This window comes from Pseudomonas gessardii, assembly GCF_001983165.1.
Classification (GTDB): Bacteria; Pseudomonadota; Gammaproteobacteria; order Pseudomonadales; family Pseudomonadaceae; genus Aquipseudomonas; species Aquipseudomonas gessardii.
This window is the reverse complement of record NZ_MNPU01000007.1, coordinates 57,672-115,342: the sequence shown is the minus strand read 5'-3', so window position 1 is coordinate 115,342 and position 57,671 is coordinate 57,672. Positions and strand designations below refer to the sequence as shown.

General features: G+C 60.7%; 44 protein-coding genes and 1 tRNA gene (2 of these 45 cut by a window edge). 11 read left to right on the top strand and 34 right to left on the bottom strand.

Annotated elements, in window-relative coordinates:
• Positions 1-1,157: the 3' portion of a CynX/NimT family MFS transporter gene (locus tag BLL38_RS07780; RefSeq protein ID WP_076962035.1), read on the top strand. It extends 16 nt beyond the left edge of the window; the window shows 1,157 of its 1,173 coding nt (coding positions 17-1,173); its start codon lies off the left edge, out of view; it ends in the stop codon at positions 1,155-1,157.
• Here BLL38_RS07780 and BLL38_RS07775 read toward each other — a convergent pair.
• Entirely contained in the window at positions 1,154-3,502 is a 2,349-nt protein-coding gene (locus BLL38_RS07775; protein ID WP_076962034.1) for a TonB-dependent receptor, read from the bottom strand. The two genes, BLL38_RS07780 and BLL38_RS07775, sit on opposite strands and share 4 nt — an antisense overlap.
• A gap of 155 nt (positions 3,503-3,657) precedes the next feature.
• On the opposite strand from BLL38_RS07775, the gene BLL38_RS07770 reads away from it, so the two are divergent.
• Complete coding sequence (locus tag BLL38_RS07770; RefSeq protein WP_076962033.1) at positions 3,658-4,602, top strand: LysR family transcriptional regulator; 945 nt, start codon at positions 3,658-3,660, stop codon at positions 4,600-4,602.
• Between the two features lie 159 nt (positions 4,603-4,761).
• Complete coding sequence (locus tag BLL38_RS07765) at positions 4,762-6,366, top strand: alkaline phosphatase family protein (RefSeq protein WP_076962032.1); 1,605 nt, start codon at positions 4,762-4,764, stop codon at positions 6,364-6,366.
• 116 nt (positions 6,367-6,482) lie between these two features.
• Here the strand turns inward: BLL38_RS07765 and BLL38_RS07760 are convergent, their stop codons facing one another.
• Positions 6,483-7,388, bottom strand: a complete 906-nt coding sequence (locus tag BLL38_RS07760) for a TauD/TfdA dioxygenase family protein (RefSeq protein WP_076962031.1) — start codon at positions 7,386-7,388, stop codon at positions 6,483-6,485.
• Between the two features lie 172 nt (positions 7,389-7,560).
• On the opposite strand from BLL38_RS07760, the gene BLL38_RS07755 reads away from it, so the two are divergent.
• Positions 7,561-8,481 (top strand): LysR family transcriptional regulator, encoded by a 921-nt coding sequence (locus tag BLL38_RS07755; RefSeq protein WP_076962030.1) that lies wholly within the window; start codon positions 7,561-7,563, stop codon positions 8,479-8,481.
• 105 nt (positions 8,482-8,586) lie between these two features.
• Here the strand turns inward: BLL38_RS07755 and BLL38_RS07750 are convergent, their stop codons facing one another.
• Positions 8,587-9,588 (bottom strand): ABC transporter substrate-binding protein, encoded by a 1,002-nt coding sequence (locus BLL38_RS07750; RefSeq protein WP_076962029.1) that lies wholly within the window; start codon positions 9,586-9,588, stop codon positions 8,587-8,589.
• Positions 9,589-9,875: 287 nt separating this feature from the next.
• Here BLL38_RS07750 and BLL38_RS07745 point away from each other — a divergent pair, with 287 nt between their 5' ends.
• Genes BLL38_RS07745 through BLL38_RS07735 form a run of 3 tightly spaced genes read left to right on the top strand, consistent with a single transcriptional unit; the run spans position 9,876 to position 13,912 of the window.
• Positions 9,876-11,474 carry an ABC transporter permease gene (locus BLL38_RS07745; RefSeq protein ID WP_076962028.1) on the top strand — a complete coding sequence of 533 codons (1,599 nt, stop codon included), beginning with the start codon at positions 9,876-9,878 and terminating at the stop codon, positions 11,472-11,474.
• A complete protein-coding gene (locus BLL38_RS07740; RefSeq protein WP_076962027.1) occupies positions 11,471-12,286 on the top strand; it encodes an ABC transporter ATP-binding protein in 816 nt (271 codons plus the stop codon). The genes BLL38_RS07745 and BLL38_RS07740 overlap by 4 nt, the downstream gene beginning before the upstream one ends.
• Positions 12,287-12,301: 15 nt before the next feature.
• The gene (locus tag BLL38_RS07735) at positions 12,302-13,912 is read left to right on the top strand and encodes an arylsulfatase (RefSeq protein WP_076962026.1); all 1,611 of its coding nucleotides are present in this window, start codon (positions 12,302-12,304) and stop codon (positions 13,910-13,912) included.
• Between the two features lie 121 nt (positions 13,913-14,033).
• Here BLL38_RS07735 and BLL38_RS07730 read toward each other — a convergent pair whose 3' ends face one another.
• The gene (locus BLL38_RS07730) at positions 14,034-14,720 is read right to left on the bottom strand and encodes a Crp/Fnr family transcriptional regulator (protein ID WP_076962025.1); all 687 of its coding nucleotides are present in this window, start codon (positions 14,718-14,720) and stop codon (positions 14,034-14,036) included.
• Between the two features lie 83 nt (positions 14,721-14,803).
• Between BLL38_RS07730 and BLL38_RS07725 the strand changes: the two genes are divergently transcribed.
• On the top strand, positions 14,804-15,328 hold the full coding sequence (locus tag BLL38_RS07725; protein WP_076962024.1) for an Mpo1 family 2-hydroxy fatty acid dioxygenase: 525 nt from the start codon (positions 14,804-14,806) through the stop codon (positions 15,326-15,328).
• Positions 15,329-15,433: 105 nt separating this feature from the next.
• Here BLL38_RS07725 and BLL38_RS07720 read toward each other — a convergent pair whose 3' ends face one another.
• From BLL38_RS07720 to dibA, 6 genes are all read right to left on the bottom strand, one after another.
• A complete protein-coding gene (locus BLL38_RS07720) occupies positions 15,434-16,414 on the bottom strand; it encodes a sulfate/molybdate ABC transporter ATP-binding protein (protein ID WP_076962023.1) in 981 nt (326 codons plus the stop codon).
• Positions 16,415-16,417: 3 nt separating this feature from the next.
• A complete protein-coding gene (gene cysW / locus BLL38_RS07715) occupies positions 16,418-17,290 on the bottom strand; it encodes a sulfate ABC transporter permease subunit CysW (RefSeq protein ID WP_076962022.1) in 873 nt (290 codons plus the stop codon).
• A gap of 13 nt (positions 17,291-17,303) precedes the next feature.
• Positions 17,304-18,122 (bottom strand): sulfate ABC transporter permease subunit CysT, encoded by an 819-nt coding sequence (gene cysT, locus BLL38_RS07710; RefSeq protein ID WP_029299485.1) that lies wholly within the window; start codon positions 18,120-18,122, stop codon positions 17,304-17,306.
• Between the two features lie 163 nt (positions 18,123-18,285).
• Positions 18,286-19,305, bottom strand: coding sequence for a sulfate ABC transporter substrate-binding protein (locus BLL38_RS07705; protein ID WP_076962021.1), 1,020 nt, complete (start codon positions 19,303-19,305; stop codon positions 18,286-18,288).
• 75 nt (positions 19,306-19,380) lie between these two features.
• Positions 19,381-19,563 carry a sulfur starvation response protein OscA gene (gene oscA, locus BLL38_RS07700; protein ID WP_029299482.1) on the bottom strand — a complete coding sequence of 61 codons (183 nt, stop codon included), beginning with the start codon at positions 19,561-19,563 and terminating at the stop codon, positions 19,381-19,383.
• Positions 19,564-19,844: 281 nt separating this feature from the next.
• Positions 19,845-21,755, bottom strand: a complete 1,911-nt coding sequence (gene dibA / locus BLL38_RS07695; RefSeq protein WP_076962020.1) for a phosphodiesterase DibA — start codon at positions 21,753-21,755, stop codon at positions 19,845-19,847.
• A 165-nt stretch (positions 21,756-21,920) separates the two neighbouring features.
• Here dibA and desA point away from each other — a divergent pair, with 165 nt between their 5' ends.
• Together desA and BLL38_RS07685 are read left to right on the top strand one after the other, a co-directional pair.
• On the top strand, positions 21,921-23,105 hold the full coding sequence (gene desA / locus BLL38_RS07690) for a delta-9 fatty acid desaturase DesA (RefSeq protein ID WP_076962019.1): 1,185 nt from the start codon (positions 21,921-21,923) through the stop codon (positions 23,103-23,105).
• A 208-nt stretch (positions 23,106-23,313) separates the two neighbouring features.
• A complete protein-coding gene (locus BLL38_RS07685; protein WP_076962018.1) occupies positions 23,314-24,321 on the top strand; it encodes a sensor domain-containing diguanylate cyclase in 1,008 nt (335 codons plus the stop codon).
• 251 nt (positions 24,322-24,572) lie between these two features.
• Here the strand turns inward: BLL38_RS07685 and BLL38_RS07680 are convergent, their stop codons facing one another.
• From BLL38_RS07680 to gabD, 3 genes are all read right to left on the bottom strand, one after another.
• Positions 24,573-25,784, bottom strand: coding sequence for an HDOD domain-containing protein (locus BLL38_RS07680; protein WP_076962017.1), 1,212 nt, complete (start codon positions 25,782-25,784; stop codon positions 24,573-24,575).
• Between the two features lie 151 nt (positions 25,785-25,935).
• Entirely contained in the window at positions 25,936-27,216 is a 1,281-nt protein-coding gene (gene gabT / locus BLL38_RS07675; RefSeq protein ID WP_076962016.1) for a 4-aminobutyrate--2-oxoglutarate transaminase, read from the bottom strand.
• Positions 27,217-27,399: 183 nt separating this feature from the next.
• Positions 27,400-28,842: an NADP-dependent succinate-semialdehyde dehydrogenase gene (gene gabD, locus BLL38_RS07670; RefSeq protein WP_076962015.1), complete on the bottom strand. Its 1,443-nt coding sequence runs from the start codon at positions 28,840-28,842 to the stop codon at positions 27,400-27,402.
• 369 nt (positions 28,843-29,211) lie between these two features.
• On the opposite strand from gabD, the gene BLL38_RS07665 reads away from it, so the two are divergent.
• Positions 29,212-29,288, top strand: a tRNA-Arg gene (locus BLL38_RS07665).
• Positions 29,289-29,338: 50 nt separating this feature from the next.
• Here BLL38_RS07665 and BLL38_RS07660 read toward each other — a convergent pair.
• From BLL38_RS07660 to pgaB, 21 genes are all read right to left on the bottom strand, one after another.
• A complete protein-coding gene (locus tag BLL38_RS07660) occupies positions 29,339-29,941 on the bottom strand; it encodes a hypothetical protein (RefSeq protein ID WP_076962014.1) in 603 nt (200 codons plus the stop codon).
• On the bottom strand, positions 29,938-30,510 hold the full coding sequence (locus BLL38_RS07655; RefSeq protein ID WP_076962013.1) for an RNA polymerase sigma factor: 573 nt from the start codon (positions 30,508-30,510) through the stop codon (positions 29,938-29,940). The genes BLL38_RS07660 and BLL38_RS07655 overlap by 4 nt, the downstream gene beginning before the upstream one ends.
• A 155-nt stretch (positions 30,511-30,665) precedes the next feature.
• Complete coding sequence (locus BLL38_RS07650; RefSeq protein WP_076962012.1) at positions 30,666-32,297, bottom strand: vWA domain-containing protein; 1,632 nt, start codon at positions 32,295-32,297, stop codon at positions 30,666-30,668.
• Positions 32,298-32,437: 140 nt separating this feature from the next.
• Positions 32,438-33,088, bottom strand: coding sequence for a DUF799 domain-containing protein (locus BLL38_RS07645; RefSeq protein ID WP_076962011.1), 651 nt, complete (start codon positions 33,086-33,088; stop codon positions 32,438-32,440).
• On the bottom strand, positions 33,085-33,447 hold the full coding sequence (locus tag BLL38_RS07640) for a DUF4810 domain-containing protein (protein ID WP_076962010.1): 363 nt from the start codon (positions 33,445-33,447) through the stop codon (positions 33,085-33,087). Before BLL38_RS07640 ends, BLL38_RS07645 begins: the two co-directional genes overlap by 4 nt.
• Before the next feature lie 29 nt (positions 33,448-33,476).
• Complete coding sequence (locus tag BLL38_RS07635) at positions 33,477-34,157, bottom strand: CsgG/HfaB family protein (RefSeq protein WP_076962009.1); 681 nt, start codon at positions 34,155-34,157, stop codon at positions 33,477-33,479.
• 31 nt (positions 34,158-34,188) lie between these two features.
• On the bottom strand, positions 34,189-34,770 hold the full coding sequence (locus tag BLL38_RS07630; protein WP_076962008.1) for a hypothetical protein: 582 nt from the start codon (positions 34,768-34,770) through the stop codon (positions 34,189-34,191).
• 199 nt (positions 34,771-34,969) lie between these two features.
• The gene (locus tag BLL38_RS07625; RefSeq protein ID WP_076962007.1) at positions 34,970-37,540 is read right to left on the bottom strand and encodes an autotransporter family protein; all 2,571 of its coding nucleotides are present in this window, start codon (positions 37,538-37,540) and stop codon (positions 34,970-34,972) included.
• Positions 37,541-37,601: 61 nt separating this feature from the next.
• A complete protein-coding gene (locus BLL38_RS07620) occupies positions 37,602-38,168 on the bottom strand; it encodes a hypothetical protein (RefSeq protein WP_076962006.1) in 567 nt (188 codons plus the stop codon).
• A 22-nt stretch (positions 38,169-38,190) separates the two neighbouring features.
• Positions 38,191-39,057 carry a PoNi-like cognate immunity protein gene (locus tag BLL38_RS07615; protein WP_076962005.1) on the bottom strand — a complete coding sequence of 289 codons (867 nt, stop codon included), beginning with the start codon at positions 39,055-39,057 and terminating at the stop codon, positions 38,191-38,193.
• The gene (locus tag BLL38_RS31860) at positions 39,032-39,490 is read right to left on the bottom strand and encodes a polymorphic toxin type 43 domain-containing protein (RefSeq protein ID WP_083743044.1); all 459 of its coding nucleotides are present in this window, start codon (positions 39,488-39,490) and stop codon (positions 39,032-39,034) included. The genes BLL38_RS07615 and BLL38_RS31860 overlap by 26 nt, the downstream gene beginning before the upstream one ends.
• On the bottom strand, positions 39,436-39,672 hold the full coding sequence (locus tag BLL38_RS07605; RefSeq protein ID WP_076962003.1) for a hypothetical protein: 237 nt from the start codon (positions 39,670-39,672) through the stop codon (positions 39,436-39,438). The genes BLL38_RS31860 and BLL38_RS07605 overlap by 55 nt, the downstream gene beginning before the upstream one ends.
• A gap of 754 nt (positions 39,673-40,426) precedes the next feature.
• A complete protein-coding gene (locus BLL38_RS07595) occupies positions 40,427-40,795 on the bottom strand; it encodes a hypothetical protein (RefSeq protein WP_076962001.1) in 369 nt (122 codons plus the stop codon).
• A 211-nt stretch (positions 40,796-41,006) separates the two neighbouring features.
• Positions 41,007-41,702, bottom strand: a complete 696-nt coding sequence (locus tag BLL38_RS07585) for a transposase (RefSeq protein WP_076962000.1) — start codon at positions 41,700-41,702, stop codon at positions 41,007-41,009.
• A 348-nt stretch (positions 41,703-42,050) separates the two neighbouring features.
• Positions 42,051-42,374 carry a hypothetical protein gene (locus BLL38_RS07580; protein WP_076961999.1) on the bottom strand — a complete coding sequence of 108 codons (324 nt, stop codon included), beginning with the start codon at positions 42,372-42,374 and terminating at the stop codon, positions 42,051-42,053.
• A gap of 495 nt (positions 42,375-42,869) precedes the next feature.
• Positions 42,870-43,157, bottom strand: coding sequence for a hypothetical protein (locus BLL38_RS07575; RefSeq protein WP_076961998.1), 288 nt, complete (start codon positions 43,155-43,157; stop codon positions 42,870-42,872).
• Between the two features lie 8 nt (positions 43,158-43,165).
• Positions 43,166-53,050 carry a two-partner secretion domain-containing protein gene (locus BLL38_RS07570; RefSeq protein WP_083743043.1) on the bottom strand — a complete coding sequence of 3,295 codons (9,885 nt, stop codon included), beginning with the start codon at positions 53,048-53,050 and terminating at the stop codon, positions 43,166-43,168.
• 30 nt (positions 53,051-53,080) lie between these two features.
• Complete coding sequence (locus BLL38_RS07565; RefSeq protein ID WP_076961997.1) at positions 53,081-54,802, bottom strand: ShlB/FhaC/HecB family hemolysin secretion/activation protein; 1,722 nt, start codon at positions 54,800-54,802, stop codon at positions 53,081-53,083.
• 179 nt (positions 54,803-54,981) lie between these two features.
• Entirely contained in the window at positions 54,982-55,449 is a 468-nt protein-coding gene (gene pgaD / locus BLL38_RS07560) for a poly-beta-1,6-N-acetyl-D-glucosamine biosynthesis protein PgaD (RefSeq protein WP_076961996.1), read from the bottom strand.
• On the bottom strand, positions 55,446-56,792 hold the full coding sequence (pgaC, locus tag BLL38_RS07555) for a poly-beta-1,6-N-acetyl-D-glucosamine synthase (protein WP_076961995.1): 1,347 nt from the start codon (positions 56,790-56,792) through the stop codon (positions 55,446-55,448). The genes pgaD and pgaC overlap by 4 nt, the downstream gene beginning before the upstream one ends.
• A 3-nt stretch (positions 56,793-56,795) precedes the next feature.
• Positions 56,796-57,671, bottom strand: partial view of a poly-beta-1,6-N-acetyl-D-glucosamine N-deacetylase PgaB gene (gene pgaB / locus BLL38_RS07550; protein WP_076961994.1) — the final stretch only. The gene runs 1,125 nt beyond the window's last position; the window shows 876 of its 2,001 coding nt (coding positions 1,126-2,001); its start codon lies off the right edge, out of view — the gene reads right to left on this strand; the stop codon is at positions 56,796-56,798.

Below are 57,671 nucleotides of genomic sequence, written 5' to 3'. Positions count from 1 at the left end.
CCCTCGCCGGCTGGGGCCTACTGGTGGTGCTGGGCCTCAACCTGCGGCCGATCCTCAGCTCGATCAGCCCGTTGCTCGGGGAAATTCGCCTGGCCACCGGCCTGAGTTTCCAGAGCAGTGCCTTGCTCACCAGCCTGCCGGTGGTGTGCATGGGGCTGGTGGCGCTGGTGGGCATCCGTGTCGAGGCGCAGCTGGGCGAGCGACGTGGGATTGCCCTGGGCTTGCTGATGATCCTGCTGGCGTGCCTGGTGCGCTGGCTGCTGGGCCAGGCACCGGCACTGCTGGCCACGGCGTTGCTGGGCGGCGCCGGGGTGGCGCTGATCCAGGCGCTGGTGCCGGCGATGATCAAGCGCCAGTTCCACCACCGGGTGCCACTGGCGATGGGGGTGTATTCAGCCTCGTTGATGGGTGGCGGTGGCTTGGCGGCGCTGCTCAGCCCCCTGGTGGCCAGCCATTTCCAGCACTGGCAGGCCGGCCTTGGTATCTGGCTGCTGCCGGCGCTCGGCGCGTTGCTGCTGTGGGCGTGGCTGCCGTTGGGCGCGGCGAAGAACCGGCAGGTGACGGCGCCGCTCCAGGGCCTGCGCAACCGCCGCGCCTGGTTGCTGGCGCTGTATTTCGGCCTGGTGAACTGCGGGTATATGAGCATGGTGGCGTGGCTGCCGGCGTACTACCAGCAACTGGGTTGGGGCGTGCTGCCCAGCGGCTCGCTGCTGGCGTTCATGACGATTTTCCAGGTGATCGCCGCGCTGTTGATGCCAGCGCTGGCGCAACGCGGTATCGACCGCCGGCCCTTACTGACCATCAGCCTGCTGGCCCAGACCGTGGGCTACCTCGGCCTGCTGCTGGCGCCGCTGCACTACCCGCACCTGTGGGTGGCGTTGATCGGCTTCGGCCTGAGGGCGTGTTTTGCCCTGAGCCTGCTGTTGACCCTGGACCATCGCCGCGACCCACGGGAAGCCGGGCAACTGGCGGCCTTCGTGCAGGGCGTGGGCTTTTTGATCAATGCCGTATCGCCGTGGATGACCGGCTGGCTGCGTGAACTCACTGGCAGCTTTGTCAGCGCCTGGGTGGTGCTGAGCGTGACAGTGATCGCAATGCTGGTGGTGACCCGGGTCTTCAGCCCGGCCACCTACCGCAGCGCCGCCGCCCCCGGCTAGAAGTCGTAGCGCCCGGTCACCCCCAGCGTGCGCGGGGTGCCCAGCAACCCTTCATAGCCACCGTTGCCGCCTGTCCACAGGGTGGTGTAGTAGGTCTTGTCGAAGGCGTTTTTCAGCCATAGCGACACGTCCCACTGACCCTGCTGGAAGTCGCCGCGCAGGCCGGTGGACAGGTTGACCACCGCGTAGCCGGGGATCTGCCCGTAATCCGAATCCTCGACCGTGCCCACCGCCTTGGAGCGGTAGGCATAGCTGGCGGTGACGTAGGGCTCCAAGCCGTTATCCAGGTTCCACTTGTATTCGCCGTTGGCGTTGGCAATCCATTTCGAGGCGCCCACCACCGGGTGCCCACTGAGGTCGCACGAGGCCGGTGCACCCGGGCGCAGGCTGACTTCCGGTGGGCATGGCGCATCTTTGTACGACAGGTAGCGCACATCGTTGAACGAGCCGTTGATGTTCAACGTCAGGCCACGGATCGGCACCAGGGTGCTTTCCAGCTCCACCCCACGCGAGCGCACGGAGCCGGCGTTGGTCAGGTACTGCACGCGGTTGCCATAGTCGTAGGCATTGGTCTGGTAGCCGTTGACCTGGGTCCAGAACAGGTTGGCGTTGAGTTGCAGGCGACGGTCCCACAGTGTGCTCTTAAAGCCCAACTCGGCGTTGTTGGCGCGCTCGGTGCCGATCAACAGCGAGTCGGCGCCAGCGGTCGGGGCAGAGCCCACCGTCAGGTTGACCCCGCCGGATTTCTCACCGTGGGACAAGGTCGCATAGCCGAGCACGTCATCGCTGAAGCGGTAGCTGAGGTTGAGCAGGCCAGAAGGGCTGGTGCTGTACTGGTTGAGATCGCCAGAGTCGTAGGCACCGGCCCGGCCACGGCGTGCCGTCGCTGCCGCGCCCGTCACCGTTGCGCCACCTTGCGGCGCGTTGCGGCTGACCGAGGCGCTTTTTTCTTCATAGGTGCCGCGCAGGCCGGCGGTGAAATCCAGGCGTTCGGTCAGGTGCCAGGTGCCCTGGGCAAACAGGGCAAAACTGTCGGTGCGGATATGCCCGTTGCCGACACTGCTGACATTGCTCAAGGCCCCCGCGGGCGTGCCATTCCAGATATCGGCCTGGGGCCCGTAGTAAGCGAAGGATTTGTTGTCCAGGTCGGAGCCAAAGTAGTAAGCGCCCACCACGTAATCGAAGAACCCACCGGTAGGCGAGGCCAGGCGAAACTCCTGGGACCACTGTTTATCTTCCACCGATACGCCAGCGTTATACGAGGCCGGCACGTTAAGGCCGTCGTCGTTGCGCGGGGTGAAATTCCACCAGCGGTAGGCGCTGACCGAGGTCAGGGTGAAGTCGCTGGGCAGGGTCCAGTTGGCCTCAAGGGACGTGCCACCCTGGAACACTGTGACGCGCTGGTCGTTGTCCAGGTTGACCTTGCGGTGGGAGCCGTTGACCAGGGTCGCCCCGGCCGCATCGGCCCGCGATTGGTAGAGGTTGGTGCCATTGATGGTCGGGCCGGTGCTGTACAGCACGCGGGTGCCGGCGCTGGAGTCTTCTTCGTTGTAGTCGCCGATCCAGCGCAGGTTGAAGGCCTCGTTGGGCTTGTACAGCAGTTGCCCGCGAAAGCCCTGGCGTGAACCGCCGTTGAGGTCGTGGCCGTTGTATTGGTTCTGGATATCGCCGTCGCTGCGGGTGCGATAGGCCGAAAAGCGCCCGGCCAGCTCATCGTTGAGCGGCCCGGAAATCGTGCCCTTGGTCTGGAAATAACCGTCTTCGCCCAGCGAGGTCTCGATGCTGCGCTCCGGGGTGAAGCTCGGCGCGCGGGTGCTGATATTGATCACCCCGGCCGTGGTGTTCTTGCCAAACAGCGTGCCTTGCGGGCCGCGCAAGACCTCAAGCTGCTCGATGTCCATCAGGTCGAACACCGCCATGCCTGGGCGCCCGAGGTACACGTTGTCGATATACAACCCGACACTGCCTTCCAGGCCATCGCTGGCCGGGTTGTTGCCCAGGCCGCGAATCGACACGCTGGACTGGCGCGCATGCATGTAGGCGACGTTGACGCTGGGCACCAGTTGCTGCAAATCCTGGATCCGGTAGACCCGCTGGCTCTCCAGAGCCTGGCCGCCGATCACGCTCATGGGCGTGGGCACTGCCTGGGCGCTTTCGGTGCGGCGGCGGGCGGTCACGGTGACTGTCTCCAGTTGCCCGCTGGCGCTTTCGCCCTTGGGCACCGGGGCGGGCGTGTCGGCGGCCTGGCTCGGCGACCAACTGGCACTGCCCGCCAGCAACAGCGCCAGGGGCAGGCGCTTGAGCCGCCAGGGGGAGGACGGTACAGCGGGCTTCGACACACTCATAAGCGGCTCCGGTATCGCGGAATATGCACAACCACATATTCTATAAAGTTATTTATTTATGTTTTTACAAGCATTTACTGCATAAGAGATAGCCTTTATAAGGAGTCGACCTAATGCATAGCCAATGCATTTCCCCGATATTTTTAATGTGAAAAATGCATATCGATTTGCGCCAGCTCCGTCACTTCATCGCCCTCGCCGAACAGCGCAGTTTTGTCGCGGCTGCGAGCACCGTGAACCTGTCGCAATCGGCCTTCAGCCGTAGCATCCAGGCCCTGGAGCACAGTGCCGGCTGCCAACTGGTGGATCGCGGGCGCAAGGACCTGGCCCCGACCAAGCAAGGCCAGGTGCTGCTGGAACATGCACGGCGCCTGGTCAGCGGCGCGCAGCAGTTGGCCAACGAGATCAGCCAGTTCAACGGCCTGGAAGCCGGCGAGCTGCGCTTTGGCTGCGGCCCGGCCCCGGCGGCCGGGTTGATCCCGCGCGCGATCGGCAGCTTTATCGGGCGCTACCCCAAGGCTCGCGTGCAGTTCCAGGTCGATGACTGGCAAAGCCTGGGCAAGCGCCTGCTCAGCGAAGAGTTCGAATTCTTCGTCGCCGACACCCGTCACTTCGAAGCCAACCCCGACTACCAGACCCACCGCCTGCGCCCGCGCAAATGGCACTTTTGCTGCCGCAGCGGGCACCCGTTGGCCCAGCGCGAAAGTGTCAGCGCCGCCGAGCTGATGAGTTATCCCCTGGCCGTGACCATCCGCCCGCCGAACCTGCGCAAGGTCATCGTCGACCTCAGCGGCCGGCCGGACTACACGCCCAATGTCGAATGCGAGAACGGCTACAGCCTGCTGGGGGTGGTGCTGCGTTCCGACGCCATCGGTATCGTCAGCGCCAACAGCGACGTGCTGCACATGGCCCGGGGCGACTTGGTGTGCTTGAAGATCGACGGCCTGGCCGAGGACCTGGAGGAGCGTTACACCCGCTATGGCATCGTCAGCCGGGCGGGGTATCGGTTGTCACCGCTGGCGGAGGCGATGATCGAGCAGATCAAGGAGGTGGATGAGCAGGATGAGCAGGTGTGTGAGCTGGAGAATCTTGCGGTCTGAACGACCGCTATCGCGGGCAAGCCCGCTCCCACAGGTTGATCGCATTCCAATGTGGGCTGACCATGCACCCACTGCATAAACCCCATTCCCCAAATGCACTTGCCTCACCCCCGCTTCACCGGCGAAAAACACCGCCTGTTCCCCATTCGGTAAACCCTCATGCCCCCTGTACGCAACGTGCTCTACATCATGTGCGACCAGCTGCGTCGCGATTACCTGTCCTGCTACGGCCACGCCCATCTGCACACGCCCAATATCGACCGCCTGGCCGCCGCCGGTGTGCGTTTCAGCCGCGCCTACACCCAGGGCACGATCTGCGGGCCGTCGCGCATGTCGGCCTATACCGGGCGCTATGTCAGCAGTCATCAGGTGGCGTGGAACGCGGTGCCGCTGCCCCTCGAAGAACTGACCCTCGGTGACTATCTGCGCCCCCATGGCATCCGCACCGCGCTGGTGGGCAAGACCCACGCCACGCCCAATCTCGACGCCCTGCAACGCCTGGAGATCGACCCCGACAGCGCGCGAGCGCAGCCACTCAACGAGGTCGGTTTCGAGGCGTATGTTCGCCATGACGGCATCTTCCCCGACAGCCCACTGTTTGCAGACAAACGCGAGTCGGCGCCCTACACCCACTACCTGCGCGAACAGGGTTATGCCGGCACCAACCCCTGGCATACCTGGGCCAATGCCGCCACCGGCCAAGACGGGGAAATCCTCAGTGGCTGGCACATGCGCAACGCCCACTTGCCGGCGCGGGTGGCCGAGGCGCATTCAGAGACGGCCTACACCACCGACCGCGCCATCGACTTTATCCACGAACAAGGCGCGCAACCCTGGTGCCTGCACCTGTCGTATATCAAGCCGCACTGGCCGTATATCGCGCCCGCGCCGTATCACGCGCTGTATGGTGCCGATCAGGTGCAGGCGCCTATTCGCGCCGAGCCCGGGCAGGCCAGTGATCACCCGGTGTACCAGGCCTTCCGCCAACACCAGGAGAGCCTGAATTTTTCCCGCGACGAGGTACGGCTGCGGGTAATTCCCACCTATATGGGCCTGATCAAGCAGGTGGATGACCAGCTCGGCCGGCTGTTCGATGTGCTGCACAGCACTGGCCGCTGGGATGACACGCTGATTGTGTTCACCAGCGACCATGGTGACTTCCTCGGCGATCACCACCTGGGCGAAAAAGAGTTTTTGCTGGAACCGGCGGTGGGCGTTCCGCTGATTGTCCGCGACCCGCGTGCCGCTGCCGATATCAGCCGGGGCACGGTGGACGCGCGCCTGGTGGAAACCATCGATGCCCTGCCCACATTCCTGGAGGCCCTGGGCTTGCCCACCGCCGAGCACCGCCTGGAAGGCCGCTCGCTGATCCCGCTGTTGCATGGCCTAGAGACGGACTGGCGCCGCTACGCCATCGCCGAATACGACTACGCCTTCCAGGCCCCGGCCCGCGAGCGCCTGGCGCAGCCGATCAACCGGTGCCGCATGACCATGGTGCGCAGCGAACGCTGGAAATACCTGGCGTATGACGGCTTTCGCGCGCAGTTGTTCGACCTGGAAAACGACCCCCAGGAACTGCGGGATTTGGGCGCTGATCCGGCGTATGCCCCGGTGCGCGAAGTGCATCAGGGCTATCTGTTCGAGTGGATGCGCGGCTTAAAGCGACGCACCACCATCAGCCACGCGGAGATTGACCTGCGGGGCCAACGGTTTCGGTATGGAGAGCCAGAAGCGGAAAAGGTGGTGCAGATCGGCGTCTGGTAAACACCCCCCCTGTGGGAGCGGGCTTGCCCGCGATAGCGGTGGATCAGCCAACACCGTTGTTAACTGACATACCGCTATCGCGGGCAAGCCCGCTCCCACAGTTGATCTGCGCTGGGCTACAGGCCCTTGATGGTCTGGCTGCGCTGCCCCTGCACCCCGACCGGCACATCACCCTTGAGGGTCACGCGGCGCACGATGCGTTCCTGGGTGCCGTAGTCATCCACCGCGTAATGTTGGGTGGCGCGGTTGTCCCAGATCGCCACGTCGCCGGTGTTCCAGCGCCAGCGCACGGTGTTTTCCAGGCGGGTGACGTGGCTTTGCAGCAGGTTGAACAGGTGTGCGGAGTCTGCCTGCGAGTAGCCCTTCAGGCGCTTGACGAAATGCCCCAGCAGCAAGGTCTTCTCGCCGCTGACCGGGTGTACGCGCACCACCGGATGCTCGGTCTCGTACACCGTCGAGGTGAAGATCTTGCGGTATTCCTCAAGCTTTTCAGGTGTCACATCCGGCTTGCGCGCGGCGTAGTCGTAGTCGTTGCTGTGTACCGCCCACAGGGTATCGGCCAGGGCGCGCACTTCAGGGGTCAAGTCGTTGTAGGCGCTGGCGGTGTTGGCCCAGACCGTGTCGCCACCCGATGCTGGCGCCAGCACCGAACGCAGGATCGAGGCCTTGGGGTAGGCATCGACGAAGGTCACATCGGTGTGCCAGGAGTTGGCGCGCTGGCCACGCCCGCCATCCAGCTCCATCAAGAAGCGCGTGCCATCGCGTACCGGCACCGTAGGGTGGGCAATCGGCTCGCCAAGCAAGTGCGCAAACGCTTCCTGGCTCTGGTCGTCGAGGTGAGTCTGCTGACGAAAGAAGATCACCTTGTACTGCACCAGCGCTTGCTGGATGGCGTCGACAGTGGCGGCGTCGAGGTCGCCGGACAGTTTGATGCCCCGGATCTCGGCGCCGATGCGCCCGGAGACAGGGTGGATATCCAGCGCCAGGGCGACGGGTTGAACAGCAAGTGCGGCATTGCTCATGGGATGACCCTCGTGTGAGTGGGGTGACGCTGCGCCAACGCTCTATTCATATGCAATTTAGGTCTAGCAAATGAACGCATGCTTCGTTGACGGAATAAGAGCTTGCATTTAAAACCTCAGCTCCCCTGGTCGCAAATGCCTTCGACCTATTTTTAAAATGCCGGGAAAGCATATGGATCTTCGCCAACTGCGCTACTTCATCGCCCTTAACGAACACCGCAGTTTTGTCCGCGCGGCCGACGCCATGGGCATCACGCAACCGGCGTTCAGCCGCAGCATCCAGGGCCTGGAACAGGAGTTCGGCTGCGTGCTGGTGGACCGTGGCCACAAGGATCTGCGCCCCACCCCGGAAGGCCAGGTGGTGCTGCAACATGCCCTGAGCCTGGTGCATGGCGCCGCCTTGTTGAGCAGTGAAGTCACGCGCATGACCAAGCTCGATGCCGGTGAGTTGCGCTTCGGTTGCGGCCCGGCGCCAGCCGTGAAGCTGGTGCCGGATGCGGTGGCGCGCTTCGTCAATGCGCACCCGAAAATCCGCACACGGTTCCAAGTGGATAACTGGGAAACCCTGAGCCGCAGCCTGAGCCGGGAAGAGATCGAATTCTTTATTGCCGACATCCGCCAGTTCGAGGCCGATCCGAATTTCCAGACCCAGGCGCTTTCGCCCAAGCGCGGGGTATTTTTCTGCCGGCCGGGGCACCCGCTGCTGGCCAAGGACAGCCTGTCGACCAACGACATGTTCGACTACCCGCTGGCGTCGCCGCTGATCTCCCAGGGCATTCGCAAACTGCTGGCGAACCTCAGCGGGCGCATGGACTTTTCACCGAGCATCCAGACCGAGCACTTTGCGGCGCTGGTGAAGATCGTGTTGCAGTCCAACGCCATTGGCGTGGGCACCGAGGAAGCGTTTGCCGAGGACATCGCCCGTGGCGCGCTGGTGCTGCTGCACTGGCGCAACCTGCCGCAGAACCTGGAGACCCTGAGTGCACGGTGCGGGATCGTCAGCCGCACCGGCTCGCGCTTGTCGCCGGCGGCCAAGGCGATGATCGAGACGTTGGTGGCGGTGGATCGCCAGGAAGTGGATGTGGCGGTCTGAAGGGCGCCATCGCAGGCAAGCCAGCTCCCACATTTGACGGTGTTCACAAATCAAAATGTGGGAGCTGGCTTGCCTGCGATGAGGCCCGTTCATGCACTATAGATTTCAGATCCCCGCCGCCACCAACCCCGGCACCACCCAATCACTAACCCGGAACGACTTGCGAATCAGCCGCTCCTTCGACGCCAAATCCACCGCATCCTGCAGCTTGCCCAGGAACACCGGATCCAGGGTCGAGGGGAAAATCTCGCTGAGTTTCTGGTCCTGCAGATCATTGGTCAGAATCACCGGTGGATAACTCGCCAGCCCCGACACCAACTCGATATACGCCTGCTTGTTGTGGTCATCGGTCAACCACTGCACCGCCTGCTGCTGGGCCTTGAGCAGCTTGGCCACCACCTCGGGATGGGCATCGACAAACGTGCCGCTGCCCACCAGCACCGCCTGCACGCTGCCTGCGCCGCCCAGGTCTTTGGTGGTCAGGGGGATTTCGGCCAGGCCCCTGGCCTGCAATGAGCTCAGGTTCGACCCGCCCCAGGTCGCATCGATCTGCTTGGCGGCCAGGGCGGCCACGGCGGCGTTGAAATCCAGGTTGATGATTTTCAGGTCCTTTTCACTCAAGCCCTGGCTGGCCAGGGCGCCGTTGAGGGACAGTTGGGTGGCCGTGCCGCGAAACACCGCCACGCGCTTGCCCTTGAGGTCCTGCAAGGTCTTGATCCCCGAGCCCGGCACCACGCCCAGGTACTGCTTGACTCCGCGAGCGGTGGCGCTCAACAGGCGGGTGTCGAGGCCATTGGAGCGGCCGATGATCGCCGCCAGGTCGCCCAGGTACGCCAGGTCTACCTGGCCGTTGGCGAAGGCTTCATTGATCACGGGGCCGGCACCCTTGAAGTAGTTCCACTGGATCTTGATGCCCTGGTCGGCGAAGGCTTTTTCAAAGATCTGCTGGCTCCTCAGGACGTCCGTCACGCCGCCGCCACTGTTCTGGGTGCCGGCGCTCAGGTCGGGCACGGCGATGCGGATTTCCTTGAGGTCGGCGGCCTGCACCAGCCCGGCGAGCGCCGTGCCGGCCAGCAAGGTGATCAAGCGTTTGAAGGGCAGTTTCATAAGGTGTGCTCCTGTGGGCGACGGTGGCCTTTGGAGCAGAAAGTACGCACAACGCGATCAAAACTTTAAATACTATAAATTCACAATTTAATAGCTTTTTGGACTATGAAGCGGCGAGCGCCGGTTCCAGAGGGTTATGCATCAACAGCATGGAAAATATTCTCCAAATGCATTGGATGCGTGCCGGGCAGAGGCTTTAAATGGTTTTTCTTATCCCTAAATAATCTTTATTTTTTATTTATAAGATCAAAATAACATAACGCACTCGTCGACCACGGAGGTCTTCCATGGCCCGAATCTCACTGTTGAGCCTGCCGCTCGCCGCCCCTGCCAAGGCCGGGCGGGCACATTGGCCGAACCTGAGTGAACGCCTGCTGCCATGGCTGCTGCCACTCACGCTGTTTGCCCTGTGGTGGCTGGCCAGCCGTCAGCACTGGATGAGCGAGCAGATATTGCCGGCGCCCGCGCTGGTATGGAGCAGTGCCGTGGAACTGGCCGGCGGCGAGGTGTGGAGCCACTTGGCGATCAGCCTGCAACGGCTGTTCTGGGGGCTGTTGGCGGGGGTCGGGGCCGGGGCGCTATTGGGTGCGCTGCTGGGCTTGAGTGCCCGCGCCGAGCGCCTGGTGTTCCCCACCTTCAGCGCCCTGTCGCAAGTCCCGACCCTGGCCTGGATCCCGCTGTTCATGGTGTTTTTCGGGATCGGCGAAACCCTCAAGCTGGTGGTGCTGGTCAAGGCAATTGTGGTGCCCGTGACCCTGCACACCCTGGTCGGCGTGCGCGACGCCCAGCCCGGTTTACGCGAGGCCGCGCGGGTGCTGCGCTTGCCCACGCATCTGTTGATCCGCCGGCTGATCCTGCCCGCCGCACTGCCCGCGTTCATGGCCGGGGTACGCCTGGCCCTGGCGGCCGGCTGGACCTCGTTGCTGGCCGTGGAACTGCTGGCCTCCAGCGAAGGTATCGGCTACCTGATGGTGTGGGCGCGGCAGTTGTTCATGCTCGATATCGTATTTGTGTGCATCGTGGTCATTGGCGTGCTGGGCGTGGCGATGGATCGCGGCATTGGCTGGCTGGATCGCAAGTGGGTGCACTGGCCCCATCCGGCGACCGCGCAGATCCGCCGTGGCCCGCGCTATCAGGGCTGGCAGCGGGTGCAACCGTGGTTGCTGCCCCTGGGCTTGTTGAGCCTGTGGCAACTGGCGACGGCACAGGGTTGGGTCGATCCCAATATCCTCGTCAGCCCCTGGGCAGTGCTGCAAACCACGGCCGACGGGGTGTTCGATGGCAGCCTGCTCAACGCCCTGGGCAAAAGCCTGGGACGCACCTTGAGTGGCTTGCTCCTTGGCGGCGGGCTGGGTTTTGCCCTTGGCCTGCTGTTGGGCCTGTCGCGCCGCAGTGAGCGGGTATTGGGCCCGACCCTGGCGGCGCTGCGGCAGATCGCGATTTTTGCCTGGGTGCCGCTGCTCACCGCCTGGTTCGGCCTGGGGGAGTTGGCCAAGGCAGTGTTTATCGCCCTCGCCGCTTTCTTCCCGCTGTTTATCGCCACCCAACGCAGCGTGCTGAACCTCTCGCCACAGCTCAATGAAGCCGCCCAGGTATTGCGCCTGAGCCTGGCCTTACGCCTGCGTCGCCTGGTACTGCCGGGGGCGGCGGCGGGGATTTTTGCCGGGCTGCGCCTGAGCCTGATCTACGCCTGGCTGGGCACCATCGGCGCGGAATATTTCATGCCGTCCAATGGCGGTATCGGCAGCCTGATGATCGGCGCCCAACAGCTGCTGCGCATGGACCTGATCATGAGCGGCATGCTCCTGGTCGGCCTCACCGGCGCGGCACTCAACCTTATCGGCCAACGCATCGAAACCCGCGCCACGCGCTGGAGACACGCATGACTGCACCTATCGTCAGCTTCAACCATGTGGGCAAGACCTTCGACGTCGATGGCTTCGAGCTGGAGGCCATCCGCGAATTCAACCTGGACATTGCCGAAGGCGAATTCGTCGCAATTGTCGGCTCCAGCGGCTGCGGCAAATCCACCTTGCTGCGCCTGCTGATTGGCCTGGATACGCAGTTTCGCGGCGAGATCCGCGTCGATGGCCAGGCGGTGCAGGGCATCGGCGGCGAACGCGGCATCGTGTTCCAGGAACACCGTTTGTTCCCGTGGCTGACGGTGGCGCAAAACATCGGCCTGGGCCTGGTCAACGAACCTTTGAGCGAGGCCCAGCGCCAACAGCGCATCCGCGATTTTATCGAGCTGGTGGGCCTGACCGATTTCACCCGCGCCTACCCACACCAATTGTCCGGCGGCATGGCACAACGGGTGGCAATCGCCCGTGGCCTGGTGGCCAGCCCGCGCATCCTGTTGCTGGACGAGCCCTTCGGCGCCCTCGACGCCCTGACCCGCCAGCAGATGCAGGATGAGCTACTGGCGATCCGCGCCCGCGCCAGGATCACCACGGTGCTGGTGACCCACGATGTGGAAGAAGCGATTTTCCTCGCCGACCGCGTGGTGGTGATGGAACCCCGGCCCGGGCGGATCAAGCAGGTGGTGGACATCGCCCTGCCCCATCCGCGCCAGCGCAGCAGCTTCGACTTCCACCAATTGCGCGAAGAACTGCTGCACGAGCTGATCAGCGACGACCACTACCAGCCGCCGCTGCGTGAACAGATCCGTGACCTGCCCCTGGCCTTTATTGCCTGCTGATTGAGGAGTGTCTTGATGCCGCAACGTCCCAACTTTCTAGTGATCCTGGCCGATGACATGGGCTTCTCCGACCTCGGCGCGTTTGGCGGGGAAATCGCCACGCCGCACTTGGACGCCCTGGCGCTCAACGGCCTGCGCCTCACGGATTTTCACACCGCGCCGACCTGCTCGCCGACCCGTTCGATGCTGCTCACCGGCACTGACCACCATATCGCCGGCATCGGCACCATGGCCGAGGCGCTGACCCCGGAGCTGCTCGGCAAACCGGGCTACGAAGGCTACCTCAACGACAAGGTGGTAGCCCTGCCCGAACTGCTGCGCGACGCCGGTTACCAGACCCTGATGAGCGGCAAATGGCACCTGGGGCTGACCGCCGAACTGGCGCCCCACGCCCGGGGTTTCGAGCGCTCGTTTTCGCTGTTGCCGGGGGCGGCCAACCACTATGGTTTCGAGCCGCCCTACGACCACACCACCCCTGGCCTGCTCAAATCCACCCCGGCGCTGTATATCGAGGACGACCGCTTCGTCGAGCAATTGCCCGAAGGTTTCTATTCCTCCGATGCCTTTGGCGACAAGCTTTTGCAATACCTCAAGGAACGCGACCAGGCCCGGCCATTCTTCGCCTACCTGCCGTTTTCCGCGCCGCACTGGCCGTTGCAGGCGCCGGTAGAGATCGTCGACAAATACCGTGGCCGCTACGATGCCGGCCCCGAGGTGCTGCGCCTGGAGCGCCTGGAAAAACTCAAGGCCCTGGGGTTGATCGATGCCGAGGTCGAGCCCCATCCGCTGATCGAGCTGAACACCCAGTGGGCGGCCCTGAGCGATGAACAACGCCAGGTCTCGGCGCGGGCCATGGAAGTGTATGCGGCGATGGTCGAGCGCATGGACTGGAACATCGGCCGGGTGGTGGAGTACCTGCGCCAACAGGGGCAGTTGGACAACACCTTTATCCTGTTTATGTCCGACAACGGCGCCGAGGGCGCGCTGCTGGAAGCCTTTCCCAAATTCGGGCCTGAGCTGCTGACTTACCTCAACCAGCATTACGACAACAGCCTGGGCAATATCGGCCGCGCCAACTCCTATGTCTGGTATGGGCCGTCCTGGGCCCAGGTGGCCACCGCGCCGTCGCGCCTGTTCAAGGCCTTCACCACCGAAGGCGGGATCCGCGTGCCGGCGCTGGTGCATTACCCGCAGCTGGCACTCAAGGGCCGCATCAGCCATGGCTTTGGCACGGTGATGGACATCACCCCGACCGTTCTCGACCTGGCCGGCGTGCGCCACCCCGGCACACAGTGGCGCGGCAAGCCGATTGCGCCGCTGCGGGGCAAGTCGTGGCTGGGCTTTTTGTCCGGGGAGACCTTGCAGGTGCATGACGAGCACACCGTCACCGGCTGGGAGCTGTTCGGCCGCCGGGCGATTCGCCAGGGGCAGTGGAAGGCGGTGTACATCCCAGGGCCCGTGGGGCCGGCGACCTGGCAGTTGTATGACCTGGGGCGCGATCCTGGGGAGATTCATGATTTGGCGTTGAGCCAGCCGGAAAGACTGGCGACCTTGATTGGCCATTGGCAGCAGTATGTGGAGGAGACAGGGGTGGTGCTGAGTGCTTCGCCGTTTCAGCCGGACTGAGGTTTTTCAGTGTCTGGGCTGGCCCCATCGCGGGCAAGCCCGCTCCCACATTCGACTGTATTCACAAATCAAAAAATGTGGGAGCGGGCTTGCCCGCGATGGGGCCAGTGAAGGCGCCGCATCAACCCTGCGCCATCTCCCGCAACCGCAGCACATCAAGTATCTCAATCTCCCCATACCCCAACCGCACAACCCCCTGCTCTTGCAACGCCTTGAGCAGCGTATTGGTGGTCTGGCGCGACACGCCCAGCATCGCCGCCAAATCCTCCTGGGCCAGTTGCACCACGCGCCGCGAGCCGTCGATCTCGCCATACCCCTCGGCAATCATCCACAACCGATGGGCCACCCGCACCGACGCGGGGGCCAGGCTCAACTGCTCGATATTGATAAAGGTCAGGCGCAACTTCTGGCTCATCAACAAGGCCATGTCCCGCCAATAGGCCGGGCTTTGCGCAAGCAGTTGCAACATCGCCGGCTGCGGCACCTGCAACAGCGTGCAAGGCCCGACCGCACAAGCGTCATGGGTGCGTGGCAGGCCGTCGAACACGGCGATTTCGCCAAACCAGAAGGGCGCTTGCGCCAGGCTCAACAACGCCTCCTTGCCCTGCTCGTTCACTGCGCTGATACGCAGGCTGCCATCGAGCACCGCATACAAGCCACACGGCGGATCACCGCGCTTGAACAGCACCTGCCCCGCCGTCAGCTGCCGCACGCGGGCATGGGCCAGCAGGCTATGCTGCAAGGGAGCGGGCAGATGGCGATACCAGTGGCCACTGGACAGCCGCCCATGCCAAGACTCTGCGTCCATGAGAACTCCAAAGATTGTCGCCCAGTTGACAGTTTTTCGCAGTCCTACAGGGCATGATCAAGCATCCTACAGGAGGAATAACAATGAAAAGCCTCGTCGACCACCTCAGCCAATACGCCGCCTACCACCGCGACCCGCGCAACATTGCCAGCCACTTTATCGGCATCCCCATGATAGTGGTGGCCGTCGCCGTGCTGCTGTCACGCCCCGAATGGCAGGTGGCCGGCCTGTGGCTATCGCCGGCGGTGCTGCTGGCGCTGTTTTCTGCAGGGTTCTACCTGCGCCTGGAACTGGCGCTGGGGATGTTGATGAGCGGGTTGATGGGCTTGTCGGTATGGGCCGGGCATGTGCTGGCGGCGCAAAGCACGCTGGTGTGGCTCAGCAGCGGCATCGGCCTGTTTGTGGCGGGCTGGGTGATCCAGTTTGTCGGCCATTATTACGAAGGGCGCAAGCCTGCGTTCGTCGATGACGTGTCCGGGCTGATCGTCGGGCCGTTGTTTGTGGTGGCGGAACTGGCGTTTCTGCTGGGGTTGCGCCATGGGCTCAAGCGGCAGATTGAAGAGCGGGCAGGGCCGGTGCGCGCGCTCGCTCGACACACACCTGTGTAGGAGCTGGCTTGCCTGCGATAGCATCACTGCGGTGTGACTGATACACCGAGGTGTCTGCATCGCAGGCAAGCCAGCTCCTACAGGTGATTGGTGCAGGCCAGAGACTCAGGCTTTTTGCCAGACCTTGGGTTTGAAGAACAACGTCTCGCCCCGCGCCAGCCCGGTCAGGCTGTCGTGATCCTTCACCACTTCGGCTTCGATCAGTTCACTCTGGCCTTCGACCTTCAGCGTGATCCGCGTGGTGGCGCCCAGGGGGCGGATATCGCGCACTTGCGCGGCGTGGTGGTCTGCCAGTTCATGGCGTGACAACGACACTTCGTGGGGGCGGAACAGCAAGTGCTGGTCTTCGCCCAGGTGCAGGCGGTTGGAGTCGCCGAGGAAGTGGTAGACGAAATCGCTGGCCGGGTTTTCGTAGACGTCCCCCGGCGAGCCGATCTGCTCGATCACGCCTTTGTTCATCACCACGATGCGGTCGGCGACTTCCATGGCTTCTTCCTGGTCGTGGGTCACGAACACCGAGGTCAGGTTGATGTCCTCGTGCAGGCGGGCCAGCCAGCGGCGCAGTTCCTTGCGCACCTTGGCATCCAGGGCGCCGAAGGGCTCGTCGAGCAGCAGCACCTTGGGCTCCACCGCCAGGGCGCGGGCCAGGGCGATGCGCTGGCGCTGGCCGCCGGAGAGTTGTTCCGGGTAGCGATCCGACAACCAGTCCAGTTGCACCATGTTCAGCAACTCATGGACCTTGGCCGCGATCTGGGTTTCGTTCGGGCGCTGCTTTTTCGGTTTCATCCGCAGGCCAAACGCGACGTTGTCGAACACGGTCATGTGGCGGAACAGCGCGTAGTGCTGGAACACAAAACCGACGTTGCGATCCCGCACATCGTGGCCGGAGACGTCTTCACCATGGAACACGATACTGCCGGTATCCGGGGTTTCCAGGCCGGCAATGATGCGCAGCAAGGTGGTCTTGCCGCAGCCGGAGGGGCCCAGCAAAGCCACCAGCTCGCCACTCTGGATATCCAGGTTGATGCTGTCCAGGGCCTTGAAGGCGTTGAAGTTCTTGCTGACGTTACGGACTTCGATCGACATGACTTATTCCTCAGCCGCACTGGCGCGCAGGCGATTAATACGGTTCTCGCTCCACTGCTTGAGCAGCAGGATGAAGAGCGCCAGGATCAGCAACAGACTCGCCACCGCAAACGCGGCGACGTGGTTGTATTCGTTGTAGAGAATCTCGACGTGCAGCGGCAAGGTGTTGGTCACGCCGCGAATGTGGCCGGACACCACCGACACCGCGCCGAACTCACCCATTGCCCGCGCAGTACACAGCACCACGCCGTAGATCAGGCCCCACTTGATGTTCGGCACCGTCACATGCCAGAACATCTGCCAGCCATTGGCGCCCAGCAGGCGCGCGGCTTCTTCTTCCTGGGTGCCCTGCTCCTGCATCAGCGGGATCAGCTCACGGGCCACGAACGGCACGGTAACGAAGATCGTCGCCAGCACGATGCCCGGCAAGGCAAACACGATCTGGATATCGTGATCCTGCAACCACGGCCCGAAGAAGCCCTGGGCACCGAACATCAGCACATAGACCAGGCCGGCGATCACCGGCGAGACCGAGAACGGCAAATCGATCAGGGTCACCAGCATGCTCTTGCCCCGGAACGAGTACTTGCTCACGCACCAGGCCGCACTGACACCGAACACCAGGTTGAGCGGCACCGAGATCAGCACCGCAATCACCGTCAGCTTCAAGGCCGATAGCGCGTCGGGCTCAAAGATCGCGGCAAAGAACGCGCCCAGGCCGAGCTTGAGGCCCTGGGACACCACGATAAACAGCGGCAATAGCAAAAACAGGGCGAAGATCAGCCAGCCAAGGCCGATCAGGATACGGCGCGACACCGCACTGCCACGGCGGGCAGCGTTGGCCGAAGACGCGGCGCAAATAGACGATTGGGACATATTCCGCGCCTCCTTAGGGGTGTTCGATGCGCCGCTGCAGCAAGTTGATCAGCAGCAGCAGGACAAAGGAAACCACCAGCATCAGCACGCCGATGGAGGTAGCGCCGGTGTAGTCGTATTGGTCGAGCTTGACCATGATCAGCAGCGGCAGGATCTCGGTTTTCATCGGCATGTTGCCGGCGATGAAAATCACCGAACCGTACTCACCCACGCCGCGGGCGAACGCCAGGGCGAACCCGGTCAGCCAGGCCGGCAGCAGCGCCGGCACGAGGATGTAGCGGAACACCTGCAAGGGCTTGGCCCCCAGGCAGGCGGCGGCTTCTTCGATTTCCCGGGGGATGTCGGCCAATACCGGCTGCACAGTGCGCACCACAAAGGGCAGGGTGACGAAGGTCAGGGCCAGGGTGATGCCCAAAGGGGTGTAGGCGATCTTGAAGCCCATGTCGGTGGCGAACTGGCCGACCAGGCCGGACGGCGCGTACAGCGCGGTCAGCGCAATACCGGCCACGGCGGTGGGCAGGGCGAACGGCAGGTCGATCATCGCGTCGATAATCTTGCGCCCGGGGAAGGTGTAGCGCACCAGCACCCAGGCCAGCAGCGTACCGATCACGCCATTGATCAGCGCGGCGTACAGGGCGGTACTGAAGCTCAACTTCAAGGCTGCCCAGACCCGCGGCGCCGAGATGATGGCCCAGAACTGATCCCAGGTGAGTTGGGCGGCGTGGACAAACATGGCCGCCAGCGGTATGAGCACAATCAGGCTGAGGTACACCAAGGTGTAGCCCAGCGTCAGCCCGAAGCCGGGTATGACGGGGGAGATACGACGCGACATAAAAGTCCTTGGTTAGCGGGTAGAGACCACTGCCGGAGCAAACCTTTGTGGGAGCCGGGCTTGCCCGCGATGCAGGCACCTCGGTGTGTCAGTTACACCACGGTGATGCTATCGCGGGCAAGCCCGGCTCCCACACAAAGCTCGCGCCTGGCAGTAGTGTGGCTTACTGCGCCGAGTAGATCTGGTCGAACACGCCACCGTCATTGAAGAATTTCGGTTGGGCAGTTTTCCAGCCGCCGAAGTCTTTGTCGATAGTCACCAGCTCCAGTTTCGGGAACTGCTGGGCGTATTTGGCGGCCACATCCTTGTCACGCGGGCGGTAGAAGTTCTTCGCCGCAATCTCCTGCCCAGCCGGGCTGTACAGGTGGTTGAGGTACGCCGTGGCGATTTCAGTGTTGCCCTTTTTCTCGGCGTTCTTGTCGACCACGGCCACGGGTGGCTCGGCGAGGATCGACAGGGACGGCACGATAATGTCGAACTTATCGGCGCCGCCCTCTTCCTTGAGGGCCAGGAACGCTTCGTTTTCCCAGGCCAGCAACACGTCACCCTGACCGTTGTTGACGAAGGTGATGGTCGAACCGCGTGCGCCGGTGTCGAGGATCGGCACGTGCTTGAACAGCGCTTTCACGTACTCCTGAGCCTTGGCTTCGCTGCCACCAGCCTTGAGGCCATAGGCCCAGGCGGCAAGGAAGTTCCAGCGGGCGCCGCCGGAGGTTTTCGGGTTTGGTGTGATCACCGAGACGTCCGGCTTGATCAGGTCGCCCCAGTCCTTGATGCCCTTGGGGTTGCCCTTGCGTACCAGGAACACGATGGTCGAGGTGTACGGTGTGCTGGCTTCGGGTAGGCGGGTCTGCCAGTTCTCTGGCAGGGTCTTGCCCAGCTTGGCGATTTCGTCGATGTCGCCGGCCAGGGCCAGGGTCACCACGTCGGCGCGCAGGCCATCGATCACCGCCCGGCCTTGCTTGCCCGAACCACCGTGGGACTGCTGGATCTTCACATTGTCGCCAGGGTGCGCCTTCTTCCAGAAACTGCTGAATTCGGCGTTGTACTCCTGGTACAGCTCACGGGTCGGATCGTAGGAAACGTTAAGCAGCTCGTAATCCTTGGCCACTGCGGAACCGGCAAACACAGCGCTGGCCAGGGCGGCCAGGGCGGCCAGGGCATAACGGCGAATCGACGACATAGACAAGCTCCTGAAATTCTTGGGTGTTGGCTTTTCTTATTAGTACGGGCCCTGCAATCGAATCGCCGTGTTGGCTCAGCTCGGCTTGTTGCCCGGGCTCTGCAAGCGGAATTTCTCTTTGCGTTCGATCTGCACCACTTGGGCGTTGTGTACGGTGATTTCCACTGCGCCAAAACGCAGGTCACGCAATGCGCTTTGGATCTCGCGCAAAATGGCTGCTTCGTCCTGGCCGTCAACGCTGCGTAGAGATGCGCTCATGGTCGTGCTCCTGAAATGAGAAGTGCCTGGCAGTGGCGGCACTGCTTGCGGCGTGAGGGCGATAGTAGATAAGCGCGGATATTCTTAAAAATACTATTTAAGAATGTTTATATAACCAGAAAAATTTTTCAGGCAGGACACGACGTTAAGGCGTGTGCCCATATAAATGTGGGAGCGGGCTTGCCCGCGATGGCGGTGTATCAGTGCCAGATTTATTGGCTGACACCCCGCTATCGCGGGCAAGCCCGCTCCCACATTTACTGTATTTCAGCCCCGGGGGCTTAGCGGATGGCGGGGGCTCTGGCCCAATCGATATCAGCCGCCAGCATCGGCCGGCCAAACCAGTAGCCCTGGCCCAGGTCGCACTGGTGATCCAGCAGGAACCGCGCCTGGTCCCGTTGCTCGATGCCTTCGGCATGCACTTGCATGCCCATGCTCTGCGCCAGGGCGATGACCACCCGCACAATCGCCGCATCGTCTTCATCCCACGGCAGGCCGGCGACAAAGCCCTGGTCGATTTTCAACTTCTGCACCGGCAACCGCTTGAGACGCAGCAGTGACGAATAGCCCGTGCCAAAATCATCGATGGCCAGGCTCAGGCCCAGCTCGCGCAGGCGGTGCAGTTGCTCCAGGGCCACTTCCGGGTCATCCATCACTGCGCTTTCGGTGACTTCCAGCTCCAGCTTCGCCGGGTCCAGGCCGGTGTCGTGCAGCACCTTGGCCACCTGCTCGTACAGTTCATGGCGGGCAAACAGGCGGCTGGAGATATTCACCGCCAGGAAAGACAGGCCCCTGCCCTCTGCCAGCCACCGGCACATCTGGCGACAGGCCTGGTCCATGACCCAGGCGTCGATCTCAGCGATCAGCCCGGTGCGCTCGGCAATCGGGATAAATTCCGCCGGCGACACCAGGCCGCGCAATGGGTGCTGCCAGCGCACCAGGGCTTCCACGCCAATCATCCGGCTGGTTTGCAGGTCGTGGACCGGTTGGTAGTAAACCCGTAGTTCCTGCTGATCGAGGGCGCGGCGCAATTCATTGCCGATCTCGATCCGATGCTGGGCATGGGCGGTCAGTTCCTCGGTGTACAAGGCGTAGCCTTCGCGCCCGGAACTCTTGGCCTTGAACAGCGCCGAGTCGGCGTTACGCAGCAGTTGTTCGGCGCTCAAGGCGTCGCTGGGGAACAGGCTGATACCAATACTGACGCTGACAAACAACTGGTGGCCGTCGAACACGAACGGCTGCTTCATACCGTCGATGATGCGCTGGGCCAGGGCCGCAGCCTGGACCACCTGTGGACAACTTTCCGCCAGCACCGCGAACTCATCACCGCCCAGGCGCGCCAGGGTCACGCCGGGGCCGAACAGGCCTTGCAGGCGCTCACCCACGGCCTTGAGCAACTGGTCACCGACATTGTGGCCAAGGCTGTCGTTGATGATCTTGAAGTGGTCCAGGTCAAGCAGCAGCAATGCACAGCCACGCTTGTGGGTTTGCGCCGAGGCCAGCGCCTGCTCGGCGCGGTCGGTGAACAGCAGGCGGTTGGGCAGGTCAGTCAACGGGTCGTGGTGGGCCAGGTGGGCCAGTTCGTGCTCGGAATGCTTGATCGCGCTGATATCGGAAAACACCGCCACGTAATGGCTGACCTGGCCCTGGTCATCATGGATGACGCGGATGGTTTGCCACTGTGGGTAAATTTCCCCGCTTTTACGTCGGTTCCAGATCTCGCCGCTCCACTCGCCGTCTTGATTGAGGCTGCGAAACATTTGCTCATAAAACGCCGGCGAGTGGCGACCGGATTTGAACAGGCTCGGCTGGCGGCCCATCACGTCTTCCACCTGGTAACCGGTGATTTCGATAAAGGCGCGGTTGACGTGGACAATCCGCCCACGGGCGTCGGTGACCAGCACCCCTTCGCGGGTGCAATCGAACACCGCCGCCGCCTGGCGCAGGCGCTCGCGGTTTTCCTTCAAGGGTTGCTGGATGCGATGGACGCGGGCGCTACGGGCACACAACAGGAAAATAAACAGCGCGCTGAGGCTGACCCACAGGTAGCCGCGCAGCATCTGCCACTGCACCATTTCCCTGGGTTCATCGATGAAATTGATAAATACCTGCTGACTGAGCTGTATCCACAAGATGGAAATCAGCAAATACACCAACCCTGCACGCAGGGCACCTCGGTATGAAAGCAGCATATCGCTAGTAATCCTTACTAAAAAACAGAATCGCCCTACAAAGACTGCGGATTATAGGATAAGTAACATCTCGTCACTCCTATTCAAAAGGGTGACTGGTTTTATCTGTAGGCTTAGTGATAATGCGTGAGCTGTTCTTTTCTTTATCTGAGGGCCATACAGCCTATGTGGTACAACGGTTTTCTTGACTTGTCAGCCTGGCAACTGGTGGCAGTCACTCTGTTGATGACCCACGTGACCATCATCGGTGTCACGGTCTATCTGCACCGCTATTCAGCCCACCGCTCCCTGGAGCTCAATGCTGGCCTGAAACACTTCTTTCGCTTCTGGCTGTGGCTGACCACGGCGCAGAACACCCGCGAGTGGACCGCCATCCACCGCAAGCACCACGCCAAGTGCGAAACCGTCGACGACCCCCACAGCCCGGTGATCAAGGGCCTGTCCACGGTCCTGCGCAAAGGTGCCGAGCTGTACCGCACCGAGGCGGAAAACCCCGAGACCCTGCGCATCTACGGCAAGAACTGCCCGGAGGACTGGATCGAGCGCCAGCTCTACACCCGCTATCCGCTGCTGGGCGTGGCCCTCATGGGGGTGATCGACGTGCTGCTGTTCGGCACCATCGGCATCACCATCTGGGCGATCCAGATGATGTGGATCCCGTTCTGGGCCGCCGGCGTGATCAACGGCCTGGGCCATGCCGTCGGCTATCGCAACTTTGAATGCCGCGACGCGGCGACCAACCTGGTGCCGTGGGGCATCATCGTCGGTGGCGAAGAGCTGCATAACAACCATCACACCTACCCCAACTCCGCCAAGCTGTCGGTCAAGAAGTGGGAATTCGACCTGGGCTGGGCCTGGATCAAGGTGTTCAGCTTCCTGCGCCTGGCCAAGGTGCAGCGCGTCGCGCCGATTGCCCACCGGGTCGAAGGCAAGGGCCACTTGGACATGGACACCGCCATGGCGATCCTCAACAACCGCTTCCAGATCATGGCCCAGTACCGCAAGCTGGTGATCGCGCCGCTGGTCAAGCAGGAGCTGGAGAAGGTCGATCATTCGGTACGCCACCAGTTCCACCGGGCCAAGCGCCTGCTGTCGCGGGAAACCAGCCTGCTGGATGAGCGCCACCACCTGCGTATCCAGAGCATGCTGGAGCACAGCCAGGCCTTGAAAGTGATCTACGAAAAGCGCCTGGCGCTGCAACAGATCTGGCTCAAGACCAGCAGCAACGGGCATGACATGCTCGCGGCCATCAAGGAATGGGTGCACGAGGCCGAGGCCAGCGGGATCCAGTCCCTGCGCGACTTTGCCCACCAGTTGAAGACCTACTCGTTGCGCCCGGCAAACGCCTAGGTGTCACAGGAGCCGGGAGGACGCCCAGTCCTTACCGGCTCCACAGTTTTTTGGCGCCATTTCACAGTCGCCGAACATTCCGTCTCATTCGCGACTGATAACGGAACTTAGCTGCAATTCCCCTCTCTCAAACAACACTTCGCCATCCTGGCGGGCCTTGTTTTGACTGCTGTTCAATGCTACGGCATGTCCAGAGAGAATTGTGCCGATGGTCCACGAAACGGACTCCCCAACCGCCACCCCACCTGAGTCGACGGACGCGTCGCGGCCGACTGCTGCCGCCACGTTGCTGGCGTTGATGCATGCCCAGGGCGAAGTGGAGCGCCTGAGCGAGCGCGAACAGCTGTTGAGCTCGCTGCTGGTCAGTGTCAACGCCGTGCTCTGGGCCATTGAGTGGGAAACCCGGCGCGTGCTGTACGTCAGCCCTGCCTATGAGCGTATCTTCGGGCGCTCGGCCAGCCTGCTGTTGGCTGAACACCGTGGCTGGCGCGACAGCATCCACCCCGAAGACCAGCAGTACGCCGAGCAAAGCCTGGCCCAGGTGCTGGAGTTGGGGGCGGTCGAGGATCGCCAATACCGCATCATCACTGCTGACGGGCAGATCCGCTGGCTCAGCGACAAGTGCTTTACCAACCAGCAGGCCACCCCGGGAAAACCGCTGATTGTGGTGGGCATCGCTGAAGACATCACCGAAAAAAAGCACCTGGAACTCGAACTGCAACGCCTGGCCACCACCGACGTGCTGACCCGCAGCAGCAACCGCCGGCACTTCTTCGAGTGCGCCCATCACGAATTTGAACGCGCCTGTGCCCAGGGCCTGCCCCTGGCCTTCCTGTTGCTGGACATCGATAACTTCAAGACCATCAACGACACCTACGGCCACCTGGAGGGCGATCAGGTGTTGTTGCGTATCGCCGAGAGCGGGCGCGGGGTATTACGCCGTGGCGACCTGTTCGGGCGCATTGGCGGCGAAGAATTTGCGGCGGTCCTGCCAGGATGCGCGCCGGAAAGGGCCATGCAGGTTGCCGAACGCCTGGGCCAGGAAGTGCGGCAACTGGGTTTCAGCCATGAAGGCCGGCCCTATGGCGTGACCGTCAGCCAGGGCCTGGCCAACCTCACGGCCGAAGATGCCACCCTGGACAGCCTGTTCGCCCGGGCCGATGCGGCCATGTATGAAGCCAAGCGCCAGGGCAAGAACCGGGTAATTGTCGGCTGAATACCTGGCCTTTCATGGCGTTAAAAAATAGCGAAGATCAAATGTGGGAGCGGGCTTGCTCGCGAAGACGTCGGCCCAGCAAACATTGATGTTGACTGACCCACCGCTATCGCGGGCAAGCCCGCTCCCACAGGGGGTTCCGACCTGGCAGAGGATTTTGCGCACGCCACAAACAATGTGGGAGTTGTCGAGCTTTAGCGAGGCTACGATAGCGGCCGCATATTCAGCATCATTGCTGCCTGACCCACCCCCTATACAGGCTTGCGGAGGCGCATCAGCTCTGAAAGCCCGATTCTGAGCAGCCGCGCCGTCTTGCCCTTGGCCAGCGCCTCGACCCCCTCGTGCTCGCTCAGCCCCGCCAGTTGCGCCGCCATGTTCATCACCAGCGCTTCACGGGAATACACCCCACCTTCGAGGGAATACACCGCCGCAATCAATTGGCGCAACTCCAGGGGCAAGCGCCAGCGGATGCGCAGCGCCGAGCCATAGCTGGCACCAAAGCGGTCGAGCGCAGCAGCGATCATTTCGTCATCCAGCTCGCCACCGCCCTGGCACCACTCCTGCAAGCTGCGCAAGAGGGCCAGGTCGCCCAGCCGATGGAGAATCCCGGCGCTGTAGCAGCGCTCGTGGTCAAGGTCGAGCATACGTGCCAGCGAGCGGGCGTAATGCGCGGTTTGCCGGGACAGTTGCCAATGGTGCTCGGCGTGTTCCATCAGGCGGGCATCGCTGAGGATCACATTGTGCTTGAGGGCCAGGCCGAGGATCAGGTTCATGCTCTGCCCTGCCGCCAGTTTGTGCAGCGCCATGGACAGGGTCTGCACCGGCGTACCGTGATGGCCGGCGCTGTTGGCGGCGGCGATCAGCACTGCCGTGATCTGTGGATCGACCTTGACCTGCTCTTCCAGTTGCTTGAGGTCCAGGCCCTCCGGCGCCAGGCTGCCGTGCACAGCGGCTTTTACATCAACCCGCAGCGGCGCGCCGTCCGACAGCTCGCGGCGGTGCTCCAGGAACACCGGCAAGGTCATGCCCGCGGCCAGGGCCGGGATTTGGCAATACACCGTTTCGCCCTCATTGAGCAGCAGGTCCTGCAGGCGTTGCGTGAGGCCTTCCATGTTCAGGGGCTTGGTCAGGTAAGCGGTGGGCGCCAGCGGCAATGCTTCGCGCACACTGGCACTGTCATTGCGCGTACTCAACAGGATAAACGGCAACGCCGGCCCCTCCCGGCGCTGGCGCACACTGCGCAACAGGCTCAGGCCATCAACACCCGGTAGCTCCCAGTCGGCAATGATCAAATCGTAGGGTTTGTCTCGCAGCAACTCGGCGGCGTGCTGCCCGTCGGCGCACACATCCAGCCGCGCGTCGCAACGCACATTCAACAACACCTGCTTGAGCAAATCCCGCGACCAGGGGTCGGTCTCGGCAATCAGTACACGGGGTACAGCAGGTAAATCAACCGCAGTCATGCAGCACGCTCCATCGGCAATCCCTGCACATTAGACAAAGAAGCCGCCCGTGAGCAAAAAAAAACCGCATACGCGGTTTTTTTGTTCACGGGCGGCGTCTTTGAGCGACAAGCTGCAAGCGTTACATCACTTGCAGCTTATAGCTTGCCGCTCAAAGCTCTGCGAAGCACTCTTCGATGATCGCCAAGCCTTTGTCCAACTGCTCATCCGGCGAGGTCAGCGGGACCAGTACGCGCAATACGTTGCCGTAGGTGCCGCACGACAGCAGGATCAGGCCCTTGTCACGCGCCTTGGCTACTACGGAGGCAACCGCCGCAGCGTTCGGCTTATGGCTGTCGCCATCCTCGAACAGCTCGACCGCGATCATCGCGCCCAGGGCACGCACTTCGCCGATTACCGGGTACTTGGCCTGGATAGCCTTGAGGCCGGTGACCAGACGCTCGCCAACCGCCTTGCAGCGGTCCAGCAGGTGCTCTTCTTCAAACACTTCCATCACCGCCAGGGCTGCGGCGCAAGCAATCGGGCTACCGGCATAGGTGCCACCCAGGCCGCCCGGGGCGATGGCGTCCATGTATTCGGCCTTGCCGCACACACCGGCCAGCGGGAAGCCACCGGCGATGGATTTGGCGAAGGTAGTCAGGTCGGCGGTAACGCCCATCTGTTCCATGGCGAAGAAGGTCCCGGTACGGCCGGCACCGGTTTGCACTTCGTCGGCGATCAGCAGGATGCCGTGCTTGTCGCACAGTTCGCGCAGGCGCTTCATAAAGGCTTTAGGCGCGATGTAGAAACCGCCTTCGCCCTGTACCGGCTCGATGATGATGGCTGCGATATCACGCGGCTCGGCATCATTTTTGAAGATGCGTTCGATGCTGGCGATGGAGTCGTCAATACTCACGCCGTGCAACTCGTTCGGGTACAGCGCACGGAAGATGCCGCCAGGCATCAGGCCCATGCCCGCGGAGTACGGCACGACCTTGCCGGTCAGGCCCAGGGTCATCATGGTACGGCCGTGGTACGCGCCGGTGAAGGCGATCACGCCGGCACGGCCTGTCGTGGCCCGCGCGATTTTCACGGCGTTTTCCACGGCTTCGGAACCGGTGGTGACCAGCAGGGTTTTCTTGGCGAAATCACCCGGGACCTTGGCGTTGACTTTTTCGCACAGCTCCACGTAAGGCTCGTAGGCCAGGACCTGGAAGCAGGTGTGGGTCAGCTTGTTCAACTGCTCGGTCACGGCCGCAATGATTTTCGGGTGCAGGTGCCCGGTGTTCAGCACGGCGATGCCGCCGGCGAAGTCGATGAACTCGCGACCTTCAACGTCAGTCACGGTGGCGTTCTTCGCGGATTCGGCGAAGATCGGGTGAATCTGGCCAACACCGCGCGGTACAGCGGCTTCGCGGCGTTTCATCAAGGAAGCGTTGGTCTTGTTGCTCATAAAGTCCTCATTCGCCACTCATCGGGTGGCGCGGTCCAAGGATTACGTGGTGGGGAGGCAACTACGCCAGCATGCGATGATCGACTGCCGCAGCTTTCCCGGCCACTTGTGAAATAACATTCAAAACACGCAAAGGGTCAGCGCTCTCGTGCCCTTTGCGTTTCACGCAATGCCTTGCCGGGTTTAGATGCCCAGGCAGAGGTATTTGATTTCCAGGTAATCCTCGATCCCGTACTTGGAGCCTTCACGGCCCAGGCCCGACGCCTTGATACCGCCGAACGGCGCCACTTCGTTGGAGATCAGCCCGGTGTTGACGCCGACCATGCCGTACTCCAGGGCCTCGGCCACACGGAACACACGGCCCAGGTCACGGGCATAGAAGTAGGACGCCAGGCCGAACTCGGTGTCGTTGGACATGGCGATCACTTCGGCTTCGTCTTTGAAGCGGAACAGCGGCGCCAATGGGCCGAAGGTTTCTTCCTTGGCCACAGCAGCGTTTTTCGGCACGTTGGTGAGGATGGTCGGCTCGAAGAAGTTGCCTTGCATGACCTTGCCGCCTGCCAACAGGGTCGCGCCTTTGCTCAGGGCATCGGCGATGTGCTCCTGGACCTTGGACACGGCTTTTTCATCGATCAGGGGACCGGTGGTGGTGCCTTCTTCCAGGCCATTGCCGATCTTCAATTTGGCGACGGCCACTTTGAGCTTTTCAGCGAATGCGTCGTACACCGAATCCTGGATGTACAGGCGGTTGGCGCAGACGCAGGTCTGGCCGTTGTTGCGGTACTTGGAAATGATCGCGCCTTCGACGGCCTTATCCAGGTCGGCGTCGTCAAACACGATAAATGGCGCGTTGCCGCCCAGCTCCAGGGACACTTTCTTGATGTCCTTGGCGCATTCGGCCATCAACTGGCGACCGATTTCGGTCGAGCCGGTGAAGGACAATTTACGCACGGTCGGGTTGCTGGTCAGCTCGCTGCCGATATCGCCAGCGCTGCCGGAAACCACGCTGAACACGCCGTTGGGGATGCCGGCACGCTGGGCCAGTTCAGCCAGGGCGAACGCCGAGAACGGGGTTTGCGACGCCGGCTTGAGGACCATGGTGCAACCGGCAGCCAGGGCCGGGCCGGCTTTACGGGTGATCATCGCGGCCGGGAAGTTCCATGGCGTGATGGCAGCGGTGACGCCGATTGGCTGCTTGATCACGATCAGCCGCTTGTCCGGCTGATGGCCAGGGATCACGTCCCCGTAGATACGCTTGGCCTCTTCGGCGAACCACTCGATGAACGAAGCGGCGTAGACGATTTCGCCCTTGGCTTCGGCCAGTGGCTTGCCCTGCTCCAGGGTCATCAGGCGCGCCAGGTCATCCTGGTTCTCGATGATCAGCTCGAACCAGCGCCGCAGCTTGTTCGCACGGTCCTTGGCGGTCAGTGCACGCCAGGCCGGCAAGGCCTTGTCGGCGGCTTCGATGGCCCGCCGGGTTTCGGCGGCGCCCATCTTCGGCACGGTGCCCAGGATCTCGCCAGTCGCGGGGTTGTTGACCTTGATCGTTTGACCGTTGTCCGCATCGACCCAAGCGCCATCAATAAAAGCTTGTTGGCGGAACAATTGGGTGTCTTTAAGCTGCATGTCGGCTTTCCTTAACAGCACCGCGCGCGCGCGGGGCAAATTAGAGTTGTTGAAAGGCGCCTTGAAGGCTGCCGTCAGGGAAATCAGTCACTGGGCGCAAGCAAGCACATAGCGCACGGGAGACAGAGCGTTTGAAATCTCAAACGAATCCTAGGATCAAAGGGGGGGTAGGGCAATAGTCTGTTCAAAAAAAAGAACGAAAAGGGCATATTTGCCGGACTATTCTGACAAGCGTAACGGACCCGAATTGCGCATCACCGGCACACACCGCCCGGTACAGAGCCTCGCTACTCCAGAATCCCACCAGCAGACGGCCAAAAACCAGCATGGACGCCCAAGGTCGACATGGGTATGATGGCGCCCGCACAAGCATCCGTAGCTCAGCTGGATAGAGTACTGCCCTCCGAAGGCAGGGGTCGTGGGTTCGAATCCCGCCGGGTGCACCAGATACAGATAAAAAAGCCCCAGGTCGCAAGACCTGGGGCTTTTTTGTGGCTCAACGCTTTTGCAACGCCTCCAACCGCGCAGGCAGGTTTTCCTCGGGAAAACGCTTGTGCAAGGCCAGCAGCTTTTCATCCGCCGCCCTGCTCTCACCCGCCCGGCGCAGGCGCACGATTTCCTCAAGCCCTTGCTTCAGGGACTGGGGCTTGGCGGCCATTTGCTTGCTCATTTTTGCCACGGGCTCATCGGCCATGACCGCCGCCATCTCGGTCTGGACCGGCGTGCTGTCGGCCTGCGGCACCATTGCCATACGCGCCATCGGCGCTGGGGCGGCGGGCGCAGAGAGTGCCTGAGGCGGCGGCGCGGCGGCGTACTGGGTAACCTCGGGCTGGTTGAGGTCGGGCACTGGCGAGCGCATGACCACGCCAATCAACAGTGCGACCCCGGCCACGGTAGCAAACGCCATCTGCCAGCGTGGCCGTTGGCAGGCGTGCAGCCAGCGTTGCCACAGGCTTGGCGCTGGCGTGGGGGCTTCGCGGCGGGCGGTGGCGAGGATGAAGGCGTCGAGGGACGCGGACGGCTCGCTGGCGCTGTGTTGGCGAAAGTGCTGGATCAGCCCTTCGTCTGTCGGGTCCTGGGGGTGTCGGGAGTCAGTCATACGGGTACCTCCTCGGCCAGCAGCCGACGCAGTTTCTGCTGGGCGTAACGCAAGCGGCTTTTTACCGTTTCCAGTGGGCTGCCGGTGAGGGCGGCGATTTGCGGCAGTTCCAGGTCGCCGTGCAGGCGCAGCATAAACACTTCGCGCTGGTCTTCGGGCAGGTCTTGCAACGCCGCATCGAGGCGGCCCTGGTCGCGGCTCAGGCTCAGTTGCTGCTCGGGGCCGGCACTGTCGTCGGGTTGGGCGTGCTGTTGTTCGTCGTAGCTGTCGTGCAACGGGTTGTGGATGCCGTGCTTGCGCCAGTGGTCGATCAGGCGGTTGCGGGCAATCTGGAACAACCAGGTACGAAAACTCGCCCGGCCCTGTGGCTGGGTAGTGCTGCGGATCAGGCTGAGCCAGGTGTCCTGGTAGATTTCCTCGGCCAGTTCGGCCTTGTTGCACAGGCCCACGAGAAACCGGTAGAGGCCCTGGCGGTGCCGGGCATACAGGGTCTCGAATGCAGCAGCATCGCCGGTGCGGTAGCGGGCCAGCAGCAATTCGTCGCTGGGTGGATCATCTGGTACGGCCATGTTAAGTGGCGAACTCCTTTCGATGGATCACTGCAGATTACCTGTGGGAGCCGGGCTTGCCCGCGATGGCGGTGGGTCAGGCACTATCGGCGGCACTGGCCCACCGCCATCGCAGGCAAGCCAGCTCCCACATTGGCTCTATATCGTGTGCAAGATCAGTGTTTGAGGCTTTGGGCCAGTTCCACCAGTTGTACGAATTCATTACGCAGGCCGTAGGGGTCATCAGCGCGGGCCGAACGGGCCAGGGTGGCGGTGTCCTTCAGGCTCATGGTGCCAGTGTAGCGGCCATCGCCCTTGAGCTGTTGGGCGAAGGCAGCTACAGCCGCCGCGAAGCGCAGGTCGGCGCTGGCGGCCTGTTGAGCATTCTTGATCGGGTGTTCGATCAGACGACTGCTGCCACCCGCCGCTGGCTTGTAGCGTACCCGCAACATGGCCAGTTCTGATGCGTTACCCTCGGCAGCCTTGGCCTGGGCATAGCGCAACGGTTCCAGCCAGCCTTTTGAACCCTTCGGTACAATTTCATACAGCGCCGTCACGGTATGCCCGGCGCCGATCTCACCGGCGTCTACCTTGTCATTGCTGAAATCCTCACGTTTCAAGGCGCGGTTTTCATAGCCCAGCAGGCGATATTCGCTGACCTGGGCCGGGTTGAATTCCACCTGCAACTTCACATCCCGCGCTACCACGGCCAGGGTCGAGCTGAGTTGCTCCACCAGCACCTTGCGGGCTTCGCGCAGGTTGTCGATATAGGCGTAGTTGCCATCGCCCGCGTCGGCCAGTTGTTCCATCAGGTGTTCGTTGTAGTTATCCACGCCAAACCCCAGGGTGGTCAGGGACACGCCGCTTTTGCGCTGGTCCACGGCCATTTGCTTGAGGCTGTCGAAGTCGCTGATGCCGACATTGAAGTCACCGTCAGTGGCCAGCAGGATGCGGTTGATGCCCTTATCGATAAACCCTTCGCGGGCCATCTGATAGGCCAGCTCGATGCCCGACGCCCCCGCTGTGGAGCCGCCGGCGGTCAGTTGCTCGATGGCGTTGCGGATTTTTGCCTTGTCGCCCCCGGATGTGGGCTTGAGCACCACCCGCGATTCACCGGCATACACCACCAGGGACACGCGGTCCTGATCGCGCAGTTGCTCCACCAGCAGTTTGAGGGTGCTTTTCACCAATGGCAGGCCTTCGCGGCGGTCCATGGAGCCGGAAACATCCACCAGGAACACCAGGTTGGCCGGCGCCAGTTCGGCCACGGCACGCTCGGAGGCCTTGATGCCGATACGCAGCAGGCGTGTATTGGGGTTCCAGGGGGTGGCGGCGACTTCGGTGGTCACGCCAAAAGGCGAGCCATCGGTGGGCAGCGCGTAGTCGTAGGGGAAGTAATTGACCATTTCCTCAAGTCGCACGGCGCCTTCGGGCGGCAGCTGGCCTTGGTTGAGGAAACGTCTGACATTGGCGTAGCTGCCCGTGTCGACATCGACGCTGAAGGTTGAGACCGGGGTTTGGGCCACGCTGTGCACCGGGTTATCCGGCAGGTTTTGATATTGCTCACGGGGTTCGGCGCGGTATTCCATCGCCACGGCGTCATGCATGGCCATCGGGGCCGGCATCGCCATCCTTTTGAGCATGGCGCTCTGGGCCTGAACGGGCGCGCTGTGCAGTTCGGGGACGGCAGCCGCTTCGGGCGCCTTGGCCTCGTCACGGGACGACAGCCCACATCCGGCGAGCGCCACCAGCAAGGTCACGGCAAAGCCCTGGGCAGCGGGACGTAGGAAGAGAAGAGGATGGGACATGGGCTGAACCTCGTGAGTGAATGATGCGTTCACAAGGTCAGACGTAGGGGCGTTGGGATTCGGGTTAGCGTGCGGTCACTCAATCCAGGTGGGAGCTGGTTTGCCAGCTCCCACATTGGATCGGCAGTGACTGGTCCAGATCAGTCCGAGCCGTACTTGGGCGAGCGCGGGCCGTACAGCAGGCCGGTGCGTTGCCCGGCCGACAACAGGCGCGCGCTGGTGATGCCGGCAATCGGGTGCGCCGCGTCGGTGGAGCTGTTGATCACTTGCTTGACCGCCGCCGTGATCAGCATGCCCACCAGGCCGCCCCCGTTGTTGTTGCCTTCCTCGCTGGAAGCCCGTGCCGAGCCGGTCCACAAGGTGGTGCCGGTGCGCAGGTCGACCAGTTTGGCCGAGGCCATCACCGAGGTGTCGCTGGTGATCAGCATGTACTGGGTGCCGTACTCGCTGACGGTGATGTACAACGCCGCGTCTGCGCCGAAGATCTCGTGCAGCTTGCCCGGCGCCACGCCCTGGATATCGTTGGCGGTGGTCAGGCCGTTCTGGCGGAAGGTTTCATCCACCAGGGCAATCGGCATCACGTAGTAGCCGGCTTCGGCCAACGGGTAAGTCACCTGCGATACCAGGCTGTAGGACGCCTGCACTTCAGGGGACTCGTTGATCGGTGGCAGCACCAGGATCGACTTCGGCCGCGCCTGCTTGTACGCCGAGTAATCGACAGTCTTGGGCGCCGCGCAACCACCCAGCAAAGCCAGGGCCAGCAAGGCGCCGGTGAGTTTCAAAAAGCTCATTGCTTCACCTCTGGGGCCTTGGCGTTCTTGAGCAAAAAGTCCATGTAAGCCGCAGACTCGGGGAACAGCGCCTTCTCGGTGCGGAACTGCTGCACCATCTGGTCATCCTTGCCCATGCTCAGGTACAGCATGCCCAAATGGGCGTGGTAGCCCGGTGGGGCCTGGCGGCCACTGGCGTTGATCTTTTGCAGGTCGCGTTCCAGCGCTTCGACCTGGGCTTCCTTGGGCTCGCCCTTGAAGTACTCGTAAACCTGTGGCTGGTAGCTTTCCCATTGATACAGGGGCTTGGGCGCCGTCTGGCACCCTGCAACCAGCGCGGTTGCTGTCAGCATCAGCGCTAACTTCACTGCCTTGCTCATCCGTGTACTGCTCCTTGAAAACACTTAAATCAGTTACGCGGGTTCCAGGCGCCGGCATTGATGCCGTCGACCAGGCGATTGATCGCTTCGCGCATGGCCAGGTCCAGGACCTTGCCATTGAGGGTGGAGTCATAGCTGGCGGTGCCGCCAAAGCCCACGATTTCACGGTTCGACAACGCGTATTCACCGGCGCCCTGGGTGGAATACACCACTTCGGAGGTGCTGATGTTGACGATGTTCAGGTTGATCTTGGCGTAGGCCACCTGGGTCTTGCCACGGCCAAGGATGCCGAACAGTTGGCGGTCGCCGGTCTCTTTGCGGCCGAACTCGGTCACATCGCCGGTCACCACGTAGTCCGCACCCTTGAGCTTCTGCGCGGTGCCTTTGATCTGCGCTTCCTGAGAGATTTCGCCCATGTTGTCGCGGTCCAGCACGCTGAAGCGGTTGGTCTGCTGCAAGTGGGTGATCAGGATGGTCTTGGCCTGGCCACCGAGGCGGTCCACGCCATCGGAGAAGATCCCGCGCATGTAGCTGGAGCGGTTATCGAACTTGCCCACGGCAATCGGCACGCGTACGCCGGAGTAGGCGACGCTGGCGCTGGCGACTTTTTCGATCGGCAGTGCGCGGGAGCTTTCCGTGGCACAACCGGCCAGGGTCAGCAGTGCCGTGGCGGCAAGGCCGGACAGCAGGATTTTGCAGAGTGATTTCACAGGGTGCTCCTAGGTGAATAAATCCGGGGTATTAGCGTGAGGGTATGGCGCGCAGGTCGTGCACGATGTAATTGCTCAAGCCACCGGTGAAATGGCGCTCGATATTGGCGTTGCCTTCATTGGTCAGGATCCCGCCAATGGTCTTCCATTGCTGCACCTGGCCGCCCCAGTTATTGGGCACCAGGCCACCCCGATCCTGGGCAAAATGCAGCACCTCGGCGTCGGCCTTCTTGACCTTGACCTTGTAGCCAAAGTCGATGCTTTGCAGGATGGTGTTGTCGTCGACCACCAGGCTGGTGATACCGCCCTTGGAGTCGAGGATATGGCGCACGTAGACGATATCCACGTCCAGCAGGTAGTCCGCGGTCTGCTTGCTGCTGGCATAGCGCTTGGCCTTGAGCAGGCGGTCGACCAGGTCCACGCCCAGTTGCTCGCGGACTTTGGCGTCCGACATGAAAATCCGGCCCTGCCCCACCACTTTGACGTCGAAGGTATCGACCCAGAAGGTGGCGGTCTTGGGAATAGTCACGGGGGCTGGAGAGATGTAGTACGGGGGTTTGGAAGCACAGCCAGCCAGGAAGGACAGCGCCAGCAGTAAGGCAAAAATGCGCATCTTTGAATTCGTCCCTGATTAAGTGCTGCGGCATTTTACGAGGTTGAGAGCGGTTCTCAAGTTGTTTCGCACATATGGGGGCAGGCTTATGTGGGAGCTGGCTTGCCTGCGATGCAGACACTGCGGTGTTTCAAGCACACCGCAGGGATGCTATCGCAGGCAAGCCAGCTCCCACACAAGCTCGCCCTATAAGGACGGCTTAGAACGCGTAACGGGCCTTGAGCATGACGCCATCGGCATCAAACCCGCTGCGGGCCTGGCGGGTGTAGCTGGCGCCAACGCTGAACGCCGAGACCTGGTAGTTCACGCCTACGCTGGCCTCATAGCTGTCGCGCGCCACCGATGCGCCGGTCATGCTGAACGTCGAGCCACCGTTCACAAAGCTTGACGTCTGCGCCACGCGATCACCCATCAGGTCGTGATAGGCCATCAAGGTCGCTTCCGGTTGCAGAGTGCCGGCACCCAGCGGCAGGTTGCCCGCCACACGCAGGCCGGCGCCCAGTTCACCGACTTCGTAACGCTGGGAAGCGGTGTTCAGGGCTGCCGATGAGCCCTTCTCATGCAGGCTGTCCATGTGCACGCTGGAGTAACGTGCGGCGACACGCGGCTCGATCAGCACGCTGTCCGACGCCTTGAAGCTGTAACCGCCGACCACACTGGCCGACAGCGCCTGGCTGTCGTAGCTGCCCTTCGCTGTAGTGCCGGCGATGTGGCGCTTGCTGTCGTTGTCGTTGACGCCATAGCTCAGGCTGCCATCGACAAACCAGTTCTGCAGCGACCAGTTGCCGTACAACGACAGCGCGTTGCCCTGCACTTCGGTCTTGTTACCCAGGTCCGAATGGATGTTGGAGTTGAGGTAGCTGTATGCCACACCCACACGGGTGCTGTCGTTCAAGCGGCCGTCCACGCCGACAGCCACACCACTGCTGTTGGCCGAGTAACCGTTATCGCCACCGCGACCGTCCTGGTCCATGTTGCTGCTCAGGCCTTGCACCCACACACCGCCGCGTTCGCTGCCATCGCGCTGGCCGGCCAGGCGGTTGAGGATCGCGCCGTTGATCACGGTCTGCCCGGACAAGGCCACGTCCAGCGCACCACGGTTTACGTCAGGTTTGAGTTGTTCGCCGATCTGCGCCAGTTGCTGGGCGCTGCCAGCGTTGGCCACGGCCTGGAACACCGCGTCATCCTGGCTCAGTTGCCCCAGCACTTCGTTTTTCAACAGGTTCACCGCAGTCACCGCCGAGGTCGTAGCCCCAACGCCGCCGAGGTCGGTTTGTACCTGCTCGTCTGGCTTCAGACCCACCACGGCCTTGACCGTCTGCGCATCGGCCGAGTAGCTGAGCACATCGAGCAGCGACGAGCTGCTGGCGACCGTCAGGCCGTTGTTCTGCACGCTGCCGGCTTGCAGCAGGGTGTATTCGGTGCCGCTGGGCGCTGCGGTGAAATCACCGGGCTTGGCGCTCAAGGTCACGCTAGACCCCTGGGCGAAGTTCGCGGCGCCGCTGACCGTGAGGTAAGGCGTGGTCGGTACCACGCTGTTGGACAGGCGCATATCAACCCCGGCCCCGCTGGCGACATTCAGGTCGCCAGTGATGGTGGTGCCGGCGCCGGACAGGTTCAACGAACCCGCGTTGACCGATACCGGGCTGCCAAGGCGCGCGCCGGTAAAGTCGGCCTGGCCGTTGATGTTCACAGCCGTGACACCCAGCACATCACCGACGATTTTGCCGCCGCTCCAGTTCAGGCTCGCCAGGTTGCCGCCGTCGATAGCGGTGCCGGAGTTGCTGCGAATTTCCCCGGCTTGCTGGTTGATCTCGAACGGCGTCAACTGGTACTGCGGGTTGACCTTGATCGCCGTCGCGTCGGCGCTGATCAGGCCACGGTTGATCAGGCCGCGCTCACCGCTCGGCGAGGTGGTGTTAAAGGTCGCGCCTTGCACGTTGAAGGCCATGGCGTTGCTGCCGCTGGCTTCGATGGTGCCGGTGTTGAGCAGGTAATCGTAGGTGCCCGCATCGAGCTGCACGGCAATCGCCTGCCCGCCGTTGACGGAAACCAGGCCGCTGTTTTCGATACGCAGGGGGTTGGTATCGGTTTCGATCTCGATCCCCAGGGCCTCTTCACCGGTAACGCGCAGGGTCCCGGAGTTGAGCAGCTTGCCACCGATGGTGACCGGCATGTTGTTGTGGGTATCGAGGATCAGGCCGTAGCCGTAGTAGGACGTGACATCCACCACACCGCTGTTGACCACGTCGCCCGCCACGGTGGTGCCGTTGAGGTAGAGACCCTCGGCGTCGGATTCATCGCCAGAGCCGGGAACTTCGACCAGGGTGATATTGCCCGAGTTGATGATGCTGCCGCCCACGTTGCTGGCGCCCACTTCAAAGCCTTCGGCCCAGATGGTGTTGCTCAGGTGGATATTGCCAGCCTGGACGATATCGCCGCTGATTTGGCTGCCGGTGGTGGTGAGCAGTTGATCCAGCGCCCCATCGACGATCAGGCCACGTACGGCTTTGCCGCCAGCATCCAGGGTCAGGTTGGCGTCGTTGCGCAGCGTGCCCTGGATATTGGTCAGGGAAATATTCACGCCATCGGCACTGGGCTGGGTCGAGACGACATTGCGCGTGCCCACCAGGGTTACAGGCTCGTTGAACGTCTGGGAGGCCCACACGTTCTGCCCTGTGCTGACGTCAAACTCCACCGCGCTGACTTGTGCGGCAACGGCGCTGACCATCATGGCCAACAGGCTTTTCTGGAACTGCTTGCGCTTCATTTGAAACTCCATTTACTACGACAACACCGCCAATGTGCCCGGCGGTTGTAGGGTGCATGATTCAGGACGCGGGGACGGGAATGCGCTGCGCAGGGTCGGTGATGTCATAGGCATGCTGCTCGCAGCCGGCGCCGACAATCACGAATTCCACCAGGTAAACCTTTTGCTTTTGCGGTTTGAACGCCGAGGACATCGGGCCGCAGGCGTAGACAATTTTTTCGGCGTAGCGGTAGTAGTTCGAGTCATACACCCGCGACTCGCCCAACACTTCAAGCGTCTGCTGCGGGTCGGCCAGCACTTCCAGCTGCGGGAAGCGCTTGACCGTGGCGCTGTTGGCCACCTCGCTCATCTTGGCGATCCAGCCGAACACCTTGCCCCGGCCCGAATCCACCACCGTGCCGAGGATCTCCGGCCGCTGATCGGCATCGCCGCCACGGCGCACGGAGAACTGCACCGGGTAGGTAAACCCGGTGGCGCGCATGATCACTTTGGCGTGTTCGGCATCGGCCACGACTGTGTTCTGCTGCAACTGCACGCCATCTTTCAACAGGCTGGGCGACGAGTCGCGGGCAGTGGAGTGGCAGCCCGCAAGGGCCAGGGCTGCGAGGATGAAGGTAAGTTTTTTCATGGGCGTCTTTAGATCCAAAGGCTTATACATCTGAGCGCCCAAACAACCGCGCCAGCCAGCCGGCTTTTTCTACGCGGGCAGGGGCTGGTGCCGGGATAACGTCTTCACTGGGGTGGAGCAAGTCGCCGGGGTAATGCTCATGCCCCAGGCAGGCGCTGTCATCCAGCCCGAACGCCTTGACTGCGGCAACCGCCTCAAAGCACCAGCGGCCGAAGTAGCTACCCATCTCAAGGGGGTGTTTTACCGGGTCGCCATAGACATACCACCAGGGTTGCTGTTTACCGCGCCGGTTCAGCTCCGGGTACCAATGTTCCACGAACGCCCGCAACAGCGAGGCCTGTTGTTCCTGGGGCGCGTCGATGGCCTTGAGCAGCCTTGCATAAGGTTTGGCGTGCAGTAGCTGCTCACCGATCACGCGCCCTGGCTGGCGGGATGCAATGATTCGATCCAGCAGAACGTCCTGTCCGCCTTCGCCGATCAAAGCGACCAGCCGACGCCACTGGTCGTCGGGAATCTCCAGCGCCAGCGCCAGGCTCACCAACCAGAAACACCAGATGTAGTGGTTCAGGTCCGCCAACTCGAATGTCCAGTCACGGCAAGTCTGGAGATTATTCTCAGCACACAAACTGTCGGACTCTCGATTGGACAGCTCCCACGCGTCCATCGCGGCGGGGAGGTAGGTGGCCATTTCGGCAACATTGCCACCGCTCGAATAGACCCGAATGGCCGCACGCACATTATCTTTGGCGAAGTCGAACGTAAATTGCGCTCGGTACAAGGGGTTGGCCGACGGTTGCGCCAGCATTTCACTGACGCGCTCAACCCATTGCCGATCCTTGGCTTCACGATCGTCCCAATACGGCTTATCCCCCAAGGGTGCACGAATCATGGATAACCCTTGAAAAAGGGGACAGATTTATTTTTATCTCGAAAAATAAATCTGTCCCCTTTTTTGCAATGTAGTGCCCACTAAACTCATTTGTTATCACCTCTCCGTTAGGCCCTCGCCGAAACATACCACCTACTAGAGTCGACCCGTCAGATTTTATAGTCTCTGCCAACTGTTGATGCGGAGAGCCTCCAAGGTTACTTATAGGCTTACCGACAGCGAAAGTATTTGTTTTAGGATCAAAAACAAATTCAATGGAACCATTTTTTGTGCTAGGGAAATAATTCTGTATCGCCTTAGACGAGGCGGACCCCGGCTCCAAACCTAGTACTCCAGGTGCAGGGCCTGAACCCTGCCAGCTTGTGGTTGCTTTTGCACCTACTCGACAATGAAACTTTTCGCTAGAGTCATTGCCTCCAAAAAGCCAGAAAATGGAACTTTCAAAACTGCGCTATTTAAATCAGCGAAAACTTCTACCTCTAAACGATCAACTCCCTGATCCTGATTAATCTGAGCAATAGGTTCGCCTTTATATTGAATTTCGACAGTCAGTTTCTCATAACGACTATCACTAAATCCAAGAATTTCAAAATCCAGATTACTTTCAAGTTTCATGGTTTCGCCTTAGGCTCCAAAAATCCCGAGAGTGAGCCATCACGATTATAGCGCAGACCTCTCCCATCAGGAGCCCGGACCTCTAGCCCACCGCGACTCAAATTTGAGAATGTTGAACTCGGCGAAAAGGGGACAGATTTATTTAACCAAAGAAAAAATCTCTAAGAAAATCAAATAAATATGTCCCCTTTTTTCTCTCAGCACATCAAAGCAATCATCAATGCCTAACCAATCGTTATCAAGAGAACAGCCGACTCGGGCGTTATAACTTGACCATGTGTTGAAAATAAATCTGTCCCCTTTCCCCTAAAAACCAACCCCAAAAAATCGTAATCTGACTCGATTACCCTCGAAGTGCTAAAAATAAATCTGTCCCCTTTTGGTCCCTTTTGGAGCTCATGAACTGCTTGAGGTCGGTGAGTGCCGGGTTAGTCTCGATCAGGTATTTGTGGCTGTTATCTACCGGGGCGATGTCCGGCAGGCCTTGCGAAAAAGGGGACAGATTTATTTTTATCTCGAAAAATAAACCCGTCCCCTTTTTTGTCACCGGGTGTTGCTGATCGAGTCAGAGCCGCCACTTGCTCAGCGGTGAGGGCCACGCCCAGTTGCAGATTGAGCGAGTCGCGGTAGCCAATGGCGTTGTCCAACAGGTAGTCAGAGAAAAAATGGGAACAGATTTATTTGATCATTTCGCCGCCCGCTAGAAGCAAAAAATAAATCTGTCCCCTTTTGCGGTCCCTTTTGCGCTTTTCCCCTAAGAAATCACGTCAAGACGACCACAGGAAAACCGAATCAAATCGCCGACGCTAATTTCTCCGGGCAAAACATCATCTAATTCAACGACAACTGAGCCAACCACCACTAACCGCTCTTTTAAATCAATCACCTCCGCCAGAAACTCATGAGCAAAACTCTCACCTAAACGTTGCATTACTGGCTGAGCATTCAATTCCGCCTTGGTTACTCCCCTAATCGAGATGGCAAGCAAAGGCTCGCGTAGGCGATCCCCTACCTGCATGCTGCATGGATGAGAAAAAGCCACGCACTCAAAATTTTCATCACCAATTGTCAGCATTGCCTCTTGCGCATCTTTAGAAATCCATTCACACCGCTTAACGATCATTTAGAAAACCCCAAACTAGGTGCTTTTCTTGCCAGCTCACTTACAGACTTAACATGGAATGTAGTTATATTTCCTGTTGCCCTATCCAGACCTACAAACCCATATTTAGCACTTCCTTCGCCGCCAATTAGCCTTACATAACCATTCATTTCCGGAACAAATGTTCTGTTTTTAATTACAGGAAAAAGGGAAAAAGGGGACAGATTTATTTTTATCTATCGTGCCGCGGCCTACCTTGCCCTCGATATGCGATTCGGATTCCTGCGATACGCTCGACCTCATCGATGAAGCGAGTAGTTCCAGTAAGTTGCCCACGCTGTAGAGCCAGACGTATCGTTTTCAACTCATCGCTTGAAACAGCCTGATTTACGAAGCTCTTGTAACTTTCCTGCCGATCCTGCTTTGTATCACCCAGCATATCAAAGCAATCATCAATGTCTAACCAATCGTTATCAGGAGAACAGCCGACTCGAGCGTTATAACTTGACCATGGGTAGTCTGCTGCACTCGCAACAATATCGGCACGAACAGGATTCAGCTCGATGTATCGACAGCACGCCAGAAGATATCTTTCGGACTGCACCACGCTCGACTTATATCGACCCTCCCATAAAGTACCTGTCCGCCCCTCTATCCGGTTCCGATAGCGAGTAGCTCGTGCTGCAAGCGCTTTCATAAGTTGCCCCAAACCAGCAGCCGACTCGGTTGGTGTGACTAACAAATGAATATGATTGGTCATTAAACAATAGGCATATACTTTTACGCCAAATGCCTCCTTCAGTTCCCGAAGATCCCCTATATAGCGTTGGTAATCTTCTGGCGCGGCAAACACAACCTGACGATTGTGACCACGTTGTACAATATGGTGCGGATAGTTTGGCAGAACAACACGTCCCATCCTAGGCATAATGAACCTCCTTCCTTAAGAGTTTATAGCCTAGCAAAGGGACAAAAATAAATTTTTCTTTTTCTGCTTCAGCGTATAAATATCACAATAAAAGGTCGTTTTTTAGCCGAACGATTTAGTTAAAAGTAAAACTTCCAACGACATAAAAATAAAACCAAATTATTAAAGAACAAAGTAACACAGCCTCAAAAAAACCATCCCCCCCCCTAAAAACCAACCCCAGAAAAATCGTAATCTGACTCTGTCACCCTCGAAGTGCTAAAAATAAATCTGTCCCCTTTTCCCAAGATCATCTACCTTACCGGCAGCGTCACCAGTTGCTTTTGCACCGATTAGCCTTGATACAATTTAAAACACTTCATGTCTCAGCAACTTAAAGTCACCACCTTGCCTAATCGCTTTCTCTATATCAGACGAACGATTTGTAGCGTTTACATAGAGCAAAATCTTATAACTCGGATAATTCTGCTCTACTGGATCACCGTCAAAAGGATCAATATTCAATTTTAAAACAAAATTCTCTGAATCACTCCTACCCAACATGTAGTAAACACCACCTTTATAAGAACTATCTCTTTCCTCAAAAGTCTCTCCCAGCGCTCTTTCTACATCACCTCTCGCCGACAGAAGACATAATTTTTCCGCACCATAGAGATCATACACAATAGTCATTTTGGTAACACCGCACTTGGAGCACGACTTGCGGCTGTTGCCGCAGAGTCATAGATCATAAGATTAACTTCGCGTCCCGCTTGGACGCTCAGCTTACTCGACAAATCCTTCAGGCCAAGGGCTTGCAAGTCTCTCACACTCAATGGCCCTGTACGAGTCCCGCCACTCCTCAAACCTATTCCTAAGGATTGAGCACGTTGCAAAAGCTCTGGACTTGCCAGCGCAATATCAAAATCACTCACCCTGCCAACGTCAAACTCTTTCCCAGTTTTAAAACTTTTGCCTGTTACGGCACTTCCTTGAAGAATTGGCTCTACATTCCCATAGCCAGCGCGTGCCAAACCATCTCGCGTATCTGTGCCAAAGCGTACAAAGTCATCTGTACTTGAAAAACCTTTTGGAATGACAGCCCCTTTTGCACCGGCGCAGGGCCGGTGTCAAATCGAGGCTGGGATCTACAGATAAATAAGCACCCTGGGTTTCCGGAGATACTTATTAACTATTTCGATTTAATGTATCCAGAAGCTTTTCAAATGCTTTAGGGGCAAGATCTTTTTCCTCTGGAGAAAGCAAAATATTCATGACCTGCTCATCACAAGCACAGTCATATATATCAATGCCTATCCAGCCTTCAGACCAAAATTCTACGGTCGCCAGCTTATTAAAGCCTTCCAGCTCTATCCGCTCAAGGTTACCAAAATCCCCGTTGGCGAATTTTGAATACTCTACGGAGTAGCCTTTCAATAGAGACTTAACTTCTTTATTAAACTGAAAAGCATCCATAACCCCTCTCACTTACTATCTAGCACATTAATATTTTTTACCTCAGGGAGATGTTCTCCACCCTGTTTATTAAGCAAATACTGCTGGGATTTACTTGCGTCCGGACCAATCATTTTATACCAGCCTTCCTTACCACCCTGCAATAATCCACTACTTGGAACATCAAACTCGACATAGACGGAACCTTTAGACGCAGCCCCCTTAAAATCAGCGGCACCGTTAGTTGAGATAAAGGTTTGCCCGCCGCCTCCCTGAACAATTTTGTTACTACTTTGCATCTGTGCCAGCTCATCAGGAGACATCCATCTCCCGACACGAGTCATGCTTACATCATTAATAGTTTGGGTTTCGCCAAGCTTCAATGCGGTATTAGCAGTACCTTTTGCACCCGAAGGTAATTTTCCTTTCCCTGCCCCGGGCTTAATAGCCACAACACCAACACCGGCCTTAACACCCTCAGCGGCCAGCGCTTCCAAAGCACCGCCATCTGCAGCTTTTATCTCCGCTGCAATTATATTAGTCGCAAATAAATTACTGTCAATATAGCTGCCAACGGCAAGCGCCGCGCCGCCTTTACCCTCAGCCCTCAAGCGGCTAACTAATTCAACTAATCCCTGATCATCATTGACAAGTGATGCTGAAATAGACTTGCAAATATCTGGTGTCTGAGTGCAAATCTCGCCCAACTTTTCGTTTCGCTCCTGGTCGCGCTGGGCGTATCGGTTTCTAACCTCCCTTTTTTCTTCTTCCGTGTTTTTACTATCTACCTCCTTAATCATCTCCTCCACTTCGCGATGCAACAGGTAGTTGTACTGCGTAGCATTCTTCGCAACCCAAGCCCCCTTCTCAATCTTGGCCGCATCCGCATCCTTCTGCCCGGCCGCCGCCAGCACGCCAACGATCTGCGAACTCATCGTCAGCAGCTCTTCGTTACCTTTGACCAGCGTATCCAGATGAGTAACCAGCGTCTCGTTCGCCCCTGCCGCCAACGCACCGGTTTTAAAGTCACCGCCCGTAGCCTCAGCCAGCAAGCCACCCACCATTGCGTGAATTGCAATCTTGGGTGCCGAACCATCGGCAACTACACCTTGGGTGTAATTCCCCACTAGGTTGAAACTGGCTGCCGCCAACGTATTGAAAAGTGCGCTTTTCAGCGCATCGCTGGCGCTACCGCCCTGCCCCAGCGCCTTGCTCAGCAGCATGGATGTGCCGCTTTGCAACGTCTGGTTGGCGGCAAACTTACCAACACCACTCCAAGTATTCAGTAGACCTGGCGTCGTAACTTTCCCAGTGATTGTGTTTGTTTGGGTCCCAGTCCAATCACCAAAATAGGCCGCCGTCAGGCCTGCTGTAGCGCCAGCAATCACATACCCCTTCATCGCATCCGAAGAAGTTACATCCTTAAGCACTGCGCCCAGGTTCCCACGATTGTTAATGACACTAACCGTAGCGTTGGTGGCCGCTCCCGCCGCAACAGCGCCTGTCGCAGCAGATATGCCAGCCGCCGTTTCTAGAGAGAGTGTTCCCGCCGTGACCATGCCGCCGGTAGCCGTCCCCATGGCGCCCGCCGCCATCGGCCCAACCACCGCAGCCATCACAATCGCAATAATGATCTGCGACGCCGGCCCCAACCCCGAGTTGTTGTACTTGAAGCTGTCATGAATCTCCTTGACCTGCCTCCAGTCCACATCCCCGCGTGCCTGAGCATCCTTGATCCACGCCAACTGCGGATCAGCCTTTACCATCGCGTCGATGGACTGGCTGACGGTCTGTTGATTGACCTGTGTAACGTCGATCTTCAGGCCTTCCACCGCCTTGATCGCGATATTGCCTTCGGCGACCATCTGGGTCTGGCGCAGCGTTTCGTCGGTGGTGCCTTTGCCTTTGGAGGACACCCAGAAGGCATTGTTATTGCTCTTCTCATGACTCTCCTGCCGCAAATCCTTAACCGCCTCAAACGTCACCGCCCCCCCACTGGCAATCGCAATATCCCCGCCACTGTCGAGCTTCGCCGCCTGATACAACTGATCCCCACCGCTCTCCAGCGTCAGGTCACCCCCGGTCTTGATCTCGCTGCCGATGTTTTTCACATCGGTCACTTCATCACGTTGGGTTTTCTTGCTGCCCCAGTTGCCCTTTTTCTTCATGTCGTACAGCGAGTAGTTGCTGTCCTGCGCCGCCAGCATGTTCAGCTCGTTATCGGCATGCACATAGGCTTCATTGCCCGCGCTGATTTTGCTGGCGACCAGGGTCAGGTCGGTGCCGGCGATGGCGATCAGGTCGCCGCCTGCCTTTAGTTCGGCGCTTTGTTGGGTGACGGTATCCAGTTGTTTGGTGGTTTTGGTCCCGCCTTTTTTGCCTTTGGAATAGTCGTGTTCCTCGTTGGCCGCCGCTGCCAGGGTCATGCTTTCGCCGGCCTTGGCGCTGAGGTTTTTCTCGGCGCTGACGCTGCTGCCGATCACGGCCATGTCGCGGCGGGCATCGAGGGTCAGGTTGCCGCCGACTTCGACGCTGGAGGCGTGTTGCAGGATGGTTTGCTCAGTACTGCTGACGCGTCGGCGCTGGAACGCCGCATCGTCCTGTTCGGCCTGGCTGGCGATGATGACGTCGCGCCCGGCCGCAAGGGTGGCATCGCCACCGGCCTTGATGGTGCTGCCGCCGCTGTATAGGTCGCGCCCGGCGCTGATTTTTACGGTGTCGGTGGCTTCAAAACGTGAGCCCGAACTCACCACGTCGTTACGCAGTTGGTAGCCCTGGCCTTCAGTTCGGAAGGTGGTCACCGTGCGCTCGTTGATAACGTCGCCAGTAACGGCGGTAGCGCTGATATCGCGCCCGTTGATCACCCCGCCCCGGGTGTTGCGGATCGAGTCGGTGGCGAGCATGTCCAGGCGGTTGCCGGCTTGCATCAGACCACTGTTGTCGATATTGACAGCGACCATGTTCAGGTTGTTGGTGGCGCGCAGGGTGCCGCCGTTATGCAGGTCGCCGCCAGTGATCAGGCTCACGTCCTGGCCCTGGATCAACGCGCCGTTGGATGCCAGGCGGTTGTTGGCCTGGGCCAGGTAGAGCACTGGGGTCAGGACTTTTTGGCCGTTGACCTGGGCCTCTTCCATCCACACGATGTCGTGGGTCAGTGCCGCCACTTGTTCGGCGGTGAGGGCCACGCCCAGTTGCAGGTTGAGCGAGTCGCGGTAGCCGATGGCGTTGTCCATCAGGTAGCGGAACAATGCGTCGTCGCTGGTGAGGCCATCGATGTAGCGCTGGCCGGTACGGGCGATCACGGCTTCGCGGATCAGGCGTTGCTCGTACAGGCCATCGCCCAGGCGCTTCCAGCTGTCATCGGGGTTATAGCCGAGTTTCGCCAGCAGGTAGTCGGAGCTCATGAACTGCTTGAGGTCGGTGAGGGCCGGGTTGGTCTCGATCAGGTATTTGTGGCTGTTGTCTACCGGAGTGACAGGCGGCAGCCCTTGCACGCGGTTGATCGATGGTGCGCCGGTGTCCAGTGCCAATGGGCCCTGGCCGTTTGGCTGGCCGTCGAGGTTGAAGCCGCGTTCTTGCACGGCGGTGTAGTCGAGGGTTTGCTCTCGGTCCTTGGCGGTAATCTGGCGGCCGCCGACGCTGAAGTCCGCAGCGTTCGTCGAAGCGCTGGAAACACCCTCAGCCTTGGCTTGCTGGCCACTGAGGCGGAACAAACCGTTCTGCCCGGCGGGCAGGCTGAAGCCCGGCAAGGTCACAGGGTTGACCTGGCGCTGGGCCAGGTCCGGCGGTAATTGCGCGGTGACCGCCGGTTTTACGGTCGAGGCGAAGACATCCGAGTTGGTGTTGCGATTGGCCGCCGGGGTATCAATGGTCGTGGCATTCGGGCGGATGACGCTGTTGTTGATTTGCTGGGTGGCGTTGACTGTGACCGCGCCGGCCGCCTGGATCACGGCTTGAGCAAGCACGCTGCCGGAAGTCGGCACGGTAGAGCTGGAGAATTTGTAGAAGTTGCCAATCCCATCCCTGAGCTTGTCCATGGTCATTTCGCCAGGACGGTAGTCAGCGGAGTTGGGATCGTTATAGAGATTGAACTGGTTTCTGCGGTTGATGAACGTGTCGTATTGGCTGGTATCCCGAGTATAGAACTCCGAGTTGTAGAGGATATCCTCACCACCCGCCGCGCCGGTGTTGTTCAACACATCGGTATTGATCAGGATATTTTTGGCCGCCGAGACCGAGCTGTAGAGGTTGTTGAAGGCCTGGCTGCCCACTGTCAGGTCGCCACCGCTATTGATAAAGGCTGAGGCCGAGCTGCCGGTGACCACGTCCTCATAACGCTCGACGGCACTGAAGTGGACTTCACAACCCTTGCCATCACAGAAGTCGTCGAAGTAAGTGTTAACGCTACCCGATACCAGCTTCTTTTCCGTACTGAACTGGTCGCGACGGTTGCTCAGGGTATCGGCCAACAAACGCATGTTGCCGTCACTTTCCAGCGTGCCGGAGATGTTCTCGATCAGGGCGCTGCGCCCGTTGGCGTCATCGCGGGCAATGTCCAGGCCACCGAGGCTGTAGACGTCGCCAAAACGGTTGCTGAAGTCATTGACCCGCAACGTCATGTCATCGCCGCTGAAAATCAGGCCCCTGTCGTTGAGCAGGTGAGTAGCGTTCAGGCGGACCTTTTCAGAGCCACCCAGGGTGCCGTAGTTGTTCAGGGTCGTGGCGTTGACGGTCAGATCGCCAATGGAGGTCAGGCGCCCTTGATTGTTCAGCAGCGCGCTGTTGATTTGGGTGAGCGCACCGCCAGCAACCCGGCCGTTTTCGCCCAGGTCCATGCGGGCGCTGGTGAAGGTCATGTCACCCAGGCTGCTGACCCGGCCATTACCACTGTAGCCACCGGTAAGCGTCAGGTTCAGGCTGCCGTCACTGGCCAGCAGGCCTTCGTTGGTCCAGGTGTCGCCAATACCGGTCAGGCTTTGCGAGCCCAGCAACTGGCCGCTGGCGGTCTGGGTGAATTGGCCGATATCGAGATTCAGGCGGCCGGCCTGGATCACGCTGCTATTGGTCCAGCTCGCCGCCTTGATATCCAGTTGGCCGCTGGTGACGAAGCTGCCGCCAGCGCGGGTGACTTGGTCGGAGGTCAGGTCGAATGTTCCGCTGCCACTATGGACGATGCGCCCGCCGTTGTTGTCCAGATCGCCGGCTTGCAGTGTGAGTTGTTGATTGGCACTTTCCAGCGCGCCAAAGCGGTTGTCGAACAGACCCGAGGTGCGGATCTCGGTAGTGCCGACGCGGCCCATGGCCCGCAGGTTGCCGCCCACGTTATTGAGGGTTTGCGCGGCGAGGCGCAGGGTCTCGTCGCTTTCGATCAGACCAAAACCGTTGCTCAGGGTGCCCGTGAGGCCGAAGTCGATGTTCCGTGCACCGACCTTGCCGCCGTTGCCAACCGCTGTGCCCTGGTTATCAAAATCCTTGGCCGTGACCTTGAGCAGAGTGTCGGCATACACACCGCCACCCTGGTTGTTCAAGGTGGTAGTGACAATCTGGCTCTCACCGGCAAGGGCCGAAAGGTGCCCCAGTTGGTTGAGCAACCCGCCTTTGGCTTCGATATCCAGGGATTGCGCCTGGGTGATACCGCCGCCGTTGTCGAACAAGCCCGTTACCAGTTTGATCCAGCCCTGGCTGCTATTGAGGACGCCACCCGTGGTGTTGGTCACGCTGGCCGAGTTCAGGTCCAGGTTACCGCTGAGGCTATCGACGCGCCCACCCTGGTTGTTCAGGGCTGCGCTGAGCCGTAGCAGGTTGTCGGCCTGGCTTTGCAGTGTGCCTTGCTGGTTATTAAGGGTGCGTGCAGCCAGGTCGAGCTTGCCCTTCTGGCTGAAAATCAGGCCGTCTTGCTGGTTGTTCACATCACCGGCCAGCAGTTTGAGCACCAGGTCTTTCTGGCTGGCCAGGGTGCCTTTGTCGCGGTTATCCAGATCGCCACTGGCGAGGGTCAGGTCGAGCCGGTCCTGGCTGACCAGTTGGCCGCCACGGTTGTCCAGGCTCGCCGCGCTCAGCAACAGTGCTGCGCCGCTGGCCAGACGGGCTTTGTTAGCATTGATCAGCGCGCCGCTGAGGGTGCCATCGAGTGCGCCCTGGCTGATCAGTTGGCCGGCGCTGTTGTCCAGGCGCTGGCCGATCAGGCGGATATCGGCGGCGTTGATCTGCCCGCCACGGTTGAGGATTTCAGTTTGGGTGTGGTTGAAGTCCAGGGTTTTGGCGGCGGAGATCAAGCCATTCTGGCTGTTGTCCAAGCGCCCGCTCACTGTGAGAGTGACGTCGTCCTGGCCCGAAATAACCCCTTGATCGTTGTTCACGCTCGCCGCATTGAGGGTTTGCTTGCCCTGGCTGACCAGGGCGCCCGAGTTGTGGTTGTCCAGGGCGCCGGTCAGCGTGGTTTGTAGGGTGCCGCTCTTGCTCGACAACGTGCCTTCGGCGCTGTTGTCCAGGTTGTCGCCAACCACCGTCAAGCCGTTCCAACCCGAGATCAAGCCCTTATTGGCGTTGACCACTTCGCCCGCCTCAAGGCGTAATTGATCAGTGCTGAGGATGACCCCGCGATCACCGTTATCAATGCGCTGGGCTTTGAGGGTGAAGGCGGTCTGGCTGGAGATTTCGCCCTGTTCACGGTTGCTCAGGTTGCCCAGTCGAGCAAAGGTCAGCGGCCCTTTGGCGCGGATCAAACCCGCGTTGTTCTCCAGGTCGCCGCCTTGCAGGTCGAGGGTCACCGCGCGTTCGCCGATCAAGCGGCCCTGGCGCTGGATCAACTGCTGGACGGTGAGTTGCAAGTCGCCCTTGGCCGATATCTCGCCGTCCAGGCTTGAATCGACCTTTTGCCCGGTCAGGGTCAGGTCACCTAGGCTGTTGATTAGCCCAGCCCTGTTGTCGAGGCTGCCGGTGGTCAGGTTCAGCGCCTGTTGGCTGCCAATAACGCCGGAGCGGTTATCCACAGCGCCAGCGTTGGCGGTCAGGCTGATGTCGCTGACAATCTGTCCGCCCTGGCGGTTGTCCAGCAGGCCCGTGACCGTCAGATCCAGCGCGCCCTGGCTGGCCAGTGCGCCAGCGCCTTGGTTGTTCAGGCTATCGGCTTGCACCTGTAAGGTGCTGTGTGCCGACACCACGCCTTCGGCGCTGTTATCCAGCGCGCGGGCAACACGCACTTGCAAGCTGTCGCGACTGATGATTTTGCCACCGCGGTTATCCAGCGCATCCGCTGCTAACAGGAAGGATTGCGTGCTGGAAATCTCGCCGCCCTGGCGGTTATCCACAGCCCCAAGGTTGCGCAGCAGCAACTGGCCCGGCGTGGCAATCAGGCCACGGTCGCGGTTGTTCAACAGCCCGTTTTTCAAGTCCAGGTCGATGCCGGCCTGGCCGACCAGTTCACCGCGATCCTGTTGGTCCAGCCCGGTGACAGTGGCTTTGACTGACGACTGGGCGAAGATCGAGCCTTGCTGGCTGTTATCCAGTTGCCCGGCATCGAGGGTGATGCCCGCGTCGCTGCGGATGCTGCCGCGCTGGCTGTTATTGAGGCCGGCGGTGCGCAGATCAATGCTGCTTTTGGCGCTGATCACGCCGTCCTGGGAGTTATCCAGCGCACCGGCCTTGACCGTTAACTCGCCCTCACTGAGCAGTGTGCCCTGGCCTTGGTTGAGCAAATCGCCAGTCACACTGACGTTGATATTTTTCTGGCTGGTGAGACGCCCACCCTGGCTGTTATCCAGTTGGCCGCCGTTCACTAGCAGGCCTTCGCGCCCAGCCAACAGGCCCTTGTTCTGATTGATCAGGCGTTGCACCGTGAGGTTCAGGCCGTTGTCGCCGATCACTTTGCCGGTGCTGTTGTTCAACTGGTCGGCCACCACCAGCACCTTGGCCTGGCTGGAGATTTCGCCCAGTTGGTTGAAGATCTCCTGGCTGCGCACTTCCACGCCGCCAGTGGCCGCGACAAGACCACCGTTGCGGTTGTCCAGCGTAGTACCGCGCAGGCTCAATGCGCCTTCGCTGAGCAACTCGCCCGCTTGTTGCTTGAGGATACCGACTGTCGCCTGCAGGTCGCCCGTGGCACTGATACGGCCAGCAGCGTTTTCGAGCTCGGCGGCGTTAAGAGTCAACTGACCCGCACTGCTCAACTTGCCACCGTTGCTGTTGTTCAGGCTCGTCAGCTCAACCTGGGTATCGGCCTTGCTGCTGATGACGCCCTTCTGGCTGTTGTCGAAGCTACCGCCGGTCAGGGTCAATGCCTCGTCGGCGATCACCAGGCCACCCTGGTTGAGCATGTTTTCGCCACGCAGCGCCAGGGTGGTTTTGCTGGACACCAACCCGCCCTGGCTGTTGTTCAACTGCCCGACGACGATTTGTTGGGCGCCCTGGCTGACCAGGTTGCCTTCATTGCGGTTATCCAGGCTGGCCGCCTGCACCGTCAGCAATGTGCTGGCGGAGAAGATCCCCAGGCGGTTGTCGATGGCGCCACTGGCCGTCACGTTCAACTGGCTACCGAGCAACTTGCCGGAGCGGTTGTCCAGGGCCGTGGCAGTGATATTCAGCGTCTGCGTACCGAGCACGCGGCCGGTGCGGTTATCCAGTTGTCCGGCATTAACCTGCGTTTTCGTGCCGCTCAACGTGCCGCCCTGGTTGTCCAGAGCCTGGGTGGCGGTTACGCCGAGGCTGCGACTGGCAACCACACTGCCGGTATTTTTCAGGCTGGCGGCTGACAGGCTGACATCGCCGCTGGCATTGCGGCTTTCATCAGGGTTGACCCCCGCTTCGATAATGCCGCTGTTGAGTAGTTGCCCGTTGCTGGCGAGGGTAATGCTGTCGCGGGCGGCGAGGCTTTTCTGGTTGCTTAAGCCCGTGGTGGTTTGCACATCGATACGCGTGCCGGCGTACACCGCGCCCGTGGCGTCCAGCTCACCGGCCTTGATCACGACCGCTTCGCTGGCCTTGGCATTGGCCATGGTCAAGCGCCCATTGGCATCCAGTTGAATATCGCCCGCGCTGGCCGCCAACGTACCGTCCAGTTTCACCCCGACACCAGCCTCAGTCCCCACCAGCCTGATCGCGCCGGCATACATCCCACCCAACGCCGACGAGTCAATCGCCAGCTCCGGCTTGGCACTGCCATCATCTGCACGCGCCGTGGCATTCAACGTCTGTGCATTGACGTCATTACGCCCGGCAATCACGGTCAAATTACGCGCATTGATCTGCGCATTGATCTTGGCCGAGCGGGTGATGATCTCAAAGCGGTCAACGTTGTCGGCATTCAAGCCCTGGCCGTCGATGGTCACCGCGCCGCCATCGACCTGGTAGCGGTCCAGGCGGCCGTTATCGAGGATGGGTTTGCCGGTGGTCAGGGTCACGTTGGGGGTGTTGATAAAGCCGCAGCCGTTGCAGGTCACGCCATAGGGGTTGGCGACGATGACTTTGGCCGACTGCCCCGCCACTTCGGTGTAGCCGCGCAACTGGCTGGGGCTGCCGCCGTTGACTTCGTTGAGGATGATATTGGCGGCGCCGCCCTTGAGGTTGGGGTTGCCGAGGATGATGCCGCCCAGTTGGGTTTCTTGCGTGCGGCCTGTGGCGTTGTTGAGGATCAGGCCGTTGGCACCGACGTTGTAGTCCTTGAATTGGTTATGGGACAGGCCGCTGCCATTGGGCGTGGCAATGTTGACCACCGGTACGCCATTGCCCGCCGCGCCCACCGTCGTGCCCGGGCCGCTGACCACAATGCCCTCGGCCTGGACCAGCAGCGGCTGCCAGAACAGCGCGTTGGCCAGGATCAGCGCCAGGCCGCTTTTGGGCACGCCACAGAAGGTGTCACGGCGTTTTACGGCAGCGGACGGTTGGCGGGCGAGGAAAGCAAGCTGGCGAACATCCATATCAAATTCTCAATGCAGCGAGGCGTTGAATTACAGGTAGAAATCCATTCGGAAGTAGATCGGCGCTTCGCGCTCGCTCATCACCGCCGGACGTTCCAAAGAGTGGGCAAAGGTCACGCTGGTGCTGACATGTTTGCCACGGGCAAACAGCTCCACCGAGTTGCTGGACACCCGGCCGTGGGTGGTGCCGTTGTAGCGGTCGTTGCGAATCACGCCCTGGTCGTAGCCCAGACTCACGCCGTATTCGCCGAAGGCCGGGCGCAGCCAGTCCACCAGCACCGGGCGTGACCAACGCAGGTCGTTGCGCCAGTAGCCGCCGCTGTCACCGTTGAGCTGCTGGTCCTTGAAGCCACGCACCGAGGATGAGCCGCCAAGGCTCATGCGCTGCGGGCTGAACAGCATGTCTTCGCTGCGTTGGCCGGTGGCCAGGCTGGTAAAGCTGAACGACTCGCCCCACAGCATGAAGGGTTGCAGGTAGCTGACGGTGGCGGTGTATTTGCGGTAGCGCGAGTTGGGTTGGCGACTGCCAAAGTCGCCGCGTTCGTCCTGGGCCTGGGCATCGAGCAGGCCGATGCCGTTCTGCATGCCCAGGTCCATGTTGACGAAGGCACTGCCGACCCGCCGGCCGTGGTTGATGCCCCATTGCATTTCGCTGAGGCGATGGCTGCTGACATCCAGGCGGCTGCCGTCGATGTAGTTGTTGGTACGCAGGTGGGCCAGGCCAACGCTGAGCGAGGTCTTGCTCAGTGCATCGCGGTGCACCACGCGCTCGGCGCGCAGTTGGTGGTTTTGGCTGTCGCCGGTCTGCTTGAAGTCAAAACTGTCGCCCTGGATCAGCGAGCGGCTATCGCTCTGGTTGTAGCTGTAGCTGAAGTTCCACCAGCCCCACGGCACGTTGTAATAGAGCATGGCGTTTTTCGAGGTTTTCTGGTGGTCGCTGATTGCATCATGGCCACCACGCAAAATCAGCTGGTCCGCCAGGCCCAGGGGGCTGTCCCACTCAAGGCCGGCGCCCCACTGCTGTTCACCGGAGCTTTTCTGCCCGTCGTTATTGCGCGACAGGCTGGCGCGCCAGGGCTTTTGCGGGGTGTTTTTCACCAGTACCGAACTGCCGCCAACAGCATCGCCGGGGGCCAGTTCCATTTGGGCCCGGTTGGACGGCAAGCGGTTGAGCTGATCGATGGCCTGCTCGATTTCCCGCAGGTTGAGCAAGTCGCCGTTTTTGCCGGGAAAAGCCATGGCCAACTCACGGTCCGAGAGTTGGCTGTTATCGGCGCCTTTCAGGCCTTCGAGCTTGCCTTCGACCACCAGCACTTGCAGATGCCCTTTGGACAAATCCTGCTGCGGCAAGTAGGCACGGCTGGTGACCATGCCCTTGTCGATATAGTGGTCGGTGACGGCCTTGAGCAGTTGATTGAGCTGGGAGACGCCCAGGCACTGGTCGATATAAGGCTTAATCAAACGCTCGCGCTCAGCGGCAGACAAGCTATCAGCGCCTTTGAGTTCGATGGTCTTGATCGGGAAGCAACGACTGTCCACCGGGGCGGCGGGCGTTGCGGGTTTGACTTCCTTGCCGGGCAGGTTCTTGAGCTCTTCAAGGCGCCGCTGCTGCTCTTCCAGCAGACGATTTTGCCGCTCGCGGATCAGGTCCTGATCACCTGGCAGCGTCGCCGCCAGGGCACCGCTCGACACCAGGCAAAGCAAAAGACAGAGGCTCAACCGCAGCCGAGTCCGTAGCACTAATAAAGGCATATTCAATCCATCGAAAACAAAGGGCCAGGGAGGCCCACAATGAATGTGCGACGATCCAGGATGTTTAACGGCGGGTTAGCGCCGCGATTGTCACTGGATCGCCCGAGCAAACTAAAGAGGACATCACCTAAATAAACCTAGGAAATATCCTACAAAAAAAGACCAAATTACCTACACGGCTAGCTGTCCTGCCCCACCACAAGCTTCAACTCTGGCCGCCGCTCCTCACGGGACAGATGAGCCGTCACCGCCTGCACGCCGCCCTCCTGATCGTTATGAATCACCAACACCCCCGGCCGGCGCAGTTGTTCAAGCTCGCCCGCCGCCAGGCGGAAGCTCTCGCTCAAGCCATGGTCACTCAAGGCCTTGCCCGCCGCCCGGCGCTGGGCGAAGCGCTTGCCGCGCCGCTGCTGGTAACGCGCCCAGACAATCAGCAGCAGCGCATTGAACAGGGCGATCCACAGGTAGATCTGCAAAGTGTTCAGCGCAGCAAAGATCGGCGCCTCGATGCGCGGGCCGCCCTGGCTGTCGAGCATCGGCACCAGGCCGCGTACCAGCAAAATCACCAGCCCGGCCCAGGCCAGCAGGGTCAGGAAAATATCAATGGCCTGCATCACAGGCCGCTGGGGGGTACGGATCAGGTTCATGGCTTGACTTCCTTGGCAGGTGCCTTGATGCCGCGATCCGGGCTGACCCAGCGCGCGCGTTTTTGATGTTGGCGGAACAGGACTTTGGGGAAGCTGACCAGGGTGGTGAACAGGCTCACCAGCCAGAACACCAGCGGGTACCAGACGGTCCAGAACAGGGTTTTCCACAGGCCGCGCTCGTAGCGCCGGTCAATCATGATGCTCACGGCAAATTGCAGCAGGCACACCACCGCCAGCAGCAAGCCGGTGAAGGCCGGCGGCATCAGCGAGCCGACGGCGATCGCCTCGGGCAACGGCACGACTTTGCCCACGCCCCAGAAGATCACCGACAGCATGAAGGTGAAGGCCCAGCCGGTGGACAGGCAGTACTCGAACAGCAACGGCCACAGGTAGCGGTGGCGCCACTGCCAGATCCCGCGAATATTCTTGAACAGCACTTCGGCGCCGCCCTGGGCCCAGCGCAGGCGCTGTTTCCACAGGCCGCCGAGGGTTTCTGGCATAAGGATCCAGCACAGCGCGCGCGGCTCGTAGAAGATGCTCCAGTGGTCCAGTTGCAGCTTCCAGCTCACGTCGATGTCTTCGGTGATCATGTCGGTGCTCCAGTAGTCGACCCGGTCCAGGGCCGCCCGCCGAAACGCCACCACCACGCCAGACACGGTGAAGATCCGCCCGAAAACCCGCTGGGTACGCTTGATCAAGCCGATGATCGAAGAGAACTCGCCCACCTGCACCCGGCCGATCAAGGTCGAGCGTGTACGGATGCGCGGGTTGCCGGTGACCGCACCGAGCCGTGGGTTGTCGAGCATCGGCGCCACCAGGTAGGCCGCGGCATTGCGGTCGAGCAAGGCATCGCCGTCGATGCACACCAGGTATTCACTGCGCGCCGCCACCGCGCCCATGCGCAAGGCCACGGCCTTGCCCTGGTTTTGCGCCAGGTGCAGCACGCGCAGGCGCGGCTCTTGCAGCGCCAGGGCATCGAGCACCTCGGCCGTGTTGTCGCTGGAGCCGTCATTGATCGCGATCACTTCCAGGTTGCGATAACGCTGGGCCAATGCTGCGCCGATGGTCTCGGCGGCGTTGTCGCCTTCGTTGTAGCAAGGGATCAGGATCGAGATCAGCGGCTCGCCCTTGAGCGCCGGCGCCGGGGTGTCATCGGCCCAGGGCCAGTGGCGCTCCCAGTGCAGCCAGAAGTACAGGCCGCCGGCGATCCACAGCCCGGACATGAACAACGGGTAGAAAAACACGAACTCCATCAGGAACTGCCCGGTGACCAGGAAGATCAGGCCCAGGGGCACACCCAACACCAATGCCAACACGAGAAGAGCAAGGATTCTGTCGAACATGAGTCAAGGATTCCATTTGTTGGAAAGGGCCGGACGCACGGTGTTCAGATCCGGCGAATTCTCCAGGAAGTTGTCGGGGTAGTAGCCAAAACTGCTGGCGCCCTGGCGCTTGAGCACGCCCATCCACTCGGCCATTTGCGCGCCGGAAAGATCCGGGGCGGCCGGGGTGCGCCAATCCTTGGCCTGTAGCTCGAAGACCGTGCGCTGCATCGCGCCGGGCCGGGCCTTGACCGTGGCCACGAGTTTTTCCAGCCAGGCGTTGGAGTTTTTCAGCGACTGGCCTTCCATCAACGGCATCGCCATGGGCGCGGTCCAGTCGTAGTGCTGGAGGAAGTCGTCGAGGTTCTGCGCAAACCAGGCTTCGCTGGCCGGGTTGAGCATCGGTTCGGCGAAGATATTGCGCGCGGTGAGCACTTCCGGGCCGCGCTGGGCACGGACCTTGGCGGTCAGTTCATGGGTGAAATCGATCAGGTAGCGGCTCTTGAAACGGGTCCAGCGCTGCATCACCTCAGGGTCGGCGCGCAGCGCCTGGATATTGCCTGGCAGGCCGTTGGCCGCGTAGGTTTGCAGGGCCTGGGGGCTGGCGTCTTCAAAGTCCGAGAGCACCGCGTCGTCGTGGAACAACACGCCGTGGATAGCACTGGTACGGGCCAGGTCTTCGTAAATTTCACCGATGATTTTGCGCACCTTTGGATCGAACGGCGACAGGCGCTGGTACTGTTTCGGGTCGACGGCCACCTTGCCGGTGGCCGGGTCCCAACGGGTGACGCGGGGCAGCTTGGCATCCAGGGCAAAGCTGAGCACGGGCATCCAGGCGTAGACTTTGACCAGGCCGCCACGGGTATGCAGCTGCCAGCTGACACGGTTGAACAGGTCGGC

What these genes read in the sequence shown, in the direction of transcription:
- BLL38_RS07775 (WP_076962034.1), bottom strand. Translation starts at nt 3,502, where the DNA reads ATGAGTGTGTCGAAGCCCGCTGTACCGTCCTCCCCCTGGCGGCTCAAG.
- BLL38_RS07770 (WP_076962033.1), top strand. Translation starts at nt 3,658, where the DNA reads ATGCATATCGATTTGCGCCAGCTCCGTCACTTCATCGCCCTCGCCGAA.
- BLL38_RS07765 (WP_076962032.1), top strand. Translation starts at nt 4,762, where the DNA reads ATGCCCCCTGTACGCAACGTGCTCTACATCATGTGCGACCAGCTGCGT.
- BLL38_RS07760 (WP_076962031.1), bottom strand. Translation starts at nt 7,388, where the DNA reads ATGAGCAATGCCGCACTTGCTGTTCAACCCGTCGCCCTGGCGCTGGAT.
- BLL38_RS07755 (WP_076962030.1), top strand. Translation starts at nt 7,561, where the DNA reads ATGGATCTTCGCCAACTGCGCTACTTCATCGCCCTTAACGAACACCGC.
- BLL38_RS07750 (WP_076962029.1), bottom strand. Translation starts at nt 9,588, where the DNA reads ATGAAACTGCCCTTCAAACGCTTGATCACCTTGCTGGCCGGCACGGCG.
- BLL38_RS07745 (WP_076962028.1), top strand. Translation starts at nt 9,876, where the DNA reads ATGGCCCGAATCTCACTGTTGAGCCTGCCGCTCGCCGCCCCTGCCAAG.
- BLL38_RS07740 (WP_076962027.1), top strand. Translation starts at nt 11,471, where the DNA reads ATGACTGCACCTATCGTCAGCTTCAACCATGTGGGCAAGACCTTCGAC.
- BLL38_RS07735 (WP_076962026.1), top strand. Translation starts at nt 12,302, where the DNA reads ATGCCGCAACGTCCCAACTTTCTAGTGATCCTGGCCGATGACATGGGC.
- BLL38_RS07730 (WP_076962025.1), bottom strand. Translation starts at nt 14,720, where the DNA reads ATGGACGCAGAGTCTTGGCATGGGCGGCTGTCCAGTGGCCACTGGTAT.
- BLL38_RS07725 (WP_076962024.1), top strand. Translation starts at nt 14,804, where the DNA reads ATGAAAAGCCTCGTCGACCACCTCAGCCAATACGCCGCCTACCACCGC.
- BLL38_RS07720 (WP_076962023.1), bottom strand. Translation starts at nt 16,414, where the DNA reads ATGTCGATCGAAGTCCGTAACGTCAGCAAGAACTTCAACGCCTTCAAG.
- cysW (WP_076962022.1), bottom strand. Translation starts at nt 17,290, where the DNA reads ATGTCCCAATCGTCTATTTGCGCCGCGTCTTCGGCCAACGCTGCCCGC.
- cysT (WP_029299485.1), bottom strand. Translation starts at nt 18,122, where the DNA reads ATGTCGCGTCGTATCTCCCCCGTCATACCCGGCTTCGGGCTGACGCTG.
- BLL38_RS07705 (WP_076962021.1), bottom strand. Translation starts at nt 19,305, where the DNA reads ATGTCGTCGATTCGCCGTTATGCCCTGGCCGCCCTGGCCGCCCTGGCC.
- oscA (WP_029299482.1), bottom strand. Translation starts at nt 19,563, where the DNA reads ATGAGCGCATCTCTACGCAGCGTTGACGGCCAGGACGAAGCAGCCATT.
- dibA (WP_076962020.1), bottom strand. Translation starts at nt 21,755, where the DNA reads ATGCTGCTTTCATACCGAGGTGCCCTGCGTGCAGGGTTGGTGTATTTG.
- desA (WP_076962019.1), top strand. Translation starts at nt 21,921, where the DNA reads ATGTGGTACAACGGTTTTCTTGACTTGTCAGCCTGGCAACTGGTGGCA.
- BLL38_RS07685 (WP_076962018.1), top strand. Translation starts at nt 23,314, where the DNA reads ATGGTCCACGAAACGGACTCCCCAACCGCCACCCCACCTGAGTCGACG.
- BLL38_RS07680 (WP_076962017.1), bottom strand. Translation starts at nt 25,784, where the DNA reads ATGACTGCGGTTGATTTACCTGCTGTACCCCGTGTACTGATTGCCGAG.
- gabT (WP_076962016.1), bottom strand. Translation starts at nt 27,216, where the DNA reads ATGAGCAACAAGACCAACGCTTCCTTGATGAAACGCCGCGAAGCCGCT.
- gabD (WP_076962015.1), bottom strand. Translation starts at nt 28,842, where the DNA reads ATGCAGCTTAAAGACACCCAATTGTTCCGCCAACAAGCTTTTATTGAT.
- BLL38_RS07660 (WP_076962014.1), bottom strand. Translation starts at nt 29,941, where the DNA reads ATGACTGACTCCCGACACCCCCAGGACCCGACAGACGAAGGGCTGATC.
- BLL38_RS07655 (WP_076962013.1), bottom strand. Translation starts at nt 30,510, where the DNA reads ATGGCCGTACCAGATGATCCACCCAGCGACGAATTGCTGCTGGCCCGC.
- BLL38_RS07650 (WP_076962012.1), bottom strand. Translation starts at nt 32,297, where the DNA reads ATGTCCCATCCTCTTCTCTTCCTACGTCCCGCTGCCCAGGGCTTTGCC.
- BLL38_RS07645 (WP_076962011.1), bottom strand. Translation starts at nt 33,088, where the DNA reads ATGAGCTTTTTGAAACTCACCGGCGCCTTGCTGGCCCTGGCTTTGCTG.
- BLL38_RS07640 (WP_076962010.1), bottom strand. Translation starts at nt 33,447, where the DNA reads ATGAGCAAGGCAGTGAAGTTAGCGCTGATGCTGACAGCAACCGCGCTG.
- BLL38_RS07630 (WP_076962008.1), bottom strand. Translation starts at nt 34,770, where the DNA reads ATGCGCATTTTTGCCTTACTGCTGGCGCTGTCCTTCCTGGCTGGCTGT.
- BLL38_RS07625 (WP_076962007.1), bottom strand. Translation starts at nt 37,540, where the DNA reads ATGAAGCGCAAGCAGTTCCAGAAAAGCCTGTTGGCCATGATGGTCAGC.
- BLL38_RS07620 (WP_076962006.1), bottom strand. Translation starts at nt 38,168, where the DNA reads ATGAAAAAACTTACCTTCATCCTCGCAGCCCTGGCCCTTGCGGGCTGC.
- BLL38_RS07615 (WP_076962005.1), bottom strand. Translation starts at nt 39,057, where the DNA reads ATGATTCGTGCACCCTTGGGGGATAAGCCGTATTGGGACGATCGTGAA.
- BLL38_RS07605 (WP_076962003.1), bottom strand. Translation starts at nt 39,672, where the DNA reads ATGAAACTTGAAAGTAATCTGGATTTTGAAATTCTTGGATTTAGTGAT.
- BLL38_RS07595 (WP_076962001.1), bottom strand. Translation starts at nt 40,795, where the DNA reads ATGATCGTTAAGCGGTGTGAATGGATTTCTAAAGATGCGCAAGAGGCA.
- BLL38_RS07585 (WP_076962000.1), bottom strand. Translation starts at nt 41,702, where the DNA reads ATGCCTAGGATGGGACGTGTTGTTCTGCCAAACTATCCGCACCATATT.
- BLL38_RS07580 (WP_076961999.1), bottom strand. Translation starts at nt 42,374, where the DNA reads ATGACTATTGTGTATGATCTCTATGGTGCGGAAAAATTATGTCTTCTG.
- BLL38_RS07575 (WP_076961998.1), bottom strand. Translation starts at nt 43,157, where the DNA reads ATGGATGCTTTTCAGTTTAATAAAGAAGTTAAGTCTCTATTGAAAGGC.
- BLL38_RS07570 (WP_083743043.1), bottom strand. Translation starts at nt 53,050, where the DNA reads ATGGATGTTCGCCAGCTTGCTTTCCTCGCCCGCCAACCGTCCGCTGCC.
- BLL38_RS07565 (WP_076961997.1), bottom strand. Translation starts at nt 54,802, where the DNA reads ATGCCTTTATTAGTGCTACGGACTCGGCTGCGGTTGAGCCTCTGTCTT.
- pgaD (WP_076961996.1), bottom strand. Translation starts at nt 55,449, where the DNA reads ATGAACCTGATCCGTACCCCCCAGCGGCCTGTGATGCAGGCCATTGAT.
- pgaC (WP_076961995.1), bottom strand. Translation starts at nt 56,792, where the DNA reads ATGTTCGACAGAATCCTTGCTCTTCTCGTGTTGGCATTGGTGTTGGGT.